The sequence below is a fragment of the Streptomyces sp. NPDC039462 genome (genome assembly GCF_055639375.1).
In genome coordinates, this window is record NZ_JBVKAO010000001.1 from 742,698 (window position 1) to 798,257 (window position 55,560).

At 70.3% G+C, this 55,560-nt stretch carries 55 protein-coding genes and 3 pseudogenes (2 of these 58 running past the window's edge); 37 read left to right on the top strand and 21 right to left on the bottom strand.

The window, feature by feature from the left end; genetic code table 11:
• Positions 1–240, top strand: partial view of a DUF5955 family protein gene (locus ACZ7LU_RS03035; protein WP_398309691.1) — the 3' portion only. The gene continues 54 nt to the left of window position 1, outside the view; the window shows 240 of its 294 coding nt (coding positions 55–294); its start codon lies off the left edge, out of view; the stop codon is at positions 238–240.
• 374 nt (positions 241–614) lie between these two features.
• On the opposite strand, the gene yczR is transcribed toward ACZ7LU_RS03035, so the two are convergent.
• Entirely contained in the window at positions 615–2,084 is a 1,470-nt protein-coding gene (gene yczR, locus ACZ7LU_RS03040; protein WP_470982375.1) for a MocR-like transcription factor YczR, read from the bottom strand.
• A gap of 101 nt (positions 2,085–2,185) precedes the next feature.
• Between yczR and ACZ7LU_RS03045 the strand changes: the two genes are divergently transcribed.
• Positions 2,186–2,737, top strand: coding sequence for a universal stress protein (locus ACZ7LU_RS03045; RefSeq protein ID WP_471915493.1), 552 nt, complete (start codon positions 2,186–2,188; stop codon positions 2,735–2,737).
• A gap of 120 nt (positions 2,738–2,857) precedes the next feature.
• On the opposite strand, the gene ACZ7LU_RS03050 is transcribed toward ACZ7LU_RS03045, so the two are convergent.
• Complete coding sequence (locus ACZ7LU_RS03050) at positions 2,858–3,673, bottom strand: IclR family transcriptional regulator (RefSeq protein WP_398309206.1); 816 nt, start codon at positions 3,671–3,673, stop codon at positions 2,858–2,860.
• 348 nt (positions 3,674–4,021) lie between these two features.
• Here ACZ7LU_RS03050 and allB point away from each other — a divergent pair, with 348 nt between their 5' ends.
• The 3 genes from allB to ACZ7LU_RS03065 all read left to right on the top strand — a co-directional run bounded on the left by allB (position 4,022) and on the right by ACZ7LU_RS03065 (position 7,101).
• Entirely contained in the window at positions 4,022–5,395 is a 1,374-nt protein-coding gene (gene allB, locus ACZ7LU_RS03055) for an allantoinase AllB (RefSeq protein ID WP_471915494.1), read from the top strand.
• Positions 5,396–5,399: 4 nt separating this feature from the next.
• Complete coding sequence (alc, locus tag ACZ7LU_RS03060; protein ID WP_468561305.1) at positions 5,400–6,515, top strand: allantoicase; 1,116 nt, start codon at positions 5,400–5,402, stop codon at positions 6,513–6,515.
• Between the two features lie 118 nt (positions 6,516–6,633).
• Positions 6,634–7,101, top strand: coding sequence for a hypothetical protein (locus ACZ7LU_RS03065; protein ID WP_471113159.1), 468 nt, complete (start codon positions 6,634–6,636; stop codon positions 7,099–7,101).
• A gap of 27 nt (positions 7,102–7,128) precedes the next feature.
• On the opposite strand, the gene ACZ7LU_RS03070 is transcribed toward ACZ7LU_RS03065, so the two are convergent.
• Complete coding sequence (locus tag ACZ7LU_RS03070; RefSeq protein ID WP_468085564.1) at positions 7,129–7,869, bottom strand: SDR family NAD(P)-dependent oxidoreductase; 741 nt, start codon at positions 7,867–7,869, stop codon at positions 7,129–7,131.
• A 241-nt stretch (positions 7,870–8,110) separates the two neighbouring features.
• Between ACZ7LU_RS03070 and ACZ7LU_RS03075 the strand changes: the two genes are divergently transcribed.
• Complete coding sequence (locus ACZ7LU_RS03075) at positions 8,111–8,719, top strand: dihydrofolate reductase family protein (RefSeq protein ID WP_471915495.1); 609 nt, start codon at positions 8,111–8,113, stop codon at positions 8,717–8,719.
• Between the two features lie 113 nt (positions 8,720–8,832).
• The gene (locus ACZ7LU_RS03080; protein WP_471915496.1) at positions 8,833–9,273 is read left to right on the top strand and encodes a ribonuclease; all 441 of its coding nucleotides are present in this window, start codon (positions 8,833–8,835) and stop codon (positions 9,271–9,273) included.
• 1 nt (position 9,274) lies between these two features.
• Here ACZ7LU_RS03080 and ACZ7LU_RS03085 read toward each other — a convergent pair whose 3' ends face one another.
• Entirely contained in the window at positions 9,275–9,502 is a 228-nt protein-coding gene (locus ACZ7LU_RS03085; RefSeq protein ID WP_468312368.1) for a hypothetical protein, read from the bottom strand.
• Between the two features lie 159 nt (positions 9,503–9,661).
• Here ACZ7LU_RS03085 and ACZ7LU_RS03090 point away from each other — a divergent pair, with 159 nt between their 5' ends.
• From ACZ7LU_RS03090 to ACZ7LU_RS03105, 4 genes are all read left to right on the top strand, one after another.
• Entirely contained in the window at positions 9,662–10,939 is a 1,278-nt protein-coding gene (locus ACZ7LU_RS03090; protein WP_471915497.1) for a sensor histidine kinase, read from the top strand.
• Entirely contained in the window at positions 10,936–11,607 is a 672-nt protein-coding gene (locus ACZ7LU_RS03095; protein WP_471915498.1) for a response regulator, read from the top strand. The genes ACZ7LU_RS03090 and ACZ7LU_RS03095 overlap by 4 nt, the downstream gene beginning before the upstream one ends.
• A 96-nt stretch (positions 11,608–11,703) precedes the next feature.
• Positions 11,704–12,906: a cytochrome P450 gene (locus tag ACZ7LU_RS03100; RefSeq protein WP_398309176.1), complete on the top strand. Its 1,203-nt coding sequence runs from the start codon at positions 11,704–11,706 to the stop codon at positions 12,904–12,906.
• A gap of 124 nt (positions 12,907–13,030) precedes the next feature.
• A complete protein-coding gene (locus ACZ7LU_RS03105) occupies positions 13,031–13,456 on the top strand; it encodes a PaaI family thioesterase (RefSeq protein ID WP_470982550.1) in 426 nt (141 codons plus the stop codon).
• Between the two features lie 15 nt (positions 13,457–13,471).
• On the opposite strand, the gene ACZ7LU_RS03110 is transcribed toward ACZ7LU_RS03105, so the two are convergent.
• Positions 13,472–14,512 (bottom strand): Gfo/Idh/MocA family protein, encoded by a 1,041-nt coding sequence (locus tag ACZ7LU_RS03110; protein WP_471915499.1) that lies wholly within the window; start codon positions 14,510–14,512, stop codon positions 13,472–13,474.
• A 100-nt stretch (positions 14,513–14,612) separates the two neighbouring features.
• Between ACZ7LU_RS03110 and ACZ7LU_RS03115 the strand changes: the two genes are divergently transcribed.
• The 8 genes from ACZ7LU_RS03115 to ACZ7LU_RS03150 all read left to right on the top strand — a co-directional run bounded on the left by ACZ7LU_RS03115 (position 14,613) and on the right by ACZ7LU_RS03150 (position 22,900).
• Positions 14,613–15,404 (top strand): GntR family transcriptional regulator, encoded by a 792-nt coding sequence (locus ACZ7LU_RS03115; RefSeq protein ID WP_468085576.1) that lies wholly within the window; start codon positions 14,613–14,615, stop codon positions 15,402–15,404.
• A 139-nt stretch (positions 15,405–15,543) separates the two neighbouring features.
• Positions 15,544–16,542, top strand: coding sequence for a sugar ABC transporter substrate-binding protein (locus tag ACZ7LU_RS03120; protein ID WP_471916464.1), 999 nt, complete (start codon positions 15,544–15,546; stop codon positions 16,540–16,542).
• Between the two features lie 125 nt (positions 16,543–16,667).
• A complete protein-coding gene (locus tag ACZ7LU_RS03125) occupies positions 16,668–17,657 on the top strand; it encodes a sugar ABC transporter substrate-binding protein (RefSeq protein WP_471916465.1) in 990 nt (329 codons plus the stop codon).
• Positions 17,654–18,709: an ABC transporter permease gene (locus tag ACZ7LU_RS03130; RefSeq protein WP_468312390.1), complete on the top strand. Its 1,056-nt coding sequence runs from the start codon at positions 17,654–17,656 to the stop codon at positions 18,707–18,709. The genes ACZ7LU_RS03125 and ACZ7LU_RS03130 overlap by 4 nt, the downstream gene beginning before the upstream one ends.
• A gap of 5 nt (positions 18,710–18,714) precedes the next feature.
• Complete coding sequence (locus tag ACZ7LU_RS03135; protein WP_471916466.1) at positions 18,715–19,536, top strand: ATP-binding cassette domain-containing protein; 822 nt, start codon at positions 18,715–18,717, stop codon at positions 19,534–19,536.
• Between the two features lie 226 nt (positions 19,537–19,762).
• Entirely contained in the window at positions 19,763–20,920 is a 1,158-nt protein-coding gene (locus ACZ7LU_RS03140; RefSeq protein ID WP_398309165.1) for an ROK family glucokinase, read from the top strand.
• Positions 20,921–21,529 carry a sugar kinase gene (locus tag ACZ7LU_RS03145; RefSeq protein WP_398309162.1) on the top strand — a complete coding sequence of 203 codons (609 nt, stop codon included), beginning with the start codon at positions 20,921–20,923 and terminating at the stop codon, positions 21,527–21,529.
• Between the two features lie 72 nt (positions 21,530–21,601).
• The gene (locus ACZ7LU_RS03150; RefSeq protein ID WP_471915500.1) at positions 21,602–22,900 is read left to right on the top strand and encodes a sulfite oxidase; all 1,299 of its coding nucleotides are present in this window, start codon (positions 21,602–21,604) and stop codon (positions 22,898–22,900) included.
• Between the two features lie 27 nt (positions 22,901–22,927).
• Here the strand turns inward: ACZ7LU_RS03150 and ACZ7LU_RS03155 are convergent, their stop codons facing one another.
• Positions 22,928–23,926 carry an ornithine cyclodeaminase family protein gene (locus tag ACZ7LU_RS03155; protein ID WP_471915501.1) on the bottom strand — a complete coding sequence of 333 codons (999 nt, stop codon included), beginning with the start codon at positions 23,924–23,926 and terminating at the stop codon, positions 22,928–22,930.
• 152 nt (positions 23,927–24,078) lie between these two features.
• Between ACZ7LU_RS03155 and ACZ7LU_RS03160 the strand changes: the two genes are divergently transcribed.
• The 5 genes and pseudogenes from ACZ7LU_RS03160 to ACZ7LU_RS03180 form a co-directional block, all read left to right on the top strand.
• Complete coding sequence (locus ACZ7LU_RS03160; protein ID WP_471915502.1) at positions 24,079–24,420, top strand: thiamine pyrophosphate-binding protein; 342 nt, start codon at positions 24,079–24,081, stop codon at positions 24,418–24,420.
• Positions 24,421–24,552: 132 nt separating this feature from the next.
• Positions 24,553–24,684 (top strand): hypothetical protein, encoded by a 132-nt coding sequence (locus ACZ7LU_RS03165; RefSeq protein WP_471915503.1) that lies wholly within the window; start codon positions 24,553–24,555, stop codon positions 24,682–24,684.
• Between the two features lie 42 nt (positions 24,685–24,726).
• Positions 24,727–24,873 carry a type I restriction-modification system subunit M N-terminal domain-containing protein gene (locus tag ACZ7LU_RS03170; protein WP_471915504.1) on the top strand — a complete coding sequence of 49 codons (147 nt, stop codon included), beginning with the start codon at positions 24,727–24,729 and terminating at the stop codon, positions 24,871–24,873.
• Positions 24,874–24,879: 6 nt separating this feature from the next.
• Entirely contained in the window at positions 24,880–25,560 is a 681-nt protein-coding gene (locus ACZ7LU_RS03175) for an HsdM family class I SAM-dependent methyltransferase (protein WP_471915505.1), read from the top strand.
• Positions 25,561–25,941 (top strand): annotated as a pseudogene (locus tag ACZ7LU_RS03180) (methionine--tRNA ligase); the annotation flags it as partial.
• 255 nt (positions 25,942–26,196) lie between these two features.
• On the opposite strand, the gene ACZ7LU_RS03185 reads toward ACZ7LU_RS03180, so the two are convergent.
• From ACZ7LU_RS03185 to ACZ7LU_RS03205, 5 genes are all read right to left on the bottom strand, one after another.
• Entirely contained in the window at positions 26,197–26,676 is a 480-nt protein-coding gene (locus ACZ7LU_RS03185; RefSeq protein ID WP_398309145.1) for a hypothetical protein, read from the bottom strand.
• A gap of 10 nt (positions 26,677–26,686) precedes the next feature.
• The gene (locus ACZ7LU_RS03190; RefSeq protein WP_471915506.1) at positions 26,687–31,210 is read right to left on the bottom strand and encodes a DUF6531 domain-containing protein; all 4,524 of its coding nucleotides are present in this window, start codon (positions 31,208–31,210) and stop codon (positions 26,687–26,689) included.
• A gap of 7 nt (positions 31,211–31,217) precedes the next feature.
• The gene (locus tag ACZ7LU_RS03195) at positions 31,218–31,529 is read right to left on the bottom strand and encodes a hypothetical protein (RefSeq protein ID WP_471915507.1); all 312 of its coding nucleotides are present in this window, start codon (positions 31,527–31,529) and stop codon (positions 31,218–31,220) included.
• A gap of 160 nt (positions 31,530–31,689) precedes the next feature.
• Complete coding sequence (locus ACZ7LU_RS03200; protein WP_471915508.1) at positions 31,690–32,793, bottom strand: hypothetical protein; 1,104 nt, start codon at positions 32,791–32,793, stop codon at positions 31,690–31,692.
• Positions 32,790–33,431: a hypothetical protein gene (locus tag ACZ7LU_RS03205; protein WP_468085596.1), complete on the bottom strand. Its 642-nt coding sequence runs from the start codon at positions 33,429–33,431 to the stop codon at positions 32,790–32,792. The genes ACZ7LU_RS03200 and ACZ7LU_RS03205 overlap by 4 nt, the downstream gene beginning before the upstream one ends.
• A gap of 633 nt (positions 33,432–34,064) precedes the next feature.
• Between ACZ7LU_RS03205 and ACZ7LU_RS03210 the strand changes: the two genes are divergently transcribed.
• The 3 genes from ACZ7LU_RS03210 to ACZ7LU_RS03220 all read left to right on the top strand — a co-directional run bounded on the left by ACZ7LU_RS03210 (position 34,065) and on the right by ACZ7LU_RS03220 (position 37,389).
• Positions 34,065–34,763, top strand: a complete 699-nt coding sequence (locus tag ACZ7LU_RS03210) for an SNF2 helicase-associated domain-containing protein (RefSeq protein ID WP_471915509.1) — start codon at positions 34,065–34,067, stop codon at positions 34,761–34,763.
• Between the two features lie 185 nt (positions 34,764–34,948).
• Positions 34,949–37,168, top strand: a complete 2,220-nt coding sequence (locus ACZ7LU_RS03215) for an SNF2-related protein (RefSeq protein WP_471916467.1) — start codon at positions 34,949–34,951, stop codon at positions 37,166–37,168.
• Positions 37,165–37,389, top strand: a complete 225-nt coding sequence (locus ACZ7LU_RS03220) for a hypothetical protein (RefSeq protein WP_471915510.1) — start codon at positions 37,165–37,167, stop codon at positions 37,387–37,389. The genes ACZ7LU_RS03215 and ACZ7LU_RS03220 overlap by 4 nt, the downstream gene beginning before the upstream one ends.
• Positions 37,390–37,416: 27 nt before the next feature.
• Here the strand turns inward: ACZ7LU_RS03220 and ACZ7LU_RS03225 are convergent.
• Positions 37,417–37,569: pseudogene (locus ACZ7LU_RS03225) on the bottom strand (IS110 family transposase); the annotation flags it as partial.
• A 419-nt stretch (positions 37,570–37,988) separates the two neighbouring features.
• Here ACZ7LU_RS03225 and ACZ7LU_RS03230 point away from each other — a divergent pair.
• Positions 37,989–38,108: pseudogene (locus ACZ7LU_RS03230) on the top strand (response regulator); the annotation flags it as partial.
• Positions 38,109–38,183: 75 nt separating this feature from the next.
• On the opposite strand, the gene ACZ7LU_RS03235 reads toward ACZ7LU_RS03230, so the two are convergent.
• Complete coding sequence (locus ACZ7LU_RS03235) at positions 38,184–38,651, bottom strand: NUDIX hydrolase (protein ID WP_471915511.1); 468 nt, start codon at positions 38,649–38,651, stop codon at positions 38,184–38,186.
• Positions 38,652–38,819: 168 nt separating this feature from the next.
• The gene (locus ACZ7LU_RS03240; protein WP_471915512.1) at positions 38,820–39,680 is read right to left on the bottom strand and encodes a hypothetical protein; all 861 of its coding nucleotides are present in this window, start codon (positions 39,678–39,680) and stop codon (positions 38,820–38,822) included.
• Positions 39,681–40,219: 539 nt separating this feature from the next.
• Between ACZ7LU_RS03240 and ACZ7LU_RS03245 the strand changes: the two genes are divergently transcribed.
• The 4 genes from ACZ7LU_RS03245 to ACZ7LU_RS03260 are packed head-to-tail and all read left to right on the top strand — an operon-like array spanning position 40,220 to position 44,020.
• Positions 40,220–41,191: an IS110 family transposase gene (locus ACZ7LU_RS03245; RefSeq protein ID WP_471915513.1), complete on the top strand. Its 972-nt coding sequence runs from the start codon at positions 40,220–40,222 to the stop codon at positions 41,189–41,191.
• Between the two features lie 32 nt (positions 41,192–41,223).
• Positions 41,224–42,522, top strand: coding sequence for a bifunctional 3-oxoadipate enol-lactonase/4-carboxymuconolactone decarboxylase PcaDC (gene pcaDC, locus ACZ7LU_RS03250; RefSeq protein ID WP_398309133.1), 1,299 nt, complete (start codon positions 41,224–41,226; stop codon positions 42,520–42,522).
• Between the two features lie 55 nt (positions 42,523–42,577).
• Complete coding sequence (locus tag ACZ7LU_RS03255; RefSeq protein ID WP_471916468.1) at positions 42,578–43,210, top strand: MBL fold metallo-hydrolase; 633 nt, start codon at positions 42,578–42,580, stop codon at positions 43,208–43,210.
• Positions 43,211–43,240: 30 nt separating this feature from the next.
• Entirely contained in the window at positions 43,241–44,020 is a 780-nt protein-coding gene (locus ACZ7LU_RS03260) for an exodeoxyribonuclease III (protein ID WP_468085606.1), read from the top strand.
• Positions 44,021–44,024: 4 nt separating this feature from the next.
• On the opposite strand, the gene ACZ7LU_RS03265 is transcribed toward ACZ7LU_RS03260, so the two are convergent.
• From ACZ7LU_RS03265 to ACZ7LU_RS03285, 5 genes are all read right to left on the bottom strand, one after another.
• A complete protein-coding gene (locus ACZ7LU_RS03265; RefSeq protein ID WP_471915514.1) occupies positions 44,025–45,830 on the bottom strand; it encodes an SGNH/GDSL hydrolase family protein in 1,806 nt (601 codons plus the stop codon).
• 208 nt (positions 45,831–46,038) lie between these two features.
• Positions 46,039–46,698, bottom strand: coding sequence for a response regulator transcription factor (locus ACZ7LU_RS03270; RefSeq protein WP_471915515.1), 660 nt, complete (start codon positions 46,696–46,698; stop codon positions 46,039–46,041).
• Positions 46,695–47,963: a sensor histidine kinase gene (locus ACZ7LU_RS03275; protein ID WP_471915516.1), complete on the bottom strand. Its 1,269-nt coding sequence runs from the start codon at positions 47,961–47,963 to the stop codon at positions 46,695–46,697. Before ACZ7LU_RS03275 ends, ACZ7LU_RS03270 begins: the two co-directional genes overlap by 4 nt.
• A gap of 76 nt (positions 47,964–48,039) precedes the next feature.
• On the bottom strand, positions 48,040–48,492 hold the full coding sequence (locus tag ACZ7LU_RS03280) for a PRC-barrel domain-containing protein (protein WP_398309118.1): 453 nt from the start codon (positions 48,490–48,492) through the stop codon (positions 48,040–48,042).
• Positions 48,489–49,175 carry a PRC-barrel domain-containing protein gene (locus tag ACZ7LU_RS03285; RefSeq protein WP_471915517.1) on the bottom strand — a complete coding sequence of 229 codons (687 nt, stop codon included), beginning with the start codon at positions 49,173–49,175 and terminating at the stop codon, positions 48,489–48,491. Before ACZ7LU_RS03285 ends, ACZ7LU_RS03280 begins: the two co-directional genes overlap by 4 nt.
• A gap of 309 nt (positions 49,176–49,484) precedes the next feature.
• Here ACZ7LU_RS03285 and ACZ7LU_RS03290 point away from each other — a divergent pair, with 309 nt between their 5' ends.
• From ACZ7LU_RS03290 to ACZ7LU_RS03310, 5 genes are all read left to right on the top strand, one after another.
• On the top strand, positions 49,485–49,928 hold the full coding sequence (locus ACZ7LU_RS03290; RefSeq protein ID WP_471916469.1) for a DUF6278 family protein: 444 nt from the start codon (positions 49,485–49,487) through the stop codon (positions 49,926–49,928).
• A gap of 166 nt (positions 49,929–50,094) precedes the next feature.
• Positions 50,095–50,838 carry an amino acid ABC transporter ATP-binding protein gene (locus tag ACZ7LU_RS03295; RefSeq protein WP_468561339.1) on the top strand — a complete coding sequence of 248 codons (744 nt, stop codon included), beginning with the start codon at positions 50,095–50,097 and terminating at the stop codon, positions 50,836–50,838.
• A gap of 54 nt (positions 50,839–50,892) precedes the next feature.
• Positions 50,893–51,798: a glutamate ABC transporter substrate-binding protein gene (locus ACZ7LU_RS03300; RefSeq protein ID WP_398309667.1), complete on the top strand. Its 906-nt coding sequence runs from the start codon at positions 50,893–50,895 to the stop codon at positions 51,796–51,798.
• A 9-nt stretch (positions 51,799–51,807) separates the two neighbouring features.
• Positions 51,808–52,452 carry an amino acid ABC transporter permease gene (locus ACZ7LU_RS03305; RefSeq protein WP_471915518.1) on the top strand — a complete coding sequence of 215 codons (645 nt, stop codon included), beginning with the start codon at positions 51,808–51,810 and terminating at the stop codon, positions 52,450–52,452.
• The gene (locus tag ACZ7LU_RS03310) at positions 52,449–53,318 is read left to right on the top strand and encodes an amino acid ABC transporter permease (RefSeq protein ID WP_471915519.1); all 870 of its coding nucleotides are present in this window, start codon (positions 52,449–52,451) and stop codon (positions 53,316–53,318) included. Before ACZ7LU_RS03305 ends, ACZ7LU_RS03310 begins: the two co-directional genes overlap by 4 nt.
• A 32-nt stretch (positions 53,319–53,350) precedes the next feature.
• On the opposite strand, the gene ACZ7LU_RS03315 is transcribed toward ACZ7LU_RS03310, so the two are convergent.
• A complete protein-coding gene (locus tag ACZ7LU_RS03315; RefSeq protein WP_468312436.1) occupies positions 53,351–54,946 on the bottom strand; it encodes an alpha/beta fold hydrolase in 1,596 nt (531 codons plus the stop codon).
• Between the two features lie 113 nt (positions 54,947–55,059).
• Positions 55,060–55,560, bottom strand: the 3' end of a protein-coding gene (locus ACZ7LU_RS03320) for a L,D-transpeptidase (protein ID WP_398309100.1). It continues 693 nt past the right edge of the window; the window shows 501 of its 1,194 coding nt (coding positions 694–1,194); its start codon lies beyond the right edge, outside the window — the gene reads right to left on this strand; its stop codon occupies positions 55,060–55,062.

The following is a 55,560-nucleotide window of genomic DNA, read 5'->3' on the forward strand; positions in this document are numbered from 1 at the left end:
CGGCTGCGCCGTGAACTCGCCGCCCACCCGGCCGAGTTCACGGACCGCGGCATCGCCGAGGACGAACTTGCGGCGCTGGCGGAGATGGCGTACGGCACCCCGGAGGTCCCCCGGATGCGCCGTTCCCTCCTCCTCGTGGCCGGCGCAATCGGCTCCGTCAGCGCACTGGCCGCGGGGCTGGCGTCGGTGCGGGGCGCAGTGGAGATGTTCGGCGAACCGAAGGGGCGCGGGGGCTGCTGAGGCCGCGGGGGCCGCGGGCCCCGCAGGATCGATCCTGCGGGGCCCGGCCGGGGTCGGGCGGCGCGCCGGGGGTGGGTGGCGGCGAGGGTGGGTGACGCGGGGGTCGTGCGGGCTGGGGTCGTGCGGCTCCGAGGGCGCGTGACGCCGGGGTCGTACGGCGCGGGGGTCAGGCGATGCCGGGGCCCGCGGGGCCGGGGGAGCGACGCTGGACTCACGCGACGCCGGAGTCCGCGATGCCGGGGTCCGCGGCGCCGGGCTCACGCGGCGCCGGGCTCACGCGGCGCCGGGCTCACGCCGCGCCGGGCTCACACCGCGCCGGGCCCACGCCACGCCGGGCCCGCGCTGCGCCGGGCCCACACCGCGCCAGGCCGGGCTCACGCGACCCAGTGGCGGCGGGTGGTGTCGGCCGGGGTGGGGGTGAGGTCGCCGGTCAGGGTCTTGGACAGGCGGAGTACGGCCTCGTCGGCCTGGGGTGGGGGGAGCGTGTAGGGGATGCGCAGCCGGTGCTCGTGTGTGCCCGGGTCGGCCCCGAAGCGGGAACCGCCCTCGATCCGCACGCCCTGTGCGAGCGCCGCGCGGGCCAGGGCGGACGCGACCGGCCGCCCCAGGTCCACCCAGAGCGACAGCCCGCCCGGCGGGACCCGCCAGCGCCACTCCGGCAGGTGCCGGGCGAGTGACGCGGCGAGCGCGTCGCGCTGCGCCCGCAGCCGCGGCAACCGCTCGCGCAGCACGTCGTCCATGCCGCGCAGCAGATGGAGCGCCACCAGCTGCTCGATGACGGGCGTCGCCATGTCGCTCGGCACGCGCTTCGTCGCCAGCTCGGTGATCAGCCCCGACCCGGCCCGCACCCACCCGATCCGCAGCCCGCCCCAGTGGGACTTGCTCAACGACCCGAAGGTCACGATCTGTTCGCCCACACCGTGCGCCGCGAGCGAGGCGAAGGGAGCGGGCGGCGGCCCGTCCAGCGCGATGTCGGTGATGGTCTCGTCGATCAGCAGCCAGGTGCCCGTGGCGCGGGCCGTCTCCAGGATGCGCAACCGCTGCTCGTGCGGCATCAGGCAACCCGTCGGATTCTGGAAGTCCGGTACGAGGTACGCGAGGCGGGGCGCCGCCTGCCGCAGCGACGACTCGACGAGGCCGCAGTCCCAGCCGTCCTCCGTGACCGGCACCGGAACCGCCCGCAGGCCCGCGCCGCGGATCGCGTCCAGGGCGTTCGGATACGACGGGTTCTCGACCAGGACCCGGTCGCCCTGCCTGCCCAGCAGGGACAGGGTCAGCGACAGCGCGTGCTGCGCGCCGGTGGTGATCAGGACCTGGTCGGGCAGTGTGGGCAGCCCGCGCCGCGTGAAGCGCTCGGCGACGGCGGACCTCAACTCCGGTATGCCGTACGGGTGGTAGCCCGGCGTCGGCGCGTGCTCGGCCAGCATCCCGCCCGCCGCGGCGAGCGCCGCGCGGAGCTCCGCCTCCGGGGCGCCGGGCGCGGCTATCGCGAGGTCGAGGACGTCGTCGCCCGCCGGGAACGCCGCCACGTTGGACGGCCGCTGCCCCTGCGGCAGCTCGGTCCAGGTGCCCGCGCCGCGGCGGCTGCGGGCGTAGCCGCCCTCGCGCAGCACGTCGTACGCCGCCGTGACGGTGGCCCGGCTGACGGCCAGCGCCGAGGCCAGCTCGCGTTCGGCGGGCAGCCGGGTGTGCAGCGGGATGCGGCCGTCGAGCAGGAGGGTGCGCACGCCGTGGGCGAGCGCGCGGTAGCCGGGGCGTTCGCCCACGGTGCCGGTCAGCAGGCCGGCCAGCCGACGGCTGCCCAGCCTCCTGTCCACGGTGTGGACCACTCGTGCCTCTGCCATGCCAACTCCCACTGATTGGCCCTGCTGCCCAGGCCAATCAGCGTACAGACTCCCGTTCGTGGCACGTCAGTCGGTCGTTTTGGCCCGGAAAGGGGATACCGATGTCAGTGGACGGAGCGGCGGTGGCCGGGCGGGCGACCGCCGGGGCGGGGCGCGTCGTGGTGGGGGTCAGCGGTTCCTTGGCGAGCCTCGCGGCGCTGCGGGCCGGCGCGGCGGAGGCGCGGCGTACGGGACGGGTGCTGGTCGCGGTACTGGCCTGGGAACCGCCGGAGGGCGAGGCGCTCTATCTGCGCCACCCGGACCGGGAGTGGGCGCGGCACTGGTGGACCGAGGCGAAGGCCCGCCTCGACCGTGCCTTCGACGAGGCCTTCGGCGGCACGCCGCCCGGCGTGGTCGTCGAACGCCGGGTGATCAGGGACCGCCCCGGCCGCGCCCTGTGCGAGGCGGCCACGCACCCCGACGACCTCCTGGTCCTGGGCGCGCGCCCCCACAGACACATCACGCCCCGAACCCACCGTCACGTCCGCGCCCACGCCTCCTGCGCGGTCCTCACGGTCCGGCCCCCCACCCTCCCCAAAGCCCTCCGCCGCACCCTCCGCAACCTGACCCCGGACGACGCAAGGCTGACAGGCAAGACCCCTACCTGGCAGTGACGCCGAGGGCCAAACACCAGGCCGCCTCTACCCGACAATGACGTCGCGGGGCAAACGGGTGGGTGGGCGGGCGGGAAAACAATCCGCCGCGAAGCGGCGGGCCTGTGACCCGCCCAAGGCTCAGGAGCCAGCCCCCGCCGAGACCAACGCCTCCGACAACTCCAAAGCCACCTGCTGCAACACCGGCACGATCTTCTCCGTGGCAGCCTCGGTCACCCGCCCCGCGGGCCCGGAGATGGAGATCGCCGCCGCGGTGGGCGAGTTGGGCACCGGCACGGCAAGGCACCGCACGCCGATCTCCTGTTCGTTGTCGTCCACCGCGTACCCCGTGCGGCGTACGACCTCGAGCGCGTCGAGGAAGCCCTCCGGCGTGGTGATCGTCTTCTCCGTGGCGGCCGGCATCCCGGTGCGGGCGAGCAGTGCCCGGACCTCCTCCGGCGACGCGTGCGCGAGCAGCGCCTTGCCGACGCCCGTGGAGTGCGGCAGGACCCGCCGGCCGACCTCGGTGAACATCCGCATGGAGTGCTTGGACGGCACCTGCGCGACGTACACGATCTCGTCGCCGTCGAGCAGCGCCATGTTCGCCGTCTCGCCGGTCTCCTCGACGAGGCGGGCGAGATAGGGCCGCGCCCACGTGCCGAGCAGCCGTGACGCGGATTCGCCGAGGCGGATCAGGCGCGGGCCGAGGGAGTAGCGGCGGTTGGCCTGCTGGCGTACGTACCCGCAGGCGACCAGCGTGCGCATGAGACGGTGGATCGTGGGCAGCGGCAGACCGCTGCTGGCGGAGAGCTCGCTGAGACCGACCTCGCCCCCCGCGTCCGCCATCCGCTCGAGCAGATCGAAGGCGCGCTCGAGGGACTGGACGCCACCGCTCGCGGCGGGGGTCTTGGAGGCGGCGATTTCAGCAGGGGCGTCGCTGGCGCTTGACGTCGGCACGGCGCGTTCCTTTCGGTGCTGGCGGGCAAGGAAGCAGCCTACCGGTCGGTTCTTCACGAGGACTGTCGCTCGGCATGCCGTCGCCGCCGGTCAGGGCACGTTTGTCCGTGTCTCCGCAGGGTTGTCCCGCGCCCCTGCGGCGCTCGCGTTGTGCGTAGCTACGTTCTGGTACGCGGAATCATAATTCCACTCTGTGGAAACGTCCAGTACGGCGAGGGTCACCCGCGCCCGCCGAAGTCCACCCTTGACGTCACCGGCGCAAGCGTGAAAACTCCTTCAACAGAACGTTGAATTCCGTTAAGCGGAAGCAAAAGGTCTGTGTAGCGGAACAGAAGAGAGGGGACGCGGGTGTCCGAAAGGGACGTGGACGTGGACGCGACGGCGGGCCGGGGCGTGGAGCTTGTGCTCCGCTCGACCCGTGTCGTCACCCCGGAAGGGACGCGGGCCGCCTCGGTCGCCGTCTCCGGCGGGAAGATCGTGGCTGTCACCGCGTACGACGCCGATGTGCCGGACGGCGCGCGCCTGGAGGACTTCGGCGACGACGCCCTGCTGCCCGGCCTGGTCGACACGCACGTCCACGTGAACGACCCGGGCCGCACGGAGTGGGAGGGCTTCTGGACCGCCACCCGCGCCGCGGCCGCCGGCGGCATCACCACCCTGATCGACATGCCCCTCAACTCCCTGCCGCCGACGACGACGGTGGACAACCTGCGCACCAAGCAGGACGTCGCCCGCAGCAAGGCCCACATCGACGTCGGGTTCTGGGGCGGCGCCCTCCCCGACAACGTCCAGGACCTCAAGCCCCTGCACGACGCCGGTGTCTACGGCTTCAAGTGCTTCCTGTCGCCCTCGGGCGTCGACGAGTTCCCCGAGCTGAACCAGGACCAGCTGGCCACCTCGATGGCCGAGATCGCCGGCTTCGGCGGGCTGCTCATCGTGCACGCCGAGGACCCGCACGAGCTGGACGCCGCCCCGCACAAGAGCGGCCCCAAGTACGAGGATTACCTCCAGACCCGGCCCCGTATCTCCGAGGACACCGCCATCGAGGGCCTCATCGCCGTCGCCAAGCGGATCGGCGCGCGCGTGCACGTGCTGCACCTGTCCTCCTCCGACGCGCTTCCGCTCATCGCCGCCGCCCGGCGCGAGGGCGTCGAGCTGACCGTCGAGACCTGCCCGCACTACCTCACCCTGACCGCCGAGGAAGTCCCGGACGGCGCCAGCGAGTTCAAGTGCTGCCCGCCCATCCGCGAGGCCGGCAACCAGGACCTGCTGTGGCAGGCGCTGGCCGACGGCACCATCGACTGCGTCGTCACGGACCACTCCCCGTCCACCGCCGACCTGAAGACCGACGACTTCGCGACCGCGTGGGGCGGCATCTCCGGACTCCAGCTGAGCCTGCCCGCGGTTTGGACCGAGGCCCGCAGGCGCGGGCACACCCTCGACGACGTGGTGCGCTGGATGTCGGAGCGCACCGCACAGCTGGTCGGACTCGACCAGAAGGGCGCCATCGCGGCCGGCCGGGACGCCGACTTCGCGGTCCTCGCGCCCGACGAGACCTTCACCGTGGATCCCGCGGAGCTGCAGCACCGGAACCGGGTCACGGCGTACGCGGGCAAGACCCTCAGCGGCGTCGTGAAGTCCACCTGGCTGCGCGGCGAACGCATCCTGTACGGCGGCGAGTTCAGCGAACCCGCAGGCCGACTTCTGGAAAGGAACAACTGAAACAGTGACGGCGATACCCTCCTTCACCGGCGACGCGAGCCCCTACGGCGGCGGCGAGCCCTACGCCGACTACCGCACGGCCGACTTCCCCTTCACCCAGTACGCCAACCTCGCCGACCGGCAGCTCGGCGCCGGTGTGATCGCCGCCAACGACGAGTTCTTCGCGATGCGCGAGAACCTCCTCCTCGCGCACCCCGCCGTCTTCGACCCGGAGCACTTCGGGCACAAGGGCAAGGTCATGGACGGCTGGGAGACCCGCCGCCGGCGTGGCGTGTCCGCCGAGCACCCGTGGCCCACCGAGGACGACCACGACTGGGCGCTCGTCCGCCTCGGCGCGCCGGGTGTCGTACGCGGCATCGTCATCGACACCGCGCACTTCCGCGGCAACTACCCGCAGGCGGTCTCCGTCGAGGGCACCAGCGTCGAGGGCTCGCCGACGCCCGAGGAGCTCTGCGGGGACGACGTGAAGTGGACGACGCTCGTCCCCCGCACGCCCATCGGAGGCCACGCGGCGAACGGCTTCGCCGTCGACGTCGAGCAGCGCTTCACGCACCTGCGCGTCAACCAGCACCCGGACGGCGGCATCGCCCGCCTCCGCGTCTACGGCGAGGTCGTCGCCGACCCCAAGTGGCTCGCCGCGCTCGGCACGTTCGACGTCGTCGCCCTGGAGAACGGCGGCCAGGTCGAGGACGCCTCCGACCGCTTCTACTCCCCGGCCACCAACACCATCCAGCCGGGCCGCTCCCGCAAGATGGACGACGGCTGGGAGACCCGCCGCCGCCGCGACACCGGCAACGACTGGATCCGCTACCGGCTCGTCCAGCAGTCCGAGATCCGCGCCGTGGAGATCGACACCGCCTACCTCAAGGGCAACTCGGCGGGCTGGGCGTCCCTCTCGGTACGTGACGGCGAGACGGGGGAGTGGACCGAGGCGCTGCCCCGCACCCGCCTGCAGCCCGACACCAACCACCGCTTCGTCCTGCCCGCCCCCGTCGTCGGCACGCACGTCCGCGTCGACATCTTCCCGGACGGCGGCATCTCCCGCCTGCGCCTGTTCGGTTCCCTGACCGAATCCGGCACGGCCGCGCTGACCGCCCGCCACCAGGAACTGGGCGGCTGACCCGCCCCCACAAAACGTGGGGCGCACCGGGTGGACAGCCCCGGTGCGCCCCGCACCCATGTGACGCACCGCGTGGCCCGCGTGGAAAGAGCCCGCCCAGCGTGATGGAATCCCGCGGATGAAGTACGTGAAAGTCGACTGGGACCCGGAGCTCCACGGCTTCCGGACCGACGCGCGTGCCTACCTGGCCGCCCTTCCCGACTTCCGGGACGCGCTCCCCGAGGGAGCCCGGGCCTTCGCGTCCGAGGCCGGACATTACGACTACACGAGCGAGCGGTGCGTCAAGGACCTGGAACTCGCCGACATCGCCCTGCCCACGACGACCATGGGCAGGGCCGGCACCGCGTCGGTCACCTATCGCCCCAACCGGTGGAAGCACACCGCCGGACTGCGGATCCAGTACACCGGCGTCACGCACTTCTCGATCGACTACGAAGCGTCGATCGACTGGATGGAGGCCATCACCGTCCTGCTGGACGAAGCCCTGCCCCACGAGGAAGGCGTCGTGCACCGCACCGAACTGACGGACGCCCTGATCACGGTCCGTTGCGCCGACCTGACGGCGACCTGGGTGCCGGTTCCGTAGGTCCGTGGTCGCGGGCCGGGCCCGGAGCTAGGCCGCGTGGCCCCCGTCCACCGACAGCTCCGTGCCGGTGATGTACGCCGCGGCGTCGCCGGCGAGGTAGGTGACCAGGGATGCCACCTCGTCGGCGGAGCCGAAGCGGCCGAGGGCCGTCAGGGCGCTCTGGCCGGCGGCGAAGGGGCCGTCGGCCGGGTTCATGTCGGTGTCGGTCGGCCCCGGCTGCACCAGGTTCGCCGTGATGCGGCGCCCGCCCAGCTCCCGTGCCAGGCCCTTGTTGAGGCCGATCAGCGCCGCCTTGCTCGTCGAGTAGAGGGTGCCGCCGGGGCCGGGGACCCGCTGGGCCATGCAGCTGCCGATGGTGATGATCCGGCCGCCGTCGCGGAGCCGGGCGGCCGCTGCCTGCGAGGCCAGGAAGACCCCTCGTACGTTGACGGCCATGACCCGGTCGATGTCCGCGAGCGTCAGGTCGCCGATGGGGCCGAGGACGCCGATCCCCGCGTTGTTCACCAGGATGTCCAGGCCGCCCAGGTCGTCGGCCGCGCGGTCCACCACGCCCGCCGCGTCCCCGGCGTCCGCCGCGTCGGCCCTGAGGGCGATGCCGCGACGCCCCATCGACTCGATCTTCGTGACGACCTCCCTGGCGGCGTCCTCGCCCCGTACATAGGTGATCGCCACGTCGGCGCCCGCCTCGGCCAGGCCCAGCGCGATCGCCGCGCCCATGCCGCGGCTGCCGCCGGTGACCAGAGCCGTCCTGCCGGTGAGAGAAGACATGTCCGTACCTCTTCCGCGTACTTCGTCACTTCGTCACCTCCGTCAGTGCTGACTGCCAGAAGTGCTTGCGGGTTCAATGAAAGCCGCCGGGGCGGGTGAGGACTGGCGGTCATCGGACACGCATCTCCACGTCCCCGGGCGGCGATGACTTCCCGGCGGCCGCGGAGTCTGAGTGGGTGAGAGACGGCCCCCCCGTCGGGGCCCTCGCAGCCGAGGACCGAGAAGAAGGAAGGCGCTCGCCATGAAGCTCACACTCACCCAGTTCGTCACCCTCGACGGCGTCATGCAGGCCCCGGGCGGCCCGGACGAGGACCGCAGCGGCGGATTCGAGCACGGCGGCTGGTCGGTGCCTTACGGAGACGAGGACTTCGGTGCCTTCGTCAACGAGGTCTTCGACCGGGCCGACGCCTTCCTGCTCGGCAGGGGCACGTACGAGATCTTCGCCGGGTACTGGCCCAGGATGACGGACCCCGACGACCCGGTGGCCTCGCGGCTCAACTCCCTGCCCAAGTACGTCGCGAGCACCACCCTGACCGGCGCGGACTGGCAGGGCACGCGGATCATCGGCCGCGACGACCTGGTCAAGGACGTCACCGCGCTCAAGGAGCAGCCTGGCCGCGAACTGCAGATGCACGGCAGCGGCGGCCTCGCCGGTTTCCTGATGGCGCACGACCTGATCGACACCCTGCACCTCCTGACGTTCCCGGTCGCCCTCGGCACCGGCAAACGCCTCTTCACGGAGGGCACTCTCCCCACCGCCTTCCGGCACACGCGGTCGCGCACGACGTCCAAGGGTGTCGTCATCAGCACGTACGAGCGTGAGGGGCGTCCTGAGTACGGCAGTTACTAGGGGCCGGTGCCCGTGGCGGCGGGGTGGCCGGGCGGCGACCGGTGGTTAACTCCCGGAAAACTTCACAGACTTGACGTTGACACGCCAACCTCTACGCGCGTCACACTGGACCCATGCGAATCCCCCCACGAAGCCGATTCCTCGGCGCCACCGCCCTTGCCGCCGCCCTCCTCCTCGGCGGCCCCGCCGCGGCCACCGCGAGCGCCGCACCGACCGCGCCGGTCACACTGGCCGCACCGGTCGCTGCGACCGCCCACTCCGTCGCCGCGGTCGGCGACATCTGCTACTCCGCGCTGCCCTCCCAGGCGCACGACACCCTCGACCTGATCGAGGCCGGCGGCCCCTACCCCTTCCCGCAGGACGGCACCGTCTTCCAGAACCGCGAGGGTGAGCTGCCGCAGCAGAGCTCCGGCTACTACCACGAGTACACGGTCATCACCCCGGGCTCCGACGACCGCGGCGCCCGCCGCATCGTCACCGGCGAAAAGAGCCAGGAGGACTACTACACCGCCGACCACTACGCCTCGTTCGACCTGGTCGACTACGGCTGCTGACTCAGCCCACCGGCACACTCCGTAAGCTCCGCACGGCGGCGAACAGCGCGCAGGCCAGCACGATCAGCGCCACGCTCGCGTACGTCTCGTAGCCGTCGAGGAAGCCGACGCGCTGCACCAGGCCCCACCCGGGCAGCGCACCGGTGAGCCGGTGGACCAGGCCGACCGCGCCCTGGAGCAGCAGGACCACACCGAGAAACTCCAGCAGCCGCTTCACGTCCTTCTTCATGAGGAAGATCCTCGTCCCGTGCCTTCACCGCGGACATCCGCCGCGGGGCGAGGATCTTCCCCGTGCGCGGGTCCGAAAGTCGACGGCCCGCGCGACTTTGGTGGACGATCATGCGCGAGGCGCGTCCGCGCCCGCCTGAGATGCGTAGATTTGTCGACCATGAGCGGCACTGATCCCACGCGGCGGCCCCAGCCGGAGCCCCCCGCCGACCCCGCGCCCGGACCGTGGGTCAGGGCGCCGTGGGCGCTGCCCTCCGCCGTCGCCCGGGAGTTCGACCCGAGCCGCGCGGGGCGCAGGGCGCGGCGGACCGTGCGCGACTGGCTCGCCGACTTCACCTGCTTCTTCGCCGCCGTCTTCATCGGGATGGTGGGCGCCGACGCGGTCGTCGACAACCCGCACATCTCGCAGGGAGCCGCGGAGCTCGACCAGGTGATCGGCGCGCTCGCCTGCGCCGCGGTCTGGCTGCGCAGGCGCTGGCCGCTCGGCCTCGCCGTCGTCATGGTGCCGGTCGCGGTGGCCTCCGACACGGCGGGCGGCGCCGCGGCGGCGGCCCTCTTCACCCTCGCCGTGCACCGGCCCTTCCGGTACGTCGCCTGGGTCGGCGGAGCCTCGATCGCGGTGCTCCCGCTCACCTACTGGCTGCGGCCCGACGGGGACATTCCGTACGGAGTCTCCATCGCCTTCGGCGTCCTCGTGACCGCCTCGGTCATCGGCTGGGGCATGTTCGTCCGCTCCCGCCGCGAGCTCCTGCTCAGCCTGCGCGACCGTGCCCTGCGCGCCGAGAACGAGGCCGCGCTCCGCGCCGAACAGGCCCAGCGGCTCGCCCGCGAGGACATCGCCCGCGAGATGCACGACGTCCTCGCCCACCGCCTCACCCTGCTCAGCGTCCACGCGGGCGCCCTGGAATTCCGCCCCGACGCGCCCCGCGCGGAGATCGTCCGGGCCGCGGGCGTCATCCGGGAGAGCGCCCACGAGGCGCTGCAGGACCTGCGCCAGGTCATCGGCGTGCTGCGCGGCGGCGACGCGGACGCCTCCGGCCGCCCGCAGCCCACGCTCGACGCCCTCGACACCCTGGTCGCCGAATCCCGCGAGGCGGGCATGAAGGTCGTCCTCGACGACCACGTCACCGACCCCGCCGCCGTGCCCGCCACCCTCGGCCGCACCGCCTACCGCATCGCCCAGGAAGGCCTGACCAACGCCCGCAAGCACGCCCCCGGCGCCGAGGTGACGGTGGCCGTCACCGGCGCGCCCGGCGAGGGCCTGACCCTGTCCGTGCGCAACCCCGCACCACCCGGTGACGTGCCCGAGGTGCCCGGCTCGGGACAGGGCCTGATCGGCCTCGCCGAACGGGCCTCCCTCGCGGGCGGCAGGCTCCGCCACGCGCCGGGCCCCGACGGCGGGTTCCACCTGGAGGCCTGGCTACCGTGGGCGTCATGAAACCGATCAGGCTGCTGCTCGTCGACGACGATCCGCTGGTGCGCGCCGGGCTCTCCTTCATGCTCGGCGGCGCGGACGACATCGAGATCGTGGGCGAGGCGGGCGACGGCACCGAGGTCGCCCCGCTGATCGGCGAACTCCGCCCCGACGTCGTCCTGATGGACATCCGCATGCCCCGGATGGACGGCCTCGCCGCCACGGAGGCGCTGCGCAGGCGCCCCGACGCCCCCGAGGTCATCGTCCTCACCACGTTCCACGCCGACGAGCAGGTGCTGCGCGCCCTGCGCGCCGGCGCGGCGGGCTTCGTCCTCAAGGACACCGCGCCCGCCGAGATCGTCGCGGCGGTGCGCGCGGTGGCCGCCGGGGAGCCAGTGCTCTCGCCGACGGTGACGCAGCAGCTGATCACCCAGGTGACGGGCGTCGACCCGCAACTTGACCGCAGGCGGCGCGCGTCGGAGCGGCTGGCCGCGCTGGGGGAGCGGGAGCGGGAGGTGGCCGTCGCGGTCGGACGCGGCGGCTCCAACGCGGACATCGCCGCCCAGCTGTATCTGAGCGTCGCCACGGTCAAGGCGCACGTGTCGCGGATCCTCACGAAGCTGGACCTCGACAACCGGGTGCAGATCGCCCTGCTGGTGCACGACGCGGGCCTCCTCGACCAGGACGGATGAGGGGACCAGGGCGGATCAGGAGAACCAGGGCGGGTGAGGGGAACTCACCGCCTCGACCGGTGCGTTGACGACATGGACAACTGGAGGAGACCCCGCATGGCGGACACGATCGACCTGGCGACGTACGGCGAGCGGTTCAGAGAGGACCCGCACCCCGTCTATGCGGAGCTGCGCGCCCTCGGACCCGTCCACCGGGTCCGGCTGCCACCCCCGGAGGACATCGGCGACGCCTATCTGATCGTCGGGTACGACGAGTGCAGGACGGCGCTCACCGACCCCCGTTTCGCCAAGTCCTCCGCCAGCGCGGGCTTCGCGTTCCGCGAGGAGGGGCTGATCGGCACGCATCTGCTGATCGCCGACCCGCCCCACCACACCCGCCTGCGCAAGCTCATCACCCGCGAGTTCACCATGCGCCGGGTCGAGGCCCTGCGCCCCCGCATCCAGGAGATCACCGACGATCTCCTCGACGAGATGCTCCTGCGGGGCGAGACGGCCCGGACCCGCCGCGGCGATCTGCTCGAAGCGCTCGCCTTCCAGCTCCCGATCACCGTCATCTGCGAGCTCCTGGGCGTCCCCGACTTCGACCGGACGGCGTTCCGCCGCCTGTCGAACGGCATCGTGGCGTCGCCGACCCAGGAGGAGGAGGCCGCCGCCTTCGTCGAACTGGCGGGATTCCTGGACGACTTGGTCGAGGCCAAGCGGGCGACGCCCGGCGACGACCTGCTGAGCGCCCTGATCCGCACCACGGGCGAGGAGGACGGCGACCGTCTCTCCCCCGACGAGCTGCGCGCCATGGCCTTCGTGCTGCTGATCGCCGGACACGAGACGACGGTCAATCTGATAGGCAACGCGGTACACGCGCTCTTCACCCACCCCGACCAACTGGCCGCGCTGCGCGCCGACATGTCCCTCCTCGACAACGCCATCGAGGAAGCCCTCCGCTTCGAGGGCCCCCTGGAGTCCGCGACGTACCGCTTCGCCACCGAGGACACGGAGCTTGGCGGCCTCGTCATCCCCGCGGGCTCCGTCGTCCGGGTCGTCCTCGCCGCGGCCGACCGGGACCCCGCACGCTTCCCCGAGCCGGACCGCTTCGACATCCGCCGGGCCCCGCAGGGCCACGTCGCGTTCGGGTACGGCCTGCACCACTGCCTGGGCGCCCCGCTCGCGCGGATCGAGGGGAAGATCGCGCTCGGCTCGCTCCTGGAGCGCTGCCCGGACCTCGCCCCGGACGGGCCGCCGGGGGAGTGGCTGCCGGGGACTTTGATCAGGGGGATGCGGCGGCTTCCCGTCCGGTGGTAGTAGTTCGGTCATGACCGAACTCGCGTCGCCCGGCCAGCCGGTGCCCGATCACTCGCCGTCCGGCCGGCCGGTGCCCGACCAGTCCGCGCCCGGCCAGCCGGCTTCCGACCCCGTCGACCTCGGCATGGCCCAGAAGGTGCTGGACGCCCAGCCGTTCAGCCGCCTCGTCCGGGCCCGTGTCACGCGGTTCGGCGAGGGCGCGGCCACCCTGGAGATCGGCATTCGCGAGGAACTGCACCAGCAGAACGGCTTCGTGCACGGCGGCGTCCTCGCCTACGCGGCGGACAACAGCATCACGTTCGCCGCCGGCACCACCCTGGGCCCCGCCGTGCTGACCTCGGGCTTCTCCATCCAGTACGTACGTCCCGCGACCGGCGCCAAGCTCATCGCCCGCGCCGTCGTGGTCCACTCGGGCCGCCGCCAGGCCGTGGTCCGCTGTGAGCTGTTCACCGTCGGCGACAGAGGCGGCGAGGCCGGCGAGGGCAGCGAGGGCGAGGGCGGCGAGACACTGTGCGCGATCGCCCAGGGCACGGTGCTCTCCACGGCCTGACCGGCGCGCGCGAACTCACGCCCCGTACGACTCAGTGATCTCCGTGATCTCAGTGATCTCCGTGATCTCGGCCAGCCGCACCGGCCGCCGCTCCCGTCGCGAGCGCTCGCACGCCTCGGCGATCCGCAGGGCGTGCAGCGCCTCGCGGCCGTCGCAGGGGTTCGCCCGCTCGCCCCGCACGACCTCGACGAAGGCGGCGAGCTCCGCCTCGTACGCGGGCGCGAAGCGCTCCAGGAAACCGGGCCAGGGTTTGTCCGGAGCGGGCGGGCCCGCAGGTTCCACCGAGGTGAGCGGCGTGCGCTCGTCCATGCCGACCGCCAACTGGTCGCGCTCCCCGGCCAGTTCCATGCGTACGTCGTAGCCCGCGCCGTTGCACCGGGTCGCGGTGGCCGTGGCGAGCGTGCCGTCGTCCAGGGTGAGCACCGCGGCCGCAGTGTCGACGTCACCGGCCTCGCGGAACATCGCGGGGCCCCTGTCGGAGCCTGTCGCGTACACCTCCGTGACCTCGCGGCCGGTCACCCACCGCAGGATGTCGAAGTCGTGCACCAGACAGTCGCGGTAGAGGCCGCCGGAGAGCGGCAGATACGCGGCCGGGGGCGGGCACGGGTCCGAGGTGATCGCCCGCACGGTGTGCAGCCGCCCGAGCCGTCCCGCGCGCACCGCCTCGCGGGCCGCCGCGTACCCCGCGTCGAAGCGCCGCTGGAAGCCGAGCTGCAGCTCCGTGCCCGCGGCCTCGACCTCGGCGAGGGCGGCCAGCGTGCCCGGCAGGTCGAGGGCGATGGGCTTCTCGCAGAACACCGGGAGACCGGCCCGCGCCGCTCTGCCGATGAGCTCGGCGTGCGCCGCCGTCGCCGCTGTGATCACCACGGCGCCCACCCCGGCGGCGAAGACCTCGTCCACCGAAGCCACCGCCGTCGCCCCGGTCCGCGCCGCGAGGCCGGCCGCCCGCGCGGCGTCCACGTCGGCGATCACCAGGGATGTCACCTCGGGGTGGCGGCTCAGGGCGGCCGAGTGAAAGGTGCCGATGCGGCCCGTTCCGATCAGTCCGATGCGCATGGCCCCACCCTCGCGACGCCGGACCCTCCTGTCAATGGTTTGTCCGGACAACAGAACTTAAGAACTTCCCGTCATCATCTCCTGGGACTACGCTCGCCCCGTGTCCAAACCAGTCGCCAGAACAGCCCAGGACAAGCCGGTCCAGGACCCCACGGTCGACCTCCGGCTCGGGGTCGACCGCAGCAGCCCCGTCCCGCTCTACTTCCAGCTGGCCCAGCAGCTGGAAGCGGCGATCGAGCGCGGCGCCCTGACCCCGGGCAGCCTCCTCGGCAACGAGATCGAGCTCGCAGGCCGCCTCGGCCTGTCCCGGCCCACCGTCCGCCAGGCCATCCAGTCCCTCGTCGACAAGGGCCTGCTCGTCCGGCGCCGCGGCGTCGGCACCCAGGTCGTGCACAGCCAGGTCAAGCGCCCCCTGGAGCTCAGCAGCCTCTACGACGACCTGGAGGCCGCGGGCCAGCGCCCCGAGACCCGCGTCCTGCGCAACGCCCTGGAGCCCGCCTCCGCCGAGGTCGCCGCCGCGCTGGGCGTCGCCGAGGGCGACGAGGTGCACGTCGTCGAGCGGCTCCGCCTCGCCCACGGCGAACCCATGGCCCACCTGCGCAACCACCTGCCCACCGGCCTCCTCGACCTGGACAGCACGCGCCTGGAGGCTACCGGCCTCTACCGTCTCATGCGTGCCGCGGGCCACACCCTGCACAGCGCGCGCCAGTCCGTCGGCGCCCGCGCCGCCACCGCGGAGGAGGCCGGACTGCTCGCCGAGCCGGCCGGCGCCCCGCTCCTCACGATGCGCCGCACCACCTTCGACGACACGGGCCGCGCGGTCGAGTTCGGCTCCCACGTCTACCGGGCCTCGCGCTACTCCTTCGAGTTCCAGCTCCTCGTACGACCGTAGGCGGCTGCCCGACCCGGGCGTAAGAATGTTCTGACAAAGCCATTGACGCTCCCGCGTACGCCCCGCTAGAACTCCCCCAGCCGCACCGAGGCGGCCGGGAGAAGAGGGGTGGTCCACGATGCGCACATCCCGCACGGTCATGCGTACATCCCGTACGGCGAAGGGCGTCACGGCCTGTCTGGCGGTGATCGCGCTCGCGGCCGGCTGCAGCAGCTCCGGCGGCAAGGACGACGAGGACAGGTCCGGGGACGGCGGAGGCGGCAAGGGTGTGAACACGCCCCGCCTGAAGATCGCGATGGTCACGCACTCGGGTGAGGGCGACACCTTCTGGGACATCGTCCGCAGCGGCGCCAAGCAGGCCGCCGCCAAGGACAACGTCGAATTCCTCTACGCCAACGACAAGCAGGCCAAGGGCCAGGCCGAGCTCGTCCAGTCCTTCGTCGACAAGAAGGTCGACGGGCTCGTCGTGACCCTGGCCAAGCCCGAGGCGATGCGCGCCGTGCTCGCCAAGGCGGCGGACGCGGACATCCCGGTCATCACGATCAACTCGGGCGGCGAGTTCTCCGAGCGGTTCGGGGCGCTCAGCCACATCGGCCAGGACGAGTCCGTGGCGGGCGAGGCCGTCGGCGACGAGCTGAACACGCGCGGCAAGAAGAAGGCCCTCTGCGTCATCCACGAACAGGGCAACGTCTCCCTCGAACAGCGCTGCGCCGGGGTGAAGAAGACCTTCGACGGCACGGTCGAGAACCTCAACGTCGAGGGCACCGACGCGCCCGGCGCCCAGTCCTCCATCAGCGCCAAGCTCCAGGCCACCGAGGACATCGACGCCGTCGTCACGCTCGGCGCGCCGATCGCCGCGTACTCGGTGAAGGCGAAGGACGAGGCGGGGAGCGAGGCGGAGGTCGACACCTTCGACCTGAACGCCGAGGTCGTCAAGCAGCTCAAGGCGAAGGAGGTCGGCTTCGCCGTCGACCAGCAGCCCTACCTCCAGGGCTACCAGGCCGTCGACCTGCTGTGGCTCTACAAGACGAACGCCAACGTCCTGGGAGGCGGCAAGCCCGTCCTCACCGGACCCGCCGTCGTCACAGGGAAGGATGTGCCGAAGCTGGAGAAGTACACCGCTCGCGGTACCCGATGAACACACGCGTGATCCGCGTGGTCGATACTTGGGCGGCTGGGGCCGGGGATCCGGACCGGCCGCACAGAGCAGTAGAGCAAGAAGGGCACGGCGTCGTGACAAGGGTGAAGACAGGGGTACGCGCGGTGGGCGCCGTGCTGGTGGCGGTGCTCGGCGTGACCGCGGGACTGACCGGATGCAGCAGTACCGGCGGAAAGCGCGCGGAGGACGCCCGCAAGGCGGCGGCGGCCGGCGGCAGGTCGGCGGTGGACACCCCCCGCTGGACCTTCGGCATGGTCACCCACTCGGGCGATGGCGACACCTTCTGGGACATCGTCCAGAGCGGCGCCAAGCAGGCCGCCGTCAAGGACAACATCAATTTCCTGTACGCGCACGACGACGAGGCCCAGCAGCAGGCGCAGCTCGTGGACTCCTACATCGACAAGAAGGTCGACGGGATCATCGTCACGCTGGCCAAGCCCGACGCGATGAAGGGCGCCCTGGCCCGCGCGAAGAAGGCCGGCATCCCGGTGATCACCGTGAACTCCGGCTCCGCGGAGTCCAAGGAGTTCGGTGCCCTCACCCACATCGGGCAGGACGAGACGATCGCGGGCGAGGCCGTCGGCGAGGAGCTCAACAAGCGCGGCAAGAAGAAGGCGCTCTGCATCCTGCACGAGCAGGGCAACGTCGGCCACGAGCAGCGCTGCGAAGGCGCCAAGAAGACCTTCGACGGCAAGCTGCAGAACCTCTACGTGACCGGCACCAACATGCCCGACGTGCAGTCCTCCATCGAGGCCCGCCTCCAGACCGACAAGTCGATCGACGCGGTCGTGACGCTCGGCGCGCCCTTCGCCGACACCGCGGCGAAGGCCGCGGACAGCGCGGGCAGCAAGGCCGAGGTCGACACCTTCGACCTCAACGAGAAGGTCGCCGCCGGCCTCAAGTCCGGCGACCTCGGCTTCGCCGTCGACCAGCAGCCCTACCTCCAGGGCTACCAGGCCGTCGACCTGCTGTGGCTGTACAAGTACAACGCCGACGTCCTCGGCGGCGGCAAGCCCGTCCTCACCGGGCCGCAGATCGTCACCAAGGACCAGGCCGACGAGCTGGAGGACTACGCGAAGCGAGGGACCCGATGACCGCGACAGCACCCGCGCCCGCCCCGGACACCAAGACCGACGAGCGGCTCGTGAAGACCTCGCCGCTGAAGAAGCTGATGGGCCGCCCCGAGCTCGGCTCGGTCGTCGGCGCCGTCGCCGTATTCATCTTCTTCTCGATCGTCGCGGACAGCTTCCTCCAGGCCACCAGCCTCGCGACGGTCCTGTACGCCGCCTCGACCCTCGGCATCATGGCGGTGCCGGTGGCCCTGCTGATGATCGGCGGCGAGTTCGACCTGTCGGCGGGCGTCCTCGTGACGACGTCCGCCCTCGTCTCGTCGATGTTCAGCTACCAGATGACGGCGAACGTCTGGGTCGGCGTCGGCGTCTCGCTGCTCGTCACCCTCGCCATCGGCGTCTTCAACGGCGTAATGCTGACCCGCACGGACCCGCCGAGCTTCATCATCACGCTCGGCACGTTCCTGATGCTGACCGGCATGAACCTCGGCTTCACCAAGCTGATCAGCGGCACGGTCTCCACCAAGTCGATCGCCGACATGGAGGGCTTCTCCTCCGCCAAGAAGATCTTCGCCGAGACGATCACCATCGGCGGCGTCGACTTCAAGGTCACGATCCTCTGGTGGCTCGCCCTGATCGCGGTCGCCACCTGGATCCTGCTGCGCACCCGCGTCGGCAACTGGATCTTCGCGGTCGGCGGCGGCGAGGACGCGGCCCGCGCGGTCGGCGTCCCGGTCGCCAAGACCAAGATCGGCCTCTACATGGGCGTCGCGTTCGGCGCCTGGATCTCCGGCCAGCACCTGCTGTTCAGTTACGACACCGTGCAGTCCGGCGAGGGCGTCGGCAACGAACTGATCTACATCGTCGCGGCCGTCATCGGCGGCTGCCTCATCACCGGCGGCTACGGCTCCGCGGTCGGCGCGGCCGTCGGCGCGCTGATCTTCGGCATGGTCAGCAAGGGCATCGTGTTCGCCGAGTGGAACTCGGACTGGTTCAAGTTCTTCCTCGGCGTGATGCTGCTCCTGGCGACCCTGCTCAACCACTGGGTCCGCAAGCGCGCGGAGGCGACGAAGTGACCGACATGACCGACCTCAACGACGCCGCGCCGGAGACCGGGGAGCGCACGCCGCTCGTCGAGCTCGACGGCGTCAGCAAGTACTACGGCAACATCCGCGCGCTCGAAGGCGTCTCCCTGGAGGTGCACGCGGGGGAGATCTCCTGCGTGCTCGGCGACAACGGCGCGGGCAAGTCCACCCTCATCAAGATCATCGCGGGTCTGCACAAGCACGATGCGGGCACCTTCCGCATCGAGGGCGAGGACACGCGCCTCGGCTCGCCGCGCGAGGCCCTCGACCTCGGCATCGCGACGGTCTACCAGGACCTCGCCGTGGTCCCCCTGATGCCGGTCTGGCGGAACTTCTTCCTCGGCTCCGAGCCGACGAAGGGCACGGGCCCGTTCCGCCGCATGGACGTCGACCTCATGCGCGAGACGACCCGCGCGGAGCTGCTCCGCATGGGCATCGACCTGCGCGACGTGGACCAGCCCATCGGGACGCTCTCCGGCGGTGAGCGCCAGTGCGTGGCGATCGCGCGCGCCGTGTACTTCGGCGCGAAGGTGCTCGTCCTCGACGAGCCGACCGCGGCGCTCGGCGTCAAGCAGTCCGGCGTCGTCCTGAAGTACGTGGCCGCGGCGCGGGACGCGGGCCTCGGCGTGGTCCTGATCACCCACAACCCGCACCACGCGTACCTGGTCGGGGACCGGTTCGTCCTCCTCAAGCGAGGAGTGATGTCCGGCTCCTACACCCGCGACGAGATCTCCCTCGACGATCTCACCCGTGAGATGGCGGGCGGCTCCGAACTGGACGACCTCCGTCACGAACTGGAGGGCCGCGGCCCAGCCTGACGGCTGGGGGCGCGTATTCAGGGGCGCGGGGAACTGCGCGCTCAGCCCAGGAAAAGCCGCAGTCGCATCTGCACGGTTGCCCGGCAGACGCGTCTGCGGCTCTTTCGTGGTTGCGCGCGCAGTTCCCCGCGCCCCTGGGAACCCCGTCCCCGGGCCATCGGTATTCGCCCCCGCCCCGGGGTCCCCGTTGTGCGCGCCCCCGCGAGGGTGAGGCAGAATCGCCGCAATGAGCACCTACCGCGACCTCGCGCACCGCGGCTCCGCACGAGCCACCGTCCTGCGGACCGTGGGCACGCGCGAACGCCGATCCCATCTGACGGCGCCCCGCGTCAACACCGTCGGCATCGACATCGGCGGCACGAAGGTGATGGCGGGCGTCGTCGACCCCGACGGCAACATCCTGGAGACGCTCCGCACGGAGACCCCGGACAAGTCGAAGAGCCCCCGTGTCGTCGAGGACACGATCATCGAGCTGGTCCTCGACCTCTCCGACCGCCACGACGTGCACGCCGTCGGCATCGGCGCCGCCGGCTGGGTGGACGCGGACCGCAACCGCGTCCTGTTCGCCCCGCACCTGTCCTGGCGCAACGAACCGCTCCGCGACCGCATCTCCGGCCGCCTCGCGGTCCCGGTGATGGTGGACAACGACGCGAACACCGCCGCCTGGGCGGAGTGGCGCTTCGGCGCCGGCCGCGGTGAGGACCACCTCGTCATGATCACCCTCGGCACCGGCATCGGCGGCGCGATCCTGGAGGACGGGCAGGTCAAGCGCGGCAAGTTCGGGGTGGCCGGCGAGTTCGGGCACATGCAGGTCGTCCCCGGCGGCCACCGCTGCCCGTGCGGCAACCGCGGCTGCTGGGAGCAGTACAGCTCCGGCAACGCGCTGGTCCGCGAGGCCCGCGAGCTCGCCGCCGCGGACTCCCCGGTCGCGTACGGCATCATCGAGCGCGTCAAGGGCAACGTCCCCGACATCACGGGCCCCCTCATCACCGAGCTGGCCCGCGAGGGCGACGCCATGTGCGTCGAGCTGCTCCAGGACATCGGCCAGTGGCTCGGCGTCGGCATCGCCAACCTGGCGGCGGCCCTCGACCCGTCCTGCTTCGTGATCGGCGGTGGCGTCAGCGCCGCCGACGACCTCCTGATCGGTCCGGCCCGCGACGCCTTCCGCCGCCATCTGACCGGCCGCGGCTACCGCCCCGAGGCCCGCATCGCCCGCGCGCAGCTCGGCCCCGAGGCCGGCATGGTCGGCGCCGCCGACCTGGCCCGGCTGGTCGCCCGCCGCTTCCGCCGCGCCAACCGGCGCCGCGTGGAGCGCTACGAACGCTACGAGCGCTACGCCGAGGCCCGCCGCACCAACGACCGCACATCCCAGGGAACCCAGTAGATGACCGTGCCCCGCCAGCCCTCGTCCCCGGACAACCCCGGCGCACCCGAGCCGGACCGGGACGGGGGCAAGGCCCGCAAGACCGAGGACCGCGCCCACATGATCCGCCGCCGGTGGCTGACGGCGATCATCATCGTGCTGCTCATCGGCGTCCCCGCCGGCTACCTGGTGATCTCCGCGAACCAGAGCCGCAACAGCGGCCGCGACAAGGAGGACAAGTACTCGGCGACCGGCCTCACCGCGGGCTGGCCCTCCAAGGTGCAGCGCCGTCTGTACGAGGTGCCGGTCCAGCCGTACTCGGACGAGGTCGCCTACTACGAGACGAACAACTGGCGCACCAGCCGCCTCTACGTCCAGTTCCTCACCAGCAACGAAGGCCTGGCCAGGTTCCTCGAGCAGATCGGCACGGTCGAGGGCGCCCTCAAGCCGAACGACATCACCATCAGCAAGCGCGACCAGAAGGTCGTCGGCTGGGAGTTCACGGGTCCGGGGCCCTGGTCCGGCCTCACGCACGAGCAGGACGACCCGAAGCCGACGCAGGACGTGGTCGTGGACCGCTCGAACGCGGAGCATCCGATGGTGTACGTGGTGTCGACGACGACGCCCTGAACCAGTTGTCACGCTTGTGAAGATCGGGGCGATCTCCGGTGGGCCGCGCCGCCGCCTCCTACGGTGTGGGCCATGACCAGAATCACGGAATCGGAGTCGGCGTACGACCGGCACAGACTGGGCCAGTGGCTGGCGGGGGAGGCCCGCGCCGAAGGGGTGGGACGCCGCGACATGGTGCGGCTCCTCGCGGCCGCGGGCATCGTCTCGGCGGTGCCGGTCGCCCTGTCGGCGCCCACCGCGGGCGCGGCGAGCCCCGGGAGCGCGGCGCGGCCGGTGCGGGCGGCGGGGGCGGGCATCGTCAAGCCGCTGCCCCCCGAGCTGTTCACGCTCCACGGCACGAACGCGGAGACCCGCTTCGAGGCCCTCGCGGGCACCGGCCTCACCACCCCCGTCTCGCACTTCTTCGTGCGCAACCACACGACGACACCGCGCATCGACGCGGCATCCTGGAAGCTGCGGATCTGGGGCGACGGACTGACGGGCGGGGCACGGCAGTTCACCCTCGCGGAGCTGCGCAGCCTGCCCCCGGTGACCCGCACGGCGTTCGTCGAGTGCGCGGGCAACGCCAGGAACTACTTCAAGACCCAGCAGAACCAGCCCGTGGCCGGCACCCCGTGGGGCACGGGCGCGATCGGCGCGGCCCACTGGCGCGGGGCACGCCTCTCCGACGTCCTGCGCAGGGCCGGCCTCTCCACCCGGGCGGTGGACGTGATGCCGCGCGGCCTCGACGACGAGTACGTCACGTCGAACGGCACGAACTACGGCCGCGTACGCCGCCCCATGCCGATCTCCAAGGCGCTGGACGACGTCCTCCTCGCGTATGAGATGAACGGCGCGCCCCTTCCTCCCGACCACGGGTTCCCGGTCCGTCTGCTCGCCCCGTCCTGGGTGGGCATCTCCTCGATCAAGTGGCTGGGCGACATCGAGGTCTCGACCGTGCCCCTCTACTCGCCCTGGAACACGGACTTCTACCGGCTGTACGGCGACGCGTACCCGTCCGAGGGCAGCGCCCCGCTGACCCGCCAGACCCTGAAGTCGGCCTTCGAACTCCCCTGGAACGCGCGCCTGTCCGCACACACCCGCCACCGGCTCACGGGCCGCGCCTGGTCGGCGGACGGCGCGGTCACCCGGGTCGAGGTCAGCACGGACGGCGGCGCGTCCTGGCGCCGTGCCCGCCTGCACGACACCGGGCGGCGCGGCTCGTGGACCCGCTGGTCGATCCCGTGGACACCCCGCAAGCCCGGCCCCGCCGAACTCCTCTCCCGCGCCACGGACTCCACGGGCCGCACCCAGCCGGAGACCACGGTGCCCAACACGCAGGGGTACCTGTTCGACGCGGTGCTGCGGCATGCGGTGACGGTCGAGGCCTGAGGCGCGCCCCGCGCCCGCCCGAAGCCTTCACCCGGCGGCCGTCCACCTCTCGTACGCGGCGGCCGCCACCGTCAGGTCCTCCCAGGCCATCCCCGCAGACTTGAACAGCCGGGGCCGCCCCTCGGCCGCCCGCACACCGCCGCGGACCAAGTCGTCCAGTGTGTGCAGCCGGGCCGGGTCGAAGGCTCCTTCGGCGGTCGCGAGGACCAGGTCGCCGCACTCCCGCGCCGCCACCTCGCGGGACTCCGCCACCACTGTGGCGCGGCCCACGAGCGCGGCGTCGACCTCGCGGGCGTCCGGCTCGTGGGAGCCGACCGCGGCGACCGTCGCGTGGTCGGGCAGCAGGGCGCTGTCGAACAGGGGTTCGCGGGCCGTGGTGCAGCAGCAGACCACGTCCGCGTCGGCCACCGCCTCCGGCGTCGCCGCGGCCGCCGCGAGACCGGCGGCGCGACAGCGGTCGACGAAGGCCGCCACCCGGCCGGGGTGCCGCGCGACGACGTCGACGTGACGCAACGCGGGACGCACCGCCCGTACCGCTTCGACGTGCCCCCACGCCTGCGGCCCCGTCCCGAAGACGACCAGGCGGCCGGCCTCCGGAACCGCGAGGTGCCGCACCGCCACCCCGGACAGCGCCGGAGTGCGCAGCGAGGTCAGCGCGATGCCGTCCAGGAGGACCAGCGGCGTGTGCGTCACCCCGTCCAGGAGGAGGTACATGCCCTGGACGCGGGGCAGGCCGCGGTCCGCGTTGCCAGGGGTGACCGTGGCGATCTTCACGCCGGTGTACGACGACGTGGCCGACGGCATCATCAGTAGCTGGCCGCCGGGCACGTCCACGACCGCGCGGGCCGGCTCCGCGGCCGGATCCAGCCCCGCGGCGAGAACAGCCTCCAGCGCGTCGACCGCGGCGGCCATCGGGACGAGACGGCCCACCGCTTCGGCGTCGAGGTGGGGCGTGGCGCCGGCGGGTGGTGGTGCGGTGTGGGTGCTGTGTGCGGTGGGTGCCGTCTGTGGGGTGCGTGCGCTCATGGAGCGGTCCCTACCCCTTCCGGGCCCGGACGACCGGGTGCTTTGCGCCATCGCCCGCTCGGCCGCCACGTCCGGCCCGTGTGCAGATGCCCGCCGCGCGGATCCGCGTGATGCTGACGAGGCATCTGCCCCCGTCGTGAGGAGTCACCGAGGTGTCCGGAGAGGATGGCGACCACGCCACGCGCGGTTCGTCGAAGACGACGTCGGATCTGATCGTCGAGCGCCTGCTGGAGTGGGGTGTCGACACGTGCTTCGGGATCTGCGGTGATCAGGTCAACGGGTTCTTCGAGGCCCTGCGGACCCACCCGGAGATGCGGTTCATCCATGTCCGGCACGAAGAGAACGCGGCGCTGGCCTGTGTGGGGTACGCGAAGTTCACCGGCAGCGCGACCTCCTGGACGAACTCGTCCCGGCTATCGCCGGACTGGCAGCCATCCATCGGGCCCCAGCGCAGGCTGCCGCGGCAGAGTGAGATCTGCCAGAGCACCACTTGACCGTGCCCGTCCGCCAACCAGGCACGAGCTCGTTAGTGTGCTTCGATAGGTCTGGAGTTCATGTCTGGTGCGGAGCACGTTGCACGTATGAAGTTCGGGCAGGGGGAGCGGCTTCACAGCGGAGAGGGAACGATGTCCGGTCGGCTGGCCGGCAGTTGGCGGTGGACCACCGACGACGGCGGCGGCACCCAGGTCTCCGGGTGCCGCCACCGGCGTGCCGACGTCCCGTACCCCTCGTGGCTCCGGCCCGGCCGCCCGCTGTGAGGTGATCAGTCCCCAGGAAGGCACCGGCCTGCGGAGGACAGCATGAGCGACGCCACCGGACATCTGTCCAAGCTCGTCTGTTCGGTGGCCGACCTGCTACGCGGCGACTTCAAGCCTTCCGAGTATGGGCGGGTGATCCTGCCGTTCACGGTGCTGCGCCGACTGGACTGCCTGCTGGGCCCGAGCTGACAGGCGGTGCTCGACGAGGCTGAGCGCACCAACGACGAGCAGGAGCAGCGCCTCGCGGCCGCCTCGGGTTGGTCCTTCTACAACTCTAGCCGGCTCTCCATGCAGAGTGTGCTCAGCGATCCGGAGAGCGCCGACCGGTTGCTCCTGACCTATGTCGATGGGTATTCCCAGAAGGTCAGGGAGCTGCTGGACGGCTTCGAGTTCGAGCGGACCGTCACCCGCCTGCACCAGGCCCGACTCCTCTACCACGTCGTCGCGCAGTTCGTCTCGATCGATCTGGGACAGATGATCATCGACGATCACATGGAGAGCCTCTTCGAGGAGCTCGTCCGGCGGTTCGCGGAGAACGGCAATGAGGCGATCGGCGAGCACTACACCCCCCGGGACGTCGCCCACCTAATGGCCAGCTTCCTCGTCTCTGCCGACTCGGACCTCATGACGTCGCCGCATGCCGTCCGCACCATCCTGGATCCGACCTGCGGGACGGCCGGTCTGCTGACCGAGACGGCCTCGTACATCGCGTCGATGAACCCCCAGGTGGACGTCACGCTGTACGGCCAGGAGACCAACCGGGACTCATGGGCAATCTCCCGTGCCACCATGATGACCAGTGGCCGCCGGGCCTCGACGATCGCCTTCGGGAACGTCTTCGCCGAGGACGGGCACCAGGGAACCGCCTTCGACTAAGCCCTTCAGTTCCGCAAGGCCGCGGCCGCGCTGCGCGCCCTGTGGTCCGCGGGCAACTCCTACCTCGAGGAGAAGGCCCCCTGGCTGGAGATCAAGACCGACAAGAATGGCGCCGCGCTGACCCTGCGCACGGCCATGAACCTCATCCACCTGTACGCGGTCATCTCCGAGCCCTTCATCCCGGCATACGCCAGGGCCATGCGGTCGGCCTTCGTGTTCGAGGGCGACACCGCGACCTGGGTGAGCGCCGATCAGGCCAAGAATCTCAACAGCCTCCCGGCCGGGACCGCGTTCACTGTCCCGCCGGTGCTCTTCGCGAAGATCATGGAAGAGGACCTGGAGTCCTACCGCGAGCGCTTCGGCGGCGCTGAGGGCACCTGAGCGTTCTCTTCGCGTCCCAGTCCCTACTCGTGCCTGTACCGGCCGGGCATTCATCGGGCAGTGCAGGCTGCCTGCCACTGCTCCTGGAAGCATGATCCTCTGCTGTGACGACAGGAAGCCGGTCGCCACACATGGCGGTGACACCTCTGCCTCATGCGACTACGGCCCGCCTCCGCGCCGGACCCGCGCGGACAGGAACTGCCGCGGGGCGGCGCTCGGTGGCGGGTTGAGTGAGGCGGTTGTTTGCGGCAGGGGCTATTTGTAGTTTTCGTCGCCGACGAGGACGGACGTGAAATACGTGGGGAGCCCGTGCCGGTCGCGCGGCACCTCCTGAGACGTCTCCCGCGTGAAGGCCAGGGTCACTCCCGGAATGAACGGCCGTTCGGGATTGGACGCGTCCACGGTCCAGCCGCGCGCTACGGCTCGTTCCAGGATCTCGTCAGCAGGCGTGGTGAATACATCGTCGCCCTCCAGGAGAACGCGCGTCGTGGACACTCGGCCTTCGCCGGGCCACCACAGTTCGACCGCGGTGACACGCTCGTCCCTCTCCAGTAGTGCCTGGAATCCCACCCTGTCCAGCTCGATGTCGAAATCCATTGAAGGGTCATGGGCGAAGGGGCCGAAGACCCTTGGTGTACCCCAGCCAGACACCGCTTCTACAGCCTCTTCGAGTGTCATGCCCAGCCTCACCGGCGCCACGCCGCGAGGCGGATCCAGCACGAGGTCAATGGCCATGTACGTTCACCTATTTCAGCAGGTCGTAGTCGATCGTCCAGTCACGCTTCGTCAGCATGGCCTGGAACTTTGTGTTGTTCTTGAGGCTAGCCACCATATCTGCGATGTGGCCGTCGTATTTGCTGCCATATCGGCCACGAATGTCATCGATGTCCATCTTCATGGCTTGATCCCATCGGCCGCTGTCGATCAACTGCCGCTGCGCGGCCCGCCATGCGTCCGCGCGAGGGCCCGAGCCAGTACTCCTGAGAGCGCGGTGGTCGGCGAGATCCATTCTGATCGATGGTCCCATGCCTGCCCCGCCGCTCTTGGTCACCTTAAATCCGGGCTCCCCGAGGTGGGCATATGAGGCTTTAGCGGGGATGTGGTTGATCTCCATGTCGATGCTGGACAGACGGTTTCCGTTGGCATCCTTGAGGTTGGCGGGCTTCAGGCCGCTGTACCATCCCCCGTCCTCTGTGCATCCCTTGGCGATGAGCCCTTCGGGGTCCATCTGGAGGTGTGGATTGGTGACATAGGCGACCGGGTTCGGTCCTGCGTCGAGGCCGAGCGGATCAGGGCTGATGTACCGGGCGGTTTCGGGGTCGTAGTGACGGAAGTAGTTGTAAAAGAGCCCCGTTTCTCCGTCGTCGTACTGCCCTGGGAAGCGGAGAGGCGTGTAGGCGGCGGCGTCACGGTTCCAGGACGTTGCGCCCCACACCGTCGTCCGGCTCTGCCAAGCCACATCCCCTTGTTCGTCGACGAGTTCGCTGGGGGCGCCGATGAGGTCCGTGACGATGGCGAAGAAGCGCGAGTCGATGTCCGCCCGCGCCTCGGGGTCAAGGCCGGTTCGTCGTTCGAGTTGAGTGAGGGGGCGGTAGGCGTCGTAGTCCCAGGTCAGTGTCGTCTGCGTTGCCGTGTCGGTCTGTTCGACCACACGAGGGCCGTCCCAGGTGAAATAGACGGAGTGCAAGATCGAGCGTTCGTCGTCCGTCATGCGGTGCTTGGCCGTGCGGCGCCCCAGCGGATCGTAGGTGTACGTCCACAGGGTCCCGTCGGGGGTGCGGCAGGCAGTCAGCCGGCTTTCCGCGTCCCAGGTGTAGCGCCATGTGTCCGGCTTTCTCGACAGCCGGTTCTTCTGGCGGAGGACGGTGCGTCCTGCTGCGTCGTATTCGCACCGGATCCGGCCGGCGGTGAGCAGCCTGGTTCCCTCATAGATGCGCTCGCCTCGCCCCTCACGGCGATGGGCCTCATCGGGCCATTGCGCCTGGGTCTGGTTGCCCGCGGCGTCGTAGGCGTATTCCTCGGTCCAGTTCTCGGCTGTGACTTGCCGTGGCCTGCCGGTCAGGTCCAGGTCGAAGGATGTGCTTGTCCCGAGCAGCTGGTCGGATATGCGTTCCAAGAATCCGTCGGCACGGTAGTCGTAACCGAGGTCTCGCAGGATGCGGTCAGGAGTGGCCAGAACTTGCGATATCAGACGGTCGCATTCGTTCCAGGCTGAGGTGATGGTGACGGGTTGGTCGGACCGGCCGAAGGCCCGCGACACTTCGCGGCCCCGTGCGTCGTGGGCGAAGACCAGGGTGCGGCCGTCGCTGCTCACGCTCGTGCGGTTTCCTGCGGCGTCGTAAGCGAACTCGGACACCGCTCCCGTGGGCGTGGTGCGGGATGTGACACGGCCCAGCAGATCGTAGGTGTAGCGCGTGGTGCGTCCGTCGACTGTCTCGGAAAGCGGGCGCCCGAGTGCATCGCACTCGAAGGTCATCGTCGAGGTCGGGGAGGACAGGCTCACCAGGTTGTCGGCCGCATCGTAGGTGTAGTGGGTGGTGTGCCCTGCTACGTCCTTCGACGTGATGCGGCCGAGCGCGTCATAGCTGGTGGATATGCGATCGCCGAGGGGTGTTGTGCGGGCCACGACCCGGCCTGCCTGGTCGTGCTCGTAGCTGATGGTGCGGCCGTCGAAGTCGGTTTCCGAGGTCAGGCGCCCGGCCGGATCGTATGCGTATGTCCAGGTGAGGTTCTGGGGGTTGAGTACCTGGACGAGTCGCAGTTCGGTGTCGTAGGTGAACTCGTAGCGGCTGCCATCAGGGCCGATGCGGGCCGCGACCCGGTCGAAGTGCGTGTATTCGAAGCGGGATACGGTACCCAGGGCGTCCGTGCGTGCCGTGCAGTTGCCCTCGCCGTCCCAGGTCGATGTCTCTTCGCTGCCATCCGGCAGGACGCGGCGTGCGAGCCCTCCTTCCACGGTCCAGGACAGCCGCGTGACAGCACCGAGCGGATCGGTGACCGTGACAGGGCGGCCGAAGGCATCGCGTTCGTAGTCAGTCACCGCACCGAGCGGGTCTACGACCTGGATCGGAAGCCCTGCCTTGTCGCAGCGAATGTGTGCGGTGTGACCGAGGGGATCGGTTACGCCGGTGAGGTGCCCTGCCGAGTTGTACGCGAAGCGAATCTGGGCACCCGCCGCATCGGTGGCTGCGGTGAGGTTGCCCCGCGCGTCGAAGGTTTGATGGCGTGTGAGACCAGAAGGTCCGGTGACTCGGACAGGCTGGCCCAGTTCGTTGTACTCCACGAACGTTCCGCGCCCGTCAGGGCGGATGGCGGAGGCGAGGAGTCCGGCCTCGTCGTAGGTGAACTGCCTCGTGTGACCGAGAGGGTCGGTGACGGAGACCAAGCGGCCCTGGTTGTCCCACTCCTGGTGGGTGACATGGCCGAGCGGGTCCGTCCGGCGGACGAGTCGCGATGCCTCATTGTGTTCGTAATAGCTGGTGTGGCCAAGGGAGTTGGTGACCTTGGTGGTGCGGGTCTCATCGTCGTAAGCAAGTGTTCCCGAAAGACATCCGCCGCTGCCTTCCGTAGCTACGACGCGACCGTGGTCGTCGTAGCTGTAGGCGTACGCCGTGCCGTTGCGGTCGAGCCAGGAAACAATGCGGCCCGCGTCGTCGTATGTGAAGTGTTCGGAAAGACCTGAGGAGTTGGTGACTTCAACGAGGTTCCCTGTTGCCTCGTCATAGCCAAGAGTGAGAAGGCTGATCCCGCGCGAAGAGGGGGCTTCGGCGTCGAGGAGGCGCAGGCCGGTGATGCGAGGTAGATGAGGATGTCGGTCCAAAGCGATCCGGTAGCCAGCAGTGTGACTCACCTCGATCGGGGCGCCGTCATCAGCGTAATGGACGGTGATGCGCTGGTCATTGAGGTCCACGATCTCCTGCAGAGGGAGATCGACGGCTTGACCGTCCGCCGCAGGCCGGGGGGAATGAAAGACATGCGCAAGGCCGGTCCCCGGGTCGAACAGCCGCAGGGCACCGTCGGTCTCGGTGTCCCAGGACAGGAAGAGACGCGCCCCGGTTGTCGGAGATACGGGCTCGGCGGCATCGGGAGCCAACCGCGGGAAGACCAGGCGCGCGCCGTCAGGGGCGGCGTAAGTGATGGTCTCATCGCCGACTTGAAGGCGCTGGTCGAGCGTCGAAGCCCAGGATATGCCGAACCAGCCGCCCCACCGATATGACGAGAGGTGAGTGCGTTCCAGAACGAGGGGGAGGGTGCCCGGCAGTTGGACATCCGTCTCCGTCAGAAGCATGTCGCCCGTGGCGACGTCGATCGGATCGACTACCCACTCCTTTAGCTTCGCCCGGATCGACGCGAGATTTACCCGCAGCTTCCCAGGCAACAGGTTCGGGCGGACCAGACCATCGCCTCCCAAGCCCAATGCCTTGCCCATCTTGGACAGCTCGCCGGGCTTGAGCTTCTTCAATCCCTTACCGAGGGCCTTGCCCAGGACGCCGGCGCCGACGCCGAGGATCGCACCCTCGGCCAGCAGCTTGGAGAGCTTCTCCGGGTCCTTGAAAGCGCTCGGATCTTGCAGAGCGGCGTCGAAGGCGGCGAACTTCATGCCCTCGCCCGCCATCTTTCCGACCTTGGCGATCGTCTTGATCTCCCCGAGGGCCTTCAGCGCCCGCTCCAGGCCGCGGATCGCCTCCATGACGGTGCGGATAACCCAGGCCATACGGCTGCCGGACTTCTCGATCCGGGCGATCAGTGCCACGACCTTCGCGGCCCGCGCGCCGGCCGCGAGGCTGCCCGCGATCGCGGACAGGCCGCCGGTCAGTACCGACAGGGCCAGGCCCGCGATCTCGAACTCGGCGATCTCCGCGAGGATCACACCGATCTCGGTGAGGAGTTCGTGGGCTTCGTCGGCGAAGTCATCCAGTGCCTTGGCGCCCTCGCGTAGCGAGTCGGCCATGTTGGTGGCCTGTGTGCGGCTGGTCTTGGCTCGCTTGTGGAGGGCCTTGGCGGCCTTGCCCTCCCACTCCAGATCCTTGAGCGCCACCTCGGCGGCGTGGGCTGCGGCGTCAAGCCCCTTGGCCAGGGCCCGCCACTGCTTGGCTATCTCCCGGATGCCGTCCGGGTCGACGGCGGGGTCGGTGATGCCGAGGAACTCCAGATTGCTGGCGAGGGTGTCGCCGAAGGCGTGGTTGGCCTTGTTGATCCATTTCAGCGGGTTGAGATCTTCGGCGTCAATTTCGAACTCGGCGTCGCCGGGGATGATGTCGAAGCCCATGTACGGCTCAGCCCCTCTTGGCGCGAGCCGCAGCGCTCAGCAGAACATCCAGCAGGTCGAAGGCGTCGGAGACGTCGTCCACGAACTTCGCCTCGGCCTCCCACTCCTTGTGCAGGTCCTTGGTGAGCTTGGCGATGGTGTCCATGCCGTCCTGGATGTCGTCCTTGGCACTCATCAACGACCCCAGCACACCGAACGCGGACAGATCATGCGAAGCGGCCGTGAAGTCATGCAACGGCTTACGGGTGTGGTCATCCACCTTGCCCAGCGCGGCGGCCGCCTTGTGCAGAGCTTCCGCATCCTTCTTCAGATCCGACATGGGTCCCCGTCAATCGTGGTGAATCGTTGATACCCGCCGCCCCAAGGCCCTGGGCTGGCCGGGTCTGCGGAGGGTTGACTTTTCGTCAAGGCAATGAAAGAGATCATGCTGGTGCCCGGCCGCGAACAGCTCGAACAGGGCGAGAGAGGGTGGTGCTCTGTCAGCGGTTGATGGACTGGATCTCCTGGACGTTCATGTCCTGGGTGGTCTCGAAGGTTCCATCGGGAAGGTCGCCCTTCGCTCCGCCCGTCCCCTCCCAGGAGATCGCCCAGGTGATCGATGCCTTGATCTGGTATGGCTCGCCGTTCGTGGCCCGCAGGTACTTGATGCCGCACGGAGGAGTGTCGCCGGAGGCGCCCTTGGTGAACGGGGTGCCGATGGAGCCGTCGTCGTTGATCGTGCACTCGCCGGACGCGGGGTAGGCCTCGGCGTCGTCCGTGCCGGGTTCCAGGTGCAGGGCGACCGGCTTCGCGGTGGTCACCGCATACAGGCCGGTGCCGGGCAGGTCGGCGCGGACTGTGATGTTTTTGAAGGTGCTTTTGTCCAGCCACACCCAAGTGGGCAGGTTGACCGTCGACTTGGCGGCCGGCTTCACCTCGATCTCGGTGTCCGGGACCTTGATCTTGTTGTAGGCGTAGGCGGCCAAGGTTTCCGGGGTGGGAGCGTTCTTGTCCTTAGGGATGGTGCCGGCGTCCTGCCAGAACATGACGCGGCCGCAGTCCCACGCCTTCGAGTCCTGGTAGTGGCCCTCGCGGACCGTGCTTCGCCAGAACATGCCCTTCTTGCCGAGGTTGTACTTCTTGTACCCGTCGGCGCTGCTGTTCGCGGGAGCCGTCAGGTCGAAATTGCTGTCCGGCTTCCCCTTCTCGTAGTGGTCCACCCACAGGCCGTTGCTCCACCAGACGTGGGCATTGACCAGGCCGCCCTCGCCGGTGGCGACCGCGTCCTTGAGCTGCTTCGGGGAAAACACGGGCTCGTACCAGCATGCCGGGGGCTCCCAGTTGGGGTCCACGGAGGTGAGCTCACCCACGGGAGCCTTCGATGTCCGGCCGCCGGGATAGGTGAGCTTGATCTTCGAGTTGGACACAGACGCCATCAGGTCCTTGCCAGAGGCATCGCCGCCCACGGAGTGGTCGGGCTTCTTTCCGCCGCCCGTCGATTCCTCCCCGCCCCCGCCGATGGCAACGGCTGAAGTGGGCAACAGGACGGCGACGGCGGTGAGCAGGGCCAAGGCTCCACCAGCACGGCGGTAGGCAGAGGTCATTTCTGGCATCCTCCGCGGTCCGTCTCCACGGTGGAGGTCTGCCACACGCCATCGGCGTTCTTGTCCAGCCGCGTGCGGTACTGGACCTTCGGGTCGTCGCCTTCGGGCGTGCCCTCGACCTTGCCCGACTTGAGGTTCCGTGTGGACGCCTTCGCCTCGTCCACACAGTAGAAGAGGACGCCGAACCCCTCATTGCTGATGTGCACCTGGGGGTTGGAGACGTGGACTTGTCCCTTGAGGGTGAGGCCCTCGTACGTCTTCACCCATTCCGGGGCGGACTTGAGGGCCGCGCCCGCACTATAGAACTCCAAGGCGCTGTCCTGAGGATCGCCCGCCATGATGGCGGCGTATCCGGCCCGCAGCCGCTCCTTCCCGTCGTCCAGGATCACTTGCAGCTTCGGGTCGCTGTTCGTCCAGCTCCCAAAGTCCGCCCGGAAGGTCTTGGGGAGCTTGATCTCCGGCCGCTTGGCCCCGCCCGGCTTCGCCGACGCACTCGCCGAAGCCGACGCCTCTCCGCTCCCTGCCCCCTTGATCTTGTCGGAGGCATCATCGTCTCCGCCGCCTGAAGTGCAACCGGTGAGCAGGAGCACGGCGCTTGCGGTGATCGCGACCGCAACGGGCAGGAAACGGCGATTCACTTCTGACTCCCGGTGGGGCGAGGGATCTTGAGGGCAACGAATGACACCCAGGGTGTAAATGCTGTCACGGAGGTGATCGCTTCGTACATCCAGGCCCTCGACTTGACGGAACACTGCTACCCATCCACACATAAACTGCGTAGGCAAGCCGAACACCGCCAATCCACATAGAAGCGCATATCCCCTTGAGCGGGGCACAGCGGAGGGGGCACAGGACGGGGCGGGAGCAGCGTCACAAACGCGACCGGGGCATCGCCGAGCCGCGGACCCGCTACTGCTTGACCGGTGTCGTGCAGCTGCGTCGCCAGTAGGGGTGGCCTTGATCGATCTGTCTCGCCAGGCGGAGGGGCGTGGGCTCGGTCTGTCGGCCATCCCAGCTGACGCCCTGGTTGGCGAGTACGACGCCGACTCCGTCGATGAGGTCCGCATGGGCTGTCTCCGTCGTGGGGATGACGGTGAGCCGATGTTCGCGACGTGGCAGGACGTCATGCGAGGCTGGCCCAGGAGTGACCACAGGTGCGGGACGGTTTGGCGCCTTTCTGGAAGGGAGCCGACCGTGCGAGATTCTCCGGGGATCAGCCGGTGGTGCGGTAGGCGACGACGTTCTTCTTGTCGTCGTCCAGGGCAATCCCGGTGTACGCCGTACTGCAGCTGCACACCGCAGCCGATCCGTCGCTCGTCGTCGAAGCCGCACGGCTGTGGAGCGAGCCGGCCGGTGGAGCGGCTGCTCGGCCCGCGTGCCGAGACCGAGACGCTGCTCGCCCTGCCCGTGGCGCCCGCGTCTGGCCCCCGCTCGAGCGGCTGCTGAAGGACGCCGCTCCCGATCAGCTCCGGCTGAGTGACGACGAAGCCCTCGACCTCCTCGGGGAGGCCACCGACACGTTGCGTGCGGCCGGTATCGACGTGCACTGGCCGCGTGAGCTGGGCAAGGCGCTCACCGCCACCGCCGAGATCGGGCAGCGCACCGCCCCCGGCTCCAGCGCGGGCGGTCTCCTGGATGCCGACGCGCTGCTGGACTTCCGCTGGCAGCTCTCGCTCGGCGGCCAGCCGCTCACCGAGGCCGAGATGGATGCCCTCGCCGAGGCCCGCCGCCCCCTCGTGAGGCTGCGTGCCCAATGGGTGGTCGCCGACCCGAAACTGGTCGCCCGCGCCAAGCGCCGCCGACTCGTCCCTCTCACCCCCATGGAGGCTCTGGGTGCCGCGCTGACCGGCGAGGTGGAGCGGGACGGCGAACCGGTCCCGTGCGCTGCAGTTGGCGCGTTCGGCGGCCTCATCGCCCGTATCCGCGACCCCGAGTCCCGCACCCCCGCCCCGCAGCCCGCCGCTCTTTAGGCCACTTTGCGCGACTACCAGAAGCGGGGCCTGGCCTGGCTGGCCGAGATGTGCGAACTCGGCCTCGGCGGCTGCCTCGCCGACGACATGGGCCTGGGCAAGACCATCACCCTCATCTCCCTGCATCTGCACCGGCAGGCCGCCCCGCCACCGCAGGCCCCGCTCTTGTCGTCTGTCCTGCCTCCCTGCTCGGCAACTGGCAGCGCGAAGCCGACAGGTTCGCGCCGCACGTCCCCGTGCGCCGCTACCACGGCGGCGACCGCCACCTCAAAGACCTCGCCACCGACGAGATCGTCCTGGTCACCTACGAAGTCCTGCGCCGCGACCAGGAGGCCCTCGCCGAGGCCGACTGGTCGCTGATCGCCGCCGACGAGGCCCAGCACGTCAAGAACCCGTACGCCGTCACCGCCCGCGAACTGCGCGCCCTGCCCGCCCGCGCCCGCGTCGCCCTTACCGGCACCCCCGTGGAGAACAACCTCTCCGAACTGTGGGCACTCCTGGACTGGACCACCCCCGGACTCCTCGGCACCCTCACCGCCTTCCGCGACCGGCACGCCCGGCTGATCGAGACGGGCGAGGACCCCCAGGCCGCCGAGCGCCTCTCGCCTCGTCCGCCCCTTCCTGCTACGCCGCAAAAAGTCCGACCCGGGCATCGCCCCCGAACTGCCCGCCAAGACCGAGACCGACCGCGTCTACCCCTGACGCCTGAGCAGGTTGGCCTGTACGAGGCGGTGGTCCGCGAGACCATGGCGAAGATCGCCGAAGCTGAGGGCATCGCCCGCCGCGGACTCGTGCTGAAGCTCCTTACCGCTCTGAAGCAGATCTGCAACCACCCGGCCCAGTACCTGCGCCAGTCCATGCCCTTGCGCGGCCGGTCCGGCAAGCTCGACCTGCTCGACGAACTGCTCGAGACCATCACGGCCGAGGGCGAGTCGGTTCTGGTCTTCACCCAGTACAAGCAGATGGCGACTCTGTTGGAGCAACATCTCGCCGAGCGCGGCGTCTCCACCCTCTTCCTGCACGGTGGCACGCCCGTCGCCCACCGCGAGGAGATGGAGGAAGCCTTCCGGCAAGGCGAAGTTCCGGTATTCCTGCTGTCGTTGAAGGCGGTCGGCACCGGACTCAACCTCACTCGCGCCACCCATGTGGTGCACTACGACCGCTGGTGGAACCCGGCCGTCGAGGACCAGGCCACCGACCGCGCCTACCGCATCGGCCAGGACAAGCCCGTCCAGGTGCACAAACTCCTCGCCGAGGGAACCGTGGAGGACAAGGTGGCGAAGCTGCTCGCATCCAAGCGTGCGCTCGCCGACGCCGACGCCGACGCCGTCGTCGGCTCCGGCGAGGCAGCCTTGACCGAACTGTTCGACGCGGACCTCGCCGAACTCGTCGCCCATGGGCAGGCAGTCATGAGCCCGGCAGCCCGACGTGGTCCGGTGCGCGGCAAGCGCGCCTTCGCCGCCACCTGGTGGGGCCAGGCGTGGGTGGCGGCCCTGGAGGACTCCACCCCCGACGCCGGGCGCCTGTCCCGCGGCCGCACCTGTGCCCGCAAGGGCATGGTCGGCCCGGTCTCCATCGCGCCAGGCCAAGTGAAAGCACCTGTTCAGGGCAGCCGCCCCCGCCCGTACCGCTCCTCGGTCCACCTGCCCGTCCTCACCCGCACCCAGTGGGACACCCTGCTCGACACCATCGCGGCCCGCGCGGGGCATCTCGCAGCGCTCCTCGACGGCGAGATGCCCGCCGAACTCGTCGACGACGCCCGCCACGCCGGAGTCCCCCTTCTCCCGCAGCCCGCCGAACTCGACCCCGAGTGCTCCTGCCCCGACTGGGGATACCCGTGCAAACACGCCGCCGCACTCTGCTACGCGATCGCCGCCACCATCGATGACGACCCGTTCGTGCTCTTCGCGCTGCGCGGCCGTGGACGCAAGGAAGTCCTCGCCCAGCTGCGCGCACGCCGCACCACGGGCCACACCGTCGACGCTCCAGCCGCTCCTGCCGGTATCCACGCGGCCGGCGCCTACGCCGCGTGGGCCGCCCTGACGGGGCACGCCCCGCCGTTGCCCGACCTGCCCGAACCCTCCGCCCACTCCGCCGCACTGCCGGTTCCCCCACCGTCGAGCACCGGTCTCACCAGCCCCGATCTGGAGCGCCTGATGACCGATGTGTCGGCACGCGCGTCACGGCTGCTGTCGGGCGATACCACCACCCTGCACCTGACCCAGCACCAGGACGCGGTACGCATCGCCGCGAGCAATCCCGGCCCCGAGTGGTTCCACCAACTGATCCAGAACACCGGCGCCAAACCCACCTCCTTCGCCCGCCTCACCCGCGCCTGGCGCCACGGCGGCCCCACCGGCATCACCGTCGCCGAACAGCCCCACACCCCGGCTCGGCCACCATGACAGTCGCCCGGACCGCCCTGACCACGGCCCTCGCCGAAATGACCACCGCCCCTGTGGCTCTCAGGGCCTGGCGCAACCGCCTCACACTCACCGGCCACGGCATCCAGCTCCGCCTGGGTCCCGACGACCACTGGTACCCCTACCTCCAGGACGACGACGGCGAATGGTGGCCAGCCGTACCGGCCGACCCTGACCCCGTCACGGCACTCACCTTCGTCTGACGGCATACCGAGGACTGACAGGGCTGTTCACTCGCAACGCGGGCTCTGACGCTGCCCCTGAACGAGGCGGTAGACCTCCCGGGCCACATACCGCTTCAGGCAGCGGATGATCTCGCGCTGGATCTTCCCTTCCGTAACCCGTCTCTCGTAATACGCCTGGGTACGCGGGTCCCAGCGCAGTCAAGTCAGCACAATCCGGTACAGGGCACATAGGGGAAAGCCAAGCGCGACCGCGCTGACCTGCACCCTCAGTGACGGGCATACGGGAACACGTCGTCGAAGGCCACGGTGTCCATACCGCAGCACAACTGCCTTGAGGCCGCGTACGTTTCTCAGGCGGCCGCGTATCACTGTGCGCAGTGGCCCTATGGTCACTCGACAGGTCTGGGCGGGCCGTCGGCCCGTAGACGCTCACGAAGTTCAACCAGAGCTGGCGTCGGCACTGCAACAGCTGAGGAACCCCCGTCGGCCTGCCTCCGGCGCGGCGTCGTCCGCAGTTGGTCAAGACGGATCGGGGCTTGTGCTGGAGGCTCCGCTGTCTTCCGGCTCGCCGCTCTCGAGTACGTGGAGGAGCAGGGCGGTGACGGCGCGGGCGGCGCGCCGAAGGCGTCGACCGCGCCGAGGAGTTGAAGCCGGACGTCGTCCTGATGGACGTCAAGATGCCCGGCACGGACGGCGTCGAGGCGCTGCGCAAGCTCTGCGAACTGGCCAACCCGTCCATCCGCTGGGTGGCACCGGAGATCCACGCCAGTGTGGGGCGGCCGCGGGCGAACTGGGTGTGGCGCACTGAGTGGCTATCCCAGGTAGGGGTAGGTGCCGGCCGGGTAGTGGCCGATCTGTTCGTGCATGCTCGGGTGGATGTCGAGGGTCTGGAGGTCGTCCGGGTGGACCCAACGTACGCCGCCTGCCTCGTCGTTGATGGTGGGCTTGCCGCCGACGGGGCGGCCGATGTACGCGACCTCGAACTGCTGGCGGATCTCACCGTCGGTGTACGCGACGATGTGTGCCGGGTTGGAGTACACGCCGAGGAAGCCGGTGACCTCGGCGATGATGCCGGTCTCTTCTTGGCATTCGCGGACCGCGCACTGGGCGGGGCTCTCGCCGATGTCCTGGGCGCCCCCGGGAAGGGCCCACTGGCCGGTGTCGCGGCGCCGCTGCAGGAGGATCTCGCCCTCGTCGTTGACGGCTAGCATGTTGCTGGCGGGGATCAGGGTGTTGGCCTTGGGGGCCTTGGGGTTGTAGTAGTACTCAGTCCTGCCCACTGCGGTGGTGCTCCTTGCTTTCGACGTTGCCGGGTGCCCAGGGGCGCACTGTCTTCCAGGCACCGACGAGCCCGCCCACCTGGGCGGACTGATAGGAGCTCTGACGAGCGTGGTCGGCGAGCAGGCCGTCCGCGGATACCGGGACCTCATCCGGGCCTGATCGCGCGGTCAGCCTGCCTGAAGCTCTGTGATGACCTGCTCGGCCATGTGGCGCGCGGGCTCCAGCCGAGGGTCCTGCGGGTGGGCATCCGGCCCGAGCATCTTCGAGCACGCGAAGAGCGTCATCAGCTTGCCGTCCCGGCTCTCGAAGTCGTGGCGCCGTTCGTGCCGTACACGATCGGCTGGGGCGGGGACAGCAAGGGAGATTCCCCACAGCGAGGCGGAATCCAGGCCGCGTGGTGCGTTGCCCCAGTCCTCCCAGTCGAAGAGGGAGAACGTCGGCGCGGTCATGTTGGCCCAGTTCAGGTCCGCGTGGGCCGGAACCCACTGCTGGACGGTCGTGTCGAAGTCACAGGCGGGGGCGATGCTGCAGACGGCTTCGGTGACGAGAGCCTGCGTGATGGTGATGGTGTCCGGGGTGGCAACACGCAGCGTGTCCTGGTTCGCGAGCGCGCCCAGCGAGGCGTTGAGCACCTGCCACCAGGCTTCCTCCAGATTCGGATCCTCGCTGAGGATCGCGGTGCCGATGGGCGCACTCGGCAAGAGCTCGGCCTCATCAGCCCGCCACATCACGGGTTCGTCCGCGTCCCGCCAGACCACACACCCGCGCCAGGTGGACTGGGCGATGCCTTCCAGGCGCGCGGCGCACTCGGTGCCGTTCCAGCCCTGCACGCCGATCTTGTCGAGCCCGCGCAGCTCGATACGGATCCACGTCTGCCGGTCCGTCCGCGCTCCGACCGAGCGGCGTTTGCGTACCACCGTTTCCCGGTCCAGCTCGACTTGAAGAGATCGCTCGACGTGATCGAGAACGTTGTCCACCGGTTCAACTCGCAAGTCAACAGCGTGCGCCGAAGGTGCCGAGAGCGTCATGTGAGCAACCGTAGTACCGGGGAAATGGAGCTTGATCCGGTCCCGGTCAATGCGCAGCCGGGGTGCGTGGCTGTTAGCTGGGGTGACACAAGGTGGCAGAACAGAGGAGGCACCGCCGACAGTTTGCCCAGGCGGGGGTTCCAACGTCAGGCGAGGGCGTTGCTGTACTCCGGCTCGCCACTGTCGGGCCCGCCGACACTGTTCTTGTTCGCGCATGTGCTGTCGGTGCTGGACGTCGACTGTCGAATAGCCCTCACTGCCGATCGAGATCGAACACAGGGGTCGATGTGGCGTGTGGGGCGGGAGGATGGGTGGGTGCTGTCCCGGGTCGTGGGGTCTGACTCATGATTTTTCTGACCAAGGTGTCTAAGTCACACAGTGTCGGCCGCTGGTCAGGGATGGTGCGTTGCCGGTGCCGGGCTGGCGGGGTGTGTCCCGATAGGGGCCTGCCGATTGTTGTGGCGTCCTCACGATTCTGACCGCCCGACGCGGCCCGGTACCAGCAACGCGACACGGCATCGGACCGGAAGGGATCAGGCATGTCAACTTTGACCGTGCCCAGTACGTCGTCTCCTGCTCCGAAAACCCGCCGTCGCCGTCCCGTGCAGGAGGTGGTCTTAGGGGTGGACACGCACAGGGATGCGCATGTGGCTGCAGTGCTCTCCTTGTCCGGGGCAGTCCTTGGCACTGAGGAGTTCCCGGCCACCGCGGTGGGCTATCGCGCTCTGCTGAAGTGGGCCGGGAAGTCGGGAGCAGTGACGCGGGCGGGGGTGGAGGGGACCGGCTCCTACGGGGCCTCTCTGTCCCGCTATCTGCTGGCCCAGGGCGTGGACGTGTTCGACGTAAACCGGATGGATCGGGCAGATCGCCGCCAGCGCGGTAAGACAGATCCGCTCGACGCCCAGAACGCGGCACGGGCCGTGTTGAGCGGGCGAGCCCGGGCTCGGGCCAAATCGGGTGGAGGGCCGGTGCAGATCGCCAGAATGTATAAGCTCACGAAGGCGTCGGCCGTCAAAGCCCGCACCCAGGCCATCAACCAGCTCAAGGCCGTCCTCGTGACCGCTGATCCCGCTCTGCGGGAAGAACTGGCCACGCTGGGCAACGCCGAACTCTTCCGTACCTGCGCGCGGTTCACCGATTCGGGCAGTCACGGGGAGGTCGGCGAGGAGTCGGTGCTGCAGGCCACTCGCATCACGCTGGGTCTGCTGGCCCACCGGATCGGCCAGCTCTCCGAGCAGATTCGAGAGGTGGAGGCTGTCAGTCCCGTCGAGCGTTCCTCGGGACGCCCGCAGTTCCGTCGCCTCAACCGCGGCGGTGACCGGCAGGCCAATGCCGCGCTCCACCGCATCGTGTTCACCCGACTGCGGGTCGACCCACGTACCAAGGACTACTACGAGCGCCGGATCAAGGAGGGGAAGACCCGTCGCGAAATCATCCGTTGTCTCAAACGCTACGCGGCCCGGGAGGTCTTTCACCTGGTCAAACAGCTACAGCCAGTACCCCGCTCATAGGGGCTGTCGTGACTGATGAGAGGGTCTGGCGGGTGAGTGAGACACCGATGAACACCCTGCAATACCGCTTCGACGGGCCAGAAGACGCCCCGGTCCTGATCCTGGGTGCCTCACTGGGTACCACCTGGCACATGTGGGACCGCCAGGTACCCGAGCTGATCCGGCACTGGCGAGTGTTCCGTTTCGACATGCCCGGGCACGGTGGGGCGCCCGCGCACCCGTGCGGGTCCGTGGGGGAGCTCGCCGAGCGGCTGCTCGCGACGCTCGACGAGCTCGGCGTGCAGCGCTTCGGGTACGCGGGCTGCGCCTTCGGCGGCGCCATCGGCGTCGAGCTCGCGCTCCGGCACCCGCAGCGCGTCGCCTCGCTCGCGCTGATCGCCGCGTCGCCGCGGTTCGGCACGGCCGACGAGTTCCGCCAGCGCGGCGTGATCGTGCGCAGCAACGGTCTCGACCCCATCGCCCGGTCCGCCCCCGACCGCTGGTTCACGCCCGGCTTCGCCGCGGCCCAGCCCGCCATCACCGACTGGGCCGTGCAGATGGTGCGGACCACCGACCCCGGCTGCTACATCGCCGCCTGCGAGGCCCTCGCCGCCTTCGACGTGCGCGCGGAGCTGGGCAGGATAGGGGTGCCGACGCTGGTGCTCGTCGGCTCGGAGGACCAGGTCACGGGGCAGGGCGAGGCGCGTACGCTCGTCGCGGGGATCCCCGACGCGCGGCTCGCCGTCGTGCCTGCCGCCTCGCACCTCGCGCCGGTCGAGCAGCCCGCCGCGGTCACCGACCTCCTCGTACGCCACTTCTCGTCGGCCTGGCAGCCCGCCACCGAGGCGACCGTCGGCCAGTCCGCCATCTCCGCGCCGCCCGTCAAGCCCGTCCTCGCCCCGCCGCCCGTCGCGCCCGTCGCCGAGATCGCCGCCGCGGAGCAGCCCGCGGCCGTGGTCGGCGGGGCCGGTCCCGATCTGTACGAGGCGGGGATGAAGGTCCGCCGCGAGGTGCTCGGCGACGCGCACGTCGACCGGGTGCTCGACGCCGCCGACGACTTCTCCGGAGACTTCCAGGAGCTCATCACGCGCTACGCCTGGGGCGAGGTGTGGAACCGGCCCGGTCTGGACCGCCGCTCCCGCAGCTGCGTCACGCTCACCGCGCTCGTCGCGGGCGGCCACCTCGACGAGCTCGGCTTCCACACCAGGGCCGCGCTGCGCAACGGCCTCACCCCGGCGGAGATCAAGGAAGTCCTGCTCCAGGCCGCCGTCTACTGCGGCGTCCCCGCGGCGAACTCCGCCTTCAAGGTCGCGCAGGCCGTCATCCGTGAGGAAACCACGCCGCAGGAGTAGCAGGATGGGAGGCATGACGACTTCTCCCGACACCCACTCCATGCGCGCCCGGCGCATCACCTTCACGAAGAAGTCCCACGCGTGCGTGCGTCTCGAAAAGGACGGACGCACGCTCGTCGTCGACCCTGGCGGCTTCAGCGAGGACGACGCGGCGCTCGGCGCCGACGCCATCCTCGTCACGCACGAGCACCCGGACCACTTCGACGAGGGCCGGCTGCGGGCCGCCCTGGAGGACCGCCCCGGCGCCGAGATCTGGACGCTCAAGTCTGTCGCGGAGCGGATCTCGGCCGCCTTCCCGGGGCGCGTGCACACCGTCGGGCACGGCGACACGTTCACGGCCGCCGGGTTCGACGTCCAGGTGCACGGCGAACTGCACGCGGTCATCCACCCGGACATTCCGCGGATCACCAACGTGGGGTACTTGGTGGACGGCTCGGTGTTCCACCCCGGCGACGCGTTGACCGTCCCCGACCAGCCCGTCGAGACGCTGATGCTGCCCGTCATGGCCCCCTGGAACAAGATCTCCGAAGTGATCGACTACGTACGCGAGGTCAAGCCCCAGCGCGCCTACGACATCCACGACGCGCTCCTCACCGACCTCGCCCGGCCGATCTACGACAACCAGATCGGCGCCCTCGGCGGGGCCGAGCACGTGCGTCTGACGCCGGGGGAGTCGGCCGCTCTGTGACTGTCAGTGCCGCCCGGTAGGTTGTGAGGCATGCGCATTGCGACCTGGAACGTGAACTCGATCACCGCTCGTCTGCCGAGGCTCCTCGCCTGGCTTGAGGCCACCGGCACCGACGTCGTGTGCATACAGGAGACCAAGACGACGGCCGAGGGCTTCCCGACCGAAGCCCTCCGCGAGCTGGGGTACGAGTCGGCGGTCCACGCGACCGGCCGGTGGAACGGCGTGGCGCTGATCTCCAAGGTCGGCCTGGAGGACATCGTCAGGGGCCTGCCGGGCGACCCCGGGTACGACGGCGTGCAGGAGCCCCGCGCGATCTCCGCGACCTGCGGCCCGGTCCGCCTCTGGTCGGTCTACGTGCCGAACGGCCGCGAGGTCGACCACGCGCACTACGCCTACAAGCTCCAGTGGTTCGAGGCCCTGAAGGCCGCGGTCGCCGGGGACGCGGGCGGCTCCCGCCCCTTCGCCGTCCTCGGCGACTTCAACGTCGCCCCGACCGACGACGACGTCTGGGACCCCGCGCTCTTCGTCGACTCCACGCACGTCACCCCCGCCGAGCGCGCCGCCCTCGCCTCCCTGCGCGAGACGGGCCTCACGGACGTCGTGCCGCGCCCCCTCAAGTACGACCACCCGTTCACGTACTGGGACTACCGCCAGCTCTGCTTCCCCAAGAACAAGGGCATGCGCATCGACCTCGTGTACGGGAACGAGCCGTTCGCCAAGGCCGTCTCCGACGCGTACGTGGACCGCGAGGAGCGCAAGGGCAAGGGCGCGTCGGACCACGCACCGGTGGTGGTCGACCTGGACGTCTAGGACCTCACGGCGCCAGCACGCGCAGGTCCACCGACTCCGCAAGAGCCGCGAGCCCCGCGTCGCCCGGATGCAGGTGGTCCCCGCTGTCGTAGGCGGGGAGGATGCGCGCCGGGTGCGCGGGATCCCGCAGCACCGCGTCGAAGTCGAGCACGGCGTCGAAGTCGTCCGTGCCCCGCAGGTAGGCGTTGACCTTCTCCCGCTGCTCGTCGGCGGCCCCGGTGCAGAGCCTTTCGCCCTCGCACGGTGCGATCGTCGCCGCCACGGCCCGCAGTCCGCGCGCGTGGGAGCGGTCCGCGATCTCCCGCAGGCCGGCGATCACCTGGTCCGCCGAAGCGCCCCAGCGCACGTCGTTGATCCCCTCGAAGACGACGACGGTGCGTGCCGACGTCTGGGCGAGGACGTCGCGGTCGAGGCGGTGCAGGGCGCTCACGCCGCCCGTGTCGGTGGAGACGCCGTCGCCGGGGTAGCGGTCTGCGACCACGCGGTTCGCGGAGATGCCCTGGTTGAGCACTCCGTAGCGCGGGACGCGGGACTGGTTCAGGAGGCGGGTCGCCAGGACGTTCGGCCAGCGCCGGTTGGCGTCCTGCGTGGACTTCACGCCGTCCGTGATCGAGTCGCCGAGCAGCACCACGGATCCGGGCCCGCCGCCCACGTCGACGCCGGTGAGCAGCGGCCACGTCGTGATCGTCGAGGTGTACGCGGCCGGGGAGCCGTCCGCCGTGTGGTCGCCGGGGCCGCTGACGTACGACCGCTGCACGGCCTGGCTGTGCACGGGCGCCGCCGCCACGGGTCCCGGCAGGTGAAAGCTCACCAGGAGGTTCGCGTCGGCGGGCACGTCGAAGTCGAGCGGATCGCTGAACGCCTGGGCGCCCGCCGGGATCTCCGTCCCGGACGAGCCGCGGAAGGACAGCCTCCGGGGCTCGTCCCGCGCGCCCGCCCCGGCCCCCTGCACCGCCACCGTCGCGCTGCCGATCCGCACCGGGGCCGCCGCGAAGGTGTTGTCGAGCCGGACACGCACCCGCGGCCCGCCCCTGCTCGTGTGGACGACGAGCCGCACGGTCCGGTCGGCCCAGGGCCCCACCGCCGTGTAGCCCGAGGTCGACGCCGACCAGGTGCCCGTCCAGCCCTTCGCATCGGCCCGCACCGACAGGGCGAACACGTGCAGGTCGGCGGCGCCGGGGTCCCGCGGCAGCTCCACCGAGGCGACCTCGCGCCCACGGGCCAGCGGCACCGTCACGACGTACAGCCGCGCCTTCTCGGCGAGTTGGCCGCCGGGCGTGTTGATGTGCGGCAGGGCCACGGACTTCGTGGCGAGCGGGCCCGAACGCCAGTCCGGCGCGGTGAGCCGGAAGCCGCCGCGCGAACCGTCCCGGTACCGGACCGTCCCCGTGCCGCTCGCCTCGCCGCCCGTGCCCGCGACCAGGAAGGCGAGGGCGTCACCGCGGCCGCGCAGCCGCACCGACTGCCCGTCGGCGCGCACGTTGTCCGGAGCGCCCGGCGCGGTGCGCGGCCAGGTGAGACGGGCCCCGTCGACGGCGAGAGAGCGCCCCGGAGTCCAGCCCGCGGCCGCCAGGTCCCGCGCGGACAGCGAGCCGCCGGCCCCGTCGAAGTCCGCTTCGGCGGGACGGGCGTCGTCGCTCACCGCGCGGTTGTCGAAGAGCCGCTCCAGGGGGAGCGGCACGGGTCTGTGCGGGGCCGCGGCCTGCGCCGATGCCACGGGTACGAGGCTCGTGAGCAGGGCGAGCACGGCGGCCGCTCCCCAGATACGTCGGCGCACGACAGACCCCTCCCGCGTTGGCAGATGCGCCATGAAGCTAAGGAGGTGCGGGCGGCGAGTCAATGAGGGAGGCGTGAACACGACGCGAACTCACCGGGAGGCGCGAAGTCGCCGGGGGCGCGCACTGCACCGGGAGTTGCGAAGTCGCCGGGGGCGCACTGGCACCGGGATGTGCGAAGTCGCCGGGAGCGCGCTGGCACCGGGACGCGCGAAGTCGCCCACAGCGCCGGCCGGTCGTCCGTCAGCGCTCCGCCGACACCAGCCCCTTCTCGTACGCGATGATCACCAGCTGCACCCGGTCCCTGGCGCCGAGCTTGGCGAGCAGGCGGGTCAGATACGTCTTCGCGGTGGCGACGCTGAGGCGGAGCTCCTCGGCTATCTCGGTGTTCGACAGGCCGCGGCCGACCAGGGTGAGCACCTCGCGCTCGCGGTCCGTGATGCCCTCGATCGGCGCGTCCCGCGGCGGCGTGTGCACGGGACGGTCCGCGAACTCCTTGATCAGCCGGCGGGTGACGCTCGGCGCGATCAGGCCGTCGCCGGTCGCGACGGTCCGCACCGCCGCGAGGATGTCGTCCAGGGCCATGTCCTTCACGAGGAATCCGGCGGCCCCCGCGCGGAGCGCCCCGTACACGTAATCGTCGTCGTCGAACGTGGTCAGGACGACGACGTGTGCGGGCGCCGGGCCCGACGTGATGAGCCGGGTGGCCTCGATGCCGTCCATGCCGGGCATCCGGATGTCCATCACCACGACGTCCGGGCGCAGTTCGGCGCACCGGCGGACCGCCTCGTCGCCCGAGGCCGCCTCGCCCGCGACCTCGATGTCCGGGGCCTCGGTGATGACCATGCTCAGGGCGGTGCGGACGAGGGGTTGGTCGTCGACCAGCAGGACGCGGATCGTCATCGGACACCCGCCGCGGCCGGGACGGGCAGCCGGGCGCTCACCCGGAAGCCGCCCTCGGGGCGCGGCGCGGCGCTGAACTCGCCGTGCAGCAGGGCGACTCGCTCCCGCATGCCGAGCAGGCCGTATCCGGTGCCGTGCGGCCGCACACCGGCTGCTCGGGCCCGTCCGGAGTCCTCGATCTCGATGATGATCTCCTCGTCGCGTTGGTCCACGGACACCGTGCAGGACATGACGCCCGCGTGCCGCACCACGTTGGTGACGGACTCCTGGATGATGCGGAACGCCGACAGGTCGACGTCCGTGGGCAGCGGCCGCCGCTCGCCGCGCCACACCACGTCGACGCGCACCCCCGCGGCCGTCGTCGACGCGGCGAGCCGCTCCACGTCCGCGAGGCCCTCGGCCGGGCCGCGCGGCACCGGCTCCCGTGCCCCGTCAGGACCTCGACCACCGCCGCCCGCACCACCGCTGTCACCGTCGCTCTCCCGCAGCGCGCCCAGCATCCTGCGCAACCCGGCCAGGGTCTCGCGGCCCGCCGTCTCCACCGCGACCATCGCCTCGCGCGCGCCCGCCGGCTGGGTCTCGACGACCCGGGCCGCCGCGCCCGCCTGCAGCGCGATGATGCCGATGCTGTGCGCCACGGTGTCGTGCATCTCCCGGGCGATGCGCAGCCGTTCGGCGGTGACGGCCTGCGCGGCGGCCTGGGCGCCGAGCCGCTCCGTGTAGGCGCGGGCCTGCCGCACCGAGTTGCCGACCAGCCAGGCGACGGCGGCCGTCAGGACGACGGTCTGCCAGTCCGACCAGCTGGAGCTGATGGTGTGGTCGAGCCGGAGGGGGAGGCCGAGGAGCTGACGCAGCAGGGCGTAGCCGGGCAGGACACAGAGCGCCAGGACGACGGCGGTGACGCGGGCCCGGCGCGCCCGGGTCGCCACGACATATCCCATGGCGATGTCGACCGCCGCGTACTGCGCGAACCCGATGTTCGTCGCGTCGATCGCCAGCGTCGCGACGTACGAGGCGGCGACGAGCAGCCCGAGCGCCACCAGCGGGCGACGGCCCAGCAACCGCACGACGGCCAGCGCCATGCCCGCCGCGACGGCCACGAGCAGCCACTCCCACGGCTCCGGCGCCTCCTGCGTGCTGGTCGGCAGCCACGGGATCCCGTAGTACGCACGGGCGCCTGAGACCATGCCGAGGCACCAGGCGACGGCCGCCCAGACGCCCGGCGGCGCATGCTTGAGCAGGGATATCGGCGGGGTGGCTGACATGCGCCGATCGTAGCCAGGAGGACGTGCGCCGGGAATCGACCACGGGTGTACGACCCAGGTCGACAGCCACCCCGGATCAGGCTCGGGCGGCGGCCTCGTCGGCCGCTCGGATCACCACCGCGTACGAGCCGATGCCGAGCAGGTGGGAGCCGGGCACGCGGTGGCCGCGGGAGGTGTGGAGGGTGTGGACGCGGCCGGACTCCGGGTCGAAGGTGACGTCGGCCAGGGTTCCGACGGCGTCGCCGAACTCCGTGAGCAGACGTTTGCCGAGCAGGTCCTGGCTCTCGGACGAGTCCGTGGAGGCGAACCGGGCCGCCGACGCCGACCCGATCACCACCGCGTCCGGCCCCACCGCGTGCACGTCCGCCCACGCGACGACGTCGGCGCCGCCCTTGACGCCGTCCAGCCGGATGGCGGTGATCAGCGCCTCTTCCGGCGGCGCGACGACGAGCCCGGCGACCGTACCGATGTGCGTGGCGTCCGCCGCGCTGACGACCGGGCGCCCCACGACCTGACTGAGCAGCATCATGAGATCGGCCCCTTCCCGGCTTCCCCGGCTTCCCCGGCGGCTCCGGCTGCTCCTACTTCTCCTGCGGCTTCGACTTCTCCGGCTGCTCCAACTGCTCCGGCTTCCCCGCCTTTCCCGAACCACCCGCGCCGGCCCCCCACCACCGCCACCAGCTCGCTCAGCTCGTCCACCGCGTGCTCCGTGTCGCGGGCCGGGATCACCAGCGTGTCGCCCGTCATCGCCGCGCGTTCGCCGAGGGGCAGGAAGACCTTGCGCTCATGGCGGCCCAGAGCCTCCGTGGAGGCCATCTCGATGCCGGCCACCCGGCCCTCGCGGCCCGCCTCGACCACCACGTCGAGCACCGTGCCCACCTGGACCCCCTGGTCCGTCAGGACGCGGGCCCCGCGGACCAGGCCGCCGGCGGCCTCCTGCCCGGAGGCGACGGCGGAACGGTCCTCCAGGGCGTCGGCCGAGGTGATCATCACGGCGTCCGCGCCCACGGCGTGCACGGCAGACCACGGGACGCTCTTGCGCAGCGGCCCGGACAGGAGGCCCCGGCCGGCCAGGGTGAAGCCGGCGATCCGGCCGCCCGCCCCGTCGAGCACGACATCCTTGACCTGGGCGACCGCCTCGCCGCCCAGCGTGACCACCGGGCGCTTGGTGAGGTCGGTGGCCGGGATCAGCGCGGGGACGGGCGCCGTCATCGGGCCCTCCCTCGTCCGGACCCGCGGCCCCTGCGCACCACGATCACGCCCCCGCTGCGCCGCCTGGCCTGTACCCCGAGCACCGCGGCGGCCAGCAGCCCCACCACGACGACCACGGCGATCAACCACGCCCACCACACCATCGCCCACCTCCCGGACCGAGCGGAACCGACCCCTGCGGGCTGCCACGGGTACCCCGCCCCGATCCGCTCATTCCGTGATCAACTGATGCAAGATACATTCTTGGACATACGGAATCAGCGCCAGGCCGCGCATCCGGCGGGCGCCACCCCGACGGAGAGGCCGACCATGAACATCCCGTTCCTCGACAAGTGGCGCAGGCGGCACTCCGCGACGGACCGGGCCGAGGGGCTCGCGGCCGCGTTCGAGGAGGACCCGGAGGGCGTGGCCGCGCTGCTCTCCGAGTGCGAGCTGCTCCGCTCCCAGGCGAGCGCCGCCGGACTCGAACTGGACGACTCCCCGGCGTCGTTGGCGGCCCTCGACCAGCTCCTGCCGCGCTGGCGCGACGACCCCGAGCTGCTGCCCTGGCTCGGCAACGACGCGGGACTGTACCTGGGCACCGTCGTGGTGCGGACGGTGCCGGGCGCGACCTGGCACGTCTGGCCGGGCGGCAGCCCCGTCGTACGGCTGAAGACCGGGCGGGACATCCACGCCGTCGAGGCGGGGCTCGACTGGGCGGTGCAGGGAGCGCCGCAGCTGTCGCAGGTCTACGGAGAGGCCTCCGAGACGTGAGCACGCGGCGTCCGGCGCGGCAGACGTAAGGCTCCCGACGCGGCAGCCGTAACCGGAATTGCCTCAAATACGGTTAATGCCCATAAGTGCGTGTCGTCCAGTAAGTCCCGTTTTCACGTGGATAGTTTGCGCGGACGTACACAGCTGAGAGTGGGCAGGTCTTGCCATGGCCGTCGATCCTTTGATCGAGCTGCGTGATGTGAACAAGTACTACGGAGAGCTGCATGTCCTCCAGGACATCAACCTCACCGTCGGCAAGGGGGAGGTGGTCGTGGTCATCGGCCCTTCGGGGTCGGGCAAGTCAACACTCTGCCGGACTATCAACAGGCTCGAGACCATCCAGTCGGGAGAGATCAAGCTCGACGGGCAGCCGCTGCCCGCCGAGGGCAAGGCACTCGCGAGGCTCCGCGCCGAAGTCGGCATGGTCTTCCAGTCCTTCAACCTCTTCGCGCACAAGACCGTCCTCCAGAACGTCTCCCTGGCACAGATCAAGGTGCGGGGCCGCAAGAAGGACGAGGCGGAGCAGCGGTCCCGCGAACTCCTGGAGCGTGTGGGCCTGTCCGCGCACGCCGAGAAGTACCCCGCGCAGCTCTCCGGCGGCCAGCAGCAGCGCGTGGCCATCGCCCGCGCATTGGCCATGGACCCCAAGGCGCTGCTCTTCGACGAGCCGACCTCGGCCCTCGACCCCGAGATGATCAACGAGGTCCTCGAAGTCATGCAGCAGCTCGCGCGGGAGGGCATGACCATGGTCGTCGTCACCCACGAGATGGGATTCGCCCGCTCCGCGGCCAACCGTGTCGTCTTCATGTCCGACGGCCGCATCGTCGAGGACAGGACCCCCGAGGACTTCTTCACCCGCCCGGAGAGCGAACGCGCCAAGGACTTCCTCTCCAAGATCCTCAAGCACTGACGGGGGGACGTGCCCGTGAAGCGACACACCACGCGAACCACCGAGCGAACCACCCTGCGTACGACACGCCTGTTCGCGGCGCTCGTCCTGGCCGCCTGCGCCGCCGCCGCGTGCGGCAGGGAAGGCAGCCCGCCGACCAAGGGGCCCGCGGCCGAGGAGCTGCCGAAGTACCGGGTGGCGACCGGCTTCCAACTGCCGGAGTCGGGCACCTGGCGGAAGGCGAAGAGCCGCGGCCGCTTCGTCGTCGGCGCCAAGGAGGACCAGCCCTACCTCGGCGAGAAGGACCCGGCGACCGGCACCTATTCCGGCTTCGACATCGAGATCGCCAAGATGGTCTCGGCCTCGCTCGGCCTCGACCCGAAGAGGATCGAGTTCAAGACCATCGCGTCGGCGAACCGCGAGACCGCCCTGCAGAACGGGCAGATCGACTACTACGTCGGCACCTACACCATCAACGACAACCGCAAGAAGCTCGTCGGCTTCGGCGGCCCCTACTACATGGCGGGCCAGGGCCTGCTGGTGCGCAGCGACGAGGACGACATCAAGGGCCCCCAGGACCTCGCCGGCAAGCGCGTCTGCTCGGCCGCCGGATCGACCCCGTACCAGCGGATCCAGAAGGAGCACCCGAAGGCCACCCTCGTCGCGTACGACACGTACTCGGTCTGCGTCGACAACCTGTTGACCTATCAGGTCGACGCCGTCACCACCGACGACGCGATCCTGATCGGCTACGCGGCCAAGGTGCCCGACGAACTGAAGGTGGTGGGCAAGCCGTTCTCCGAGGAGCCGTACGGCATCGGGGTGCCCCGGGGCGACAACGCCCTCAGGTTCGCCGTCGACGACGCCCTCGCCGCGGGCGAGAAGAACGGCGACTGGAAGAAGGCGTACGACGCCACGCTCGGCCTCTCCGGAGTCCCGGCGCCGAAACCGCCCGCCATCGACCGCTACCCGGCGAGCTGAGGAGGCGTCGTGGACGTACTGACAGGCAACTTCTCCACGTTCGGCGAGGGCTTCCTCGGCACCGTCGAACTGACCGTCTACGCCTCGCTCCTCGCGCTCGTCCTGGGCTTCGTCATGGCGTCGTTCCGGGTGGCGCCCGTGGGGTCCTTCCGGGCGTTCGGCACGGTCTGGGTGGCGGTCCTGCGCAACACCCCGCTCACCCTGCTCTTCTTCGCGGTGCTGCTCGGTCTGCCGCGCTTCGGACTCGTCCTGCCCTTCAAGGTGTTCGCCGTGCTGGCCCTCGGCTGCTACACCTCCGCCTTCATCTGCGAGGCGCTCAGGTCCGGCATCAACACCGTGCCCAAGGGGCAGGGCGAGGCGGCCAGAAGCCTCGGCATGACCTTCGGCCAGACCCTGTCGACGGTCGTGCTGCCGCAGGCCTTCCGGTCCGTCATCGCGCCGGTCGGCTCCAACCTCATCGCGCTGGCCAAGAACTCGGCGATCGCGGGCGCGTTCAGCGTCACCGAGCTGCTCGGCACGTACAAGACGCTCAGCGAGCTGGGCTACAACATCATCTGGACGTTCGTCTGGATCGCCCTCGGCTACCTCATCATCACCCTCGCCATCAGCGCGGTCTTCAATGTCCTCGAAAAGCGCTGGGGAGTCGCCCGATGAAAGCCCTCGCCCACGATTCCACCGCCCTCTACGACATCCCGGGGCCCCGGACCGTCCGACGCCACAGGCTGTACGGGGTGCTCTCCACCCTGCTCGTCCTCGCGCTCGTCGGCTGGATCCTGTATCTGCTCTTCGACACCGACCAGTTCACCGCCACGAAGTGGACGCCCTTCGAGTACCAGGGCATCCAGGAACTCCTCCTGCGCGGCCTCGGCAACACGCTCAAGGCCTTCGCGATCTCCGCGGTCCTCGCCCTCGCGCTCGGCGGCCTGCTCGCCATGGGGCGCCTCTCTGACCACCGGCCCGTGCGCTGGGTGGCCACGCTCGTCGTGGAGTTCTTCCGCGCGATGCCCGTGCTCGTGATGATCTTCTTCGTCTTCGTGGCGCTGAAGGTCCAGCCGCTGCCCGCGCTGGTCGCCGGGCTCACGCTCTACAACGGCTCCGTACTCGCCGAGGTCTTCCGATCCGGCGTCAACTCCGTGGAGAGGGGACAGCGGGAGGCGGCCTACGCACTCGGAATGCGCAAGACACAGGTCATGGGACACGTCCTCGTACCGCAGGCCGTGCGGGCCATGTTGCCCGCCATCATCAGCCAGCTGGTGGTGGCCCTGAAGGACACCTCGCTCGGATATCTGATCACCTACGAGGAGTTCCTCCATGCCGGGAAGCTCATCGCGTCGAACCTCGACTACGATTTGCCGTTCATCCCCGTTGTCATGGTGATCTCACCGATCTACATCGGGATGTGCATGTTGCTGTCGTGGTTCGCCCAGTGGGTGTCCAAGCGCCAGCGGCGCAATCCCAAGACCGAGGCCGCGGACGTGGCCCCGGCGGAACCAGGGACGCTGCTGCCAGGTGCGCGGTAGCTGAAGCAGGCCCACCCGGCAGCAGCCGGAGATCACTGCTCGCGCAGGGGAACGGACAGGTACGACGGGTCCGTCGCCGGCGAGGAGAAGGTCAGCTGCGCGCCGGACGGGTTGTGCTCGATGTAGAGCGGGTCGACCGTGTCGACCACCAGGGCGAGCCGGTGGCCCGCCGGTACGTCGTAGGCCGTGGAGAACAGCTCCAGGTCCACGCCGAACGGCTTGCCCGGCGTCTTGCCGTGGAAGGTGTACGGCGCGTTGCTGACCAGCTTGCCGAGGCCGAGCGGGCCCACGTCGTAGAGGTACGCGACGAGGGTGCCGCTCTCCTTGGTGCTGGTGAGCGTGGTGTGCAGCTTCGCCGTCCCGCGCACCCGCTGGGCCGACGCGTATCGCTCCGACTGCCAGACGCCCGTGTAGCGGCGCGGGAGCAGCGGCACCGAGGCCGTCGGCGGGATCTTAAGGAACTGCTCCAGGGCGTTCGAGAGGATCGCGATGCCGCCGTTGGCGCCCGAGTCGACGTTCGCGCGGATCGTGGTGGAGCCCGCCATGGCGATCTTCTCGCGGGTGGGGCCGACCGACTTCCAGTCCGGGTAGCCCTCGTAGCCGCCGGTGGACCGGGACTTGAGCTGGACCGGCTGCTCCTTGTCGATGCCGTTGTCCGCGCCCTTGAGGTAGTGGTCGAACCACCGCTGGGTGGAGGTCCAGGTGTCGTTGGGCAGGCCGAGCAGGCCGGTCGCCTCGGCCGTCGCGTGGTCGCCGGGGCGGAACTCAAGGCGCTTCGGTCCTGTCAGCCGCTCGTAGAACTCCGCGTACTGGTTCGGCGGGAAGAGCGTGTCGCCCCAGGCGTTGCCGAGCATGACGGCCGCGCCGTTCTCGTTGATCTCGTCGAGGTAGGTGGCGGGGGAGCGCTTGGCGCCCCACGCGATCATCTCGTCCTCCTTGTCCAGGTTGGACCCGAGGAAGTCCTTGAGCGTCTGCTGGAGTTCGGCGCTCGGGCGGCCGGTGAGCGCGCCCGCGCCGCCGAGCAGGGCGGCCGCCTGGGCGTGCTGGGTGCGTCCGCTGTAGATGGAGTCGATCAGGTCGCCCCAGCCGCTCAGCGCGGCGACGGCCTTGACCCGCTTGTCGTGCCCGGCGGCGAGCAGGCTGATGCCCGCGCCGTACGACACGCCCGCCATGCCGACCTTTGACGGGTCGGCCGGGGTGTGGGCGAGGGTCCAGTCGATGACCTTGGAGGCGTCGGCGATGTCCTCGGGGCCCGCGGTCTCGATCTCGCCGCCGGACTGCCAGAAGCCGCGCGAGTTGTAACTGACCACGACGTAGCCGGAGTTCGCGAGCTTCTGGGCCTGGGCGACGTACTCGATCTGGGGCATCGCCCAGCTGGTGGGCAGCACGATCGAGGGGTACTTCACGCCAGGTTCGGCGTCCTTGGGAGTGAAGACGTTGGCCTTGAGGATCGTGCCGCCGTCGCCGGGTATGTCGACGAAGCGTACGTCGGTGGCGCTCGCGGGCCGCGGCGCGGCCGCCGGCGCCGCCTGTGCCGCGGGGGCGAGACCGAAGGCGGCACCAGCGACGAGGGCCGCCGAAACGGTCCCCACGGTGGTCGTACGCAAGGCATGGTGCGGCAGTCCCACGGGTCACTCCTCACTCGGACGGTGCAAAGTGACCCGACGGTAACCGCAGGGCTTTACCGGGGGTAACCCGTCGGTAAGTTACGCCCCGGTAACGATTGTTGACGGACGAACCGTCAGCTCAGCGCGCTCTTCGCCTGCCAGTCGGCCCAGGAGAGGTTCCACTCGCCGTAGCCGTTGCCCGGGTCGGGGGTGCCCTTCGAGCCGCTGCCGGTGACCTCGAAGGGGTCGCCTATCTGGGCCTCGCGGTAGAGCCAGCCTGCGTCACCGGTGCTCATGCCGACGCAGCCCGAGCTGTGGTTGGTGTTGCCGAAGTACGAGGCGTTCCACGGGGCGGCGTGCGCGTACATGCCCGACCAGGTCAGCCGCATCGAGTAGTCGACCATCTTGTCGTAGCTGTTGCTGCCGGTGAGGCCGACCGTCTCGGAGCGCATGTTGATCGTGCCCTCCTTCGACATCAGGACCGAGGTGCCGCCCCAGGAGGCCTTCTCGCCACCGGGCGTGCCGGCCGACATCGGCAGCGACCTCACGGTCTTGCCGTCGCGCGTCAGCGTCGTCGTCTTGCTGTCCAGGTTCACCTTGACCACCTGGCTCTTGCCGACCGTGAAGCCGGTGGC

Coding starts and splice junctions, on each gene's coding strand:
- ACZ7LU_RS03190 (WP_471915506.1), bottom strand. CDS start 31,210: ATGGGCTTCGACATCATCCCCGGCGACGCCGAGTTCGAAATTGACGCC.
- ACZ7LU_RS03070 (WP_468085564.1), bottom strand. CDS start 7,869: ATGTCTTCTCTCACCGGCAGGACGGCTCTGGTCACCGGCGGCAGCCGC.
- ACZ7LU_RS03145 (WP_398309162.1), top strand. CDS start 20,921: ATGACCGTGCCCCGCCAGCCCTCGTCCCCGGACAACCCCGGCGCACCC.
- ACZ7LU_RS03090 (WP_471915497.1), top strand. CDS start 9,662: ATGAGCGGCACTGATCCCACGCGGCGGCCCCAGCCGGAGCCCCCCGCC.
- ACZ7LU_RS03275 (WP_471915516.1), bottom strand. CDS start 47,963: ATGTCAGCCACCCCGCCGATATCCCTGCTCAAGCATGCGCCGCCGGGC.
- ACZ7LU_RS03285 (WP_471915517.1), bottom strand. CDS start 49,175: ATGACGGCGCCCGTCCCCGCGCTGATCCCGGCCACCGACCTCACCAAG.
- ACZ7LU_RS03260 (WP_468085606.1), top strand. CDS start 43,241: ATGCGCATTGCGACCTGGAACGTGAACTCGATCACCGCTCGTCTGCCG.
- ACZ7LU_RS03045 (WP_471915493.1), top strand. CDS start 2,186: ATGTCAGTGGACGGAGCGGCGGTGGCCGGGCGGGCGACCGCCGGGGCG.
- ACZ7LU_RS03310 (WP_471915519.1), top strand. CDS start 52,449: ATGAAAGCCCTCGCCCACGATTCCACCGCCCTCTACGACATCCCGGGG.
- ACZ7LU_RS03110 (WP_471915499.1), bottom strand. CDS start 14,512: ATGCGCATCGGACTGATCGGAACGGGCCGCATCGGCACCTTTCACTCG.
- ACZ7LU_RS03105 (WP_470982550.1), top strand. CDS start 13,031: ATGGCCCAGAAGGTGCTGGACGCCCAGCCGTTCAGCCGCCTCGTCCGG.
- ACZ7LU_RS03095 (WP_471915498.1), top strand. CDS start 10,936: ATGAAACCGATCAGGCTGCTGCTCGTCGACGACGATCCGCTGGTGCGC.
- ACZ7LU_RS03130 (WP_468312390.1), top strand. CDS start 17,654: ATGACCGCGACAGCACCCGCGCCCGCCCCGGACACCAAGACCGACGAG.
- ACZ7LU_RS03065 (WP_471113159.1), top strand. CDS start 6,634: ATGAAGTACGTGAAAGTCGACTGGGACCCGGAGCTCCACGGCTTCCGG.
- ACZ7LU_RS03185 (WP_398309145.1), bottom strand. CDS start 26,676: ATGGCCATTGACCTCGTGCTGGATCCGCCTCGCGGCGTGGCGCCGGTG.
- ACZ7LU_RS03240 (WP_471915512.1), bottom strand. CDS start 39,680: ATGACGCTCTCGGCACCTTCGGCGCACGCTGTTGACTTGCGAGTTGAA.
- ACZ7LU_RS03165 (WP_471915503.1), top strand. CDS start 24,553: ATGTCCGGTCGGCTGGCCGGCAGTTGGCGGTGGACCACCGACGACGGC.
- ACZ7LU_RS03120 (WP_471916464.1), top strand. CDS start 15,544: ATGCGTACATCCCGTACGGCGAAGGGCGTCACGGCCTGTCTGGCGGTG.
- ACZ7LU_RS03265 (WP_471915514.1), bottom strand. CDS start 45,830: ATGGCGCATCTGCCAACGCGGGAGGGGTCTGTCGTGCGCCGACGTATC.
- ACZ7LU_RS03170 (WP_471915504.1), top strand. CDS start 24,727: ATGAGCGACGCCACCGGACATCTGTCCAAGCTCGTCTGTTCGGTGGCC.
- ACZ7LU_RS03080 (WP_471915496.1), top strand. CDS start 8,833: ATGCGAATCCCCCCACGAAGCCGATTCCTCGGCGCCACCGCCCTTGCC.
- ACZ7LU_RS03075 (WP_471915495.1), top strand. CDS start 8,111: ATGAAGCTCACACTCACCCAGTTCGTCACCCTCGACGGCGTCATGCAG.
- ACZ7LU_RS03140 (WP_398309165.1), top strand. CDS start 19,763: ATGAGCACCTACCGCGACCTCGCGCACCGCGGCTCCGCACGAGCCACC.
- ACZ7LU_RS03220 (WP_471915510.1), top strand. CDS start 37,165: ATGACAGTCGCCCGGACCGCCCTGACCACGGCCCTCGCCGAAATGACC.
- ACZ7LU_RS03135 (WP_471916466.1), top strand. CDS start 18,715: ATGACCGACCTCAACGACGCCGCGCCGGAGACCGGGGAGCGCACGCCG.
- ACZ7LU_RS03150 (WP_471915500.1), top strand. CDS start 21,602: ATGACCAGAATCACGGAATCGGAGTCGGCGTACGACCGGCACAGACTG.
- ACZ7LU_RS03280 (WP_398309118.1), bottom strand. CDS start 48,492: ATGATGCTGCTCAGTCAGGTCGTGGGGCGCCCGGTCGTCAGCGCGGCG.
- ACZ7LU_RS03100 (WP_398309176.1), top strand. CDS start 11,704: ATGGCGGACACGATCGACCTGGCGACGTACGGCGAGCGGTTCAGAGAG.
- ACZ7LU_RS03270 (WP_471915515.1), bottom strand. CDS start 46,698: ATGACGATCCGCGTCCTGCTGGTCGACGACCAACCCCTCGTCCGCACC.
- ACZ7LU_RS03195 (WP_471915507.1), bottom strand. CDS start 31,529: ATGTCGGATCTGAAGAAGGATGCGGAAGCTCTGCACAAGGCGGCCGCC.
- ACZ7LU_RS03200 (WP_471915508.1), bottom strand. CDS start 32,793: ATGACCTCTGCCTACCGCCGTGCTGGTGGAGCCTTGGCCCTGCTCACC.
- ACZ7LU_RS03290 (WP_471916469.1), top strand. CDS start 49,485: ATGAACATCCCGTTCCTCGACAAGTGGCGCAGGCGGCACTCCGCGACG.
- ACZ7LU_RS03245 (WP_471915513.1), top strand. CDS start 40,220: ATGTCAACTTTGACCGTGCCCAGTACGTCGTCTCCTGCTCCGAAAACC.
- ACZ7LU_RS03295 (WP_468561339.1), top strand. CDS start 50,095: ATGGCCGTCGATCCTTTGATCGAGCTGCGTGATGTGAACAAGTACTAC.
- ACZ7LU_RS03085 (WP_468312368.1), bottom strand. CDS start 9,502: ATGAAGAAGGACGTGAAGCGGCTGCTGGAGTTTCTCGGTGTGGTCCTG.
- yczR (WP_470982375.1), bottom strand. CDS start 2,084: ATGGCAGAGGCACGAGTGGTCCACACCGTGGACAGGAGGCTGGGCAGC.
- ACZ7LU_RS03155 (WP_471915501.1), bottom strand. CDS start 23,926: ATGAGCGCACGCACCCCACAGACGGCACCCACCGCACACAGCACCCAC.